This is a genomic window from Candidatus Limnocylindrales bacterium (assembly GCA_035571835.1).
In the GTDB taxonomy this organism is placed as follows: Bacteria; Desulfobacterota; Binatia; order UBA1149; family CAITLU01; genus DATNBU01.
Genome location: DATNBU010000039.1, coordinates 346,030 through 403,700, shown reverse-complemented (window position 1 = coordinate 403,700; position 57,671 = coordinate 346,030). Strand labels below are relative to the sequence as shown.

The window sequence follows — 57,671 nt, the reverse complement described above, 5'->3', positions numbered from 1 at the left end:
TGCCTCCTGACGGTTGCCGAATGGCGCCTGTTCTCGTCGCGTGGGCGTGAAAAGTCGAAAGGGCGTCTCCCTTGCGGAAGACGCCCTTTCGGTTCGCTGGATACTGGCCGGATGCCGTCAGGTGATCGGCGGGGCCGGCGGAGTCGGCGGCGGGGCCGGGCATGCGAAGTTGATCGGCAGCCCGACCGACCACATCAGCGCGCGCAGCGCATCCGTCGAGTTGATGATGCTGTTGCCGGTGATGTCGCAGACGAACAGGTCGCACGGCAGGTTTCCGACCGATGCATTCAGGATGTACTGCGCATCGAGGATCGTGACCGCGCCGCTGTCGTCGGTGTCGCCGCAACGCACCAGCAGGCAGGCCGAGTTGCAGAAGTCACCGTTGTCGAACTGGCTGTCGCCGTCGTCGCAGGTTTCCTTCGCTTCGAGGAAGCCGTTGCCGCAGGTCGTGCTGAGATCCGGGCAGTTCAGAATGACCGGCAGGCCGATCGCGTGCTGCAGCATGCGCAGTGCATCGGACGCGCGGATCTTGAGGTCGCCTGTGACGTCACAGACGAGCAGCGTGCATTCCTCGAGGCCGACTGCCGAGCGCAGGATGTAGAGCGCGTCCACGATGTCGCGGTCGCCGTCGTCGTTGGTGTCGCCGCACAGCACCTGGCTGCAGTCGCGGCGGCAGAAGTCGCCGAACATGTAGAAGTTGTCGCCGTCGTCGCAGTCTTCCTCGGCGTTGAGGAAGCCGTTGCCGCACTTGGTGCTGCACGGGAAGATCAGGTCGACGAAACGGAAGACGTCGTCGTGGTGGAAGTCGAACATGCACTCAACGAGCTCGGGAAGCGGGAAGACCGAGCCGTTGTCCGGTCCTTCGCATCGCCACGGGAACCCGAGATTCATCAGGTTGATGCCCGGGCACGCGCTCGGCAGGAAGCGCAGGATGTGGTTGTGCGAATCGACGATGTCGGCGTCGAGCTCGCCCAGTCCGGTTCCCGGTGCCTGAAGATCCACTTCGCGCCGGCAGTCGACGTCGGGCGGAAGCTCGAGGTTGCCGGCCATCTGCTTGAGGACGCAGCGCCCGCGGCGCTCGAACTCGGTGCTCGTCAGGCGCGACGAAAGTCGCGCGAGCTGGTCCTGGCAGCTCTCCTCGTTGAACTCGAGGTGCAGCGGCATCGGATCGGGATGCTCGGTGTCGATGATGAACGAGCCGAGATTCTGGGACCGGGTCAGCAGGCACTGGAGATGATCGAACGCGTCGTACGGAGTGGTCGGGGTCGCGTCGTCGCAGAAGCCCGGAAACCCGAGGACGGACAGGTCGACGTTCGTGCAGGCGGTCAGGATCGCGCTCGTCAGCTGGGCCTCGGCGACGCGAAGCCGGCGGTCGGTGTCTTCATCGCCGGTGGTGCCGGGCACGTCGGACGTGATCGGAGCCAGGCAGTCGAGAGAGTTCGGAGCGACCTGCTCGAAAATCTCTTTGCTGAAGCAGTCCTGGCGGGCCGAAATGAAGCTGTAGAAGTAGTCGACCGTCGCGTTGAACGTCACGCGCTGGCAGACGAACTGGTCCTGCGTCAGGAATGGAAATTCGATTCCGCTCCCCGTCGGGCAGTCGGCCGACGCCGGCGGCGCAGGCAGGACGGCGAAAAGCGAAAGTGCTGCAGCCGCGGAGCGAAGATAACGTGGCAATCCCATTCTTTATTCCTGTCGCGGGGTATCGGGCCGAAACGCCGCGCAGACTTAGCCCCAATCCTGAGGGTACGTCAAGATTGTAAGGAGAACCCCCTCCAGACAACCGTGCACTACCCGTTGTGCCCGGCCGCCGGACCGTTTGACATCAGCCAATGACCGACATCCCTTAACGTTTCCGCGAGCATTGCAGATTTCCTCACCGTTGGAAACCAACAACAGCGAACTCGAAGCACCGGGACGCCGGGCCTCATGACTGAAAATGAAATCAAGGAACTCCTGAAGGGGGTCAAGTACCCCGGCTTCACGAGAGACATCGTTTCGTTCGGGCTCATCAAGCAAATCGTCGTCGATCCGGATCGCGTCGAGGTCCGACTCAGCATTCTCAGCGACAACCAGGACGTCATCCGGCAGATCGTCGCCGATGTCGAAGGCATGCTCGCAGGCCGTACCGGCGCCTCGCGCATCGATGTCGTCGTCGAACGACCGTCGGTCGACAAGCCCGCGCAGGCCCGCGAAACGGCCAAGGCGATGGGCCGCGGGCCCGCGCAAGTCCCCGGTATCGCTCGTATGATCGCGGTTGCCAGCGGAAAGGGCGGGGTCGGCAAATCGACCGTCGCGGCCAATCTGGCCGTCGCTCTGGCAGCCCGCGGGCTGGCCGTCGGTCTTCTCGACGCCGACATCTATGGACCGAGCATTCCGACGATGTTCGGCATTCGCCGGGGCCGAGCAGGCGATGGCGGTTCGGAAGGCGTCGGCGCCAGCGATGCCGACGGCAGATTCATCCCGGCCGTCAGGCACGGCGTCCGGCTGGTCTCGATGGGCTTTTTCGTTGCCGACGGCGCACCGCTGATCTGGCGAGGCCCGATGCTGACCAAGGCGCTCACGCAATTTCTTCGCGACGTGGCCTGGGGCGAGCTCGACGTGCTCGTGCTCGATCTGCCGCCCGGCACCGGCGACGTTCAGATGACGCTTACGCAGCAGGTCGCGCTCGACGCCGGGATCATCGTGACGACGCCGCAGGACGTTGCGCTCGCGGATGTGGAGCGGGGCGTAAAGATGTTTCAGCAGGCGCAGGTTCCGGTGCTCGGTGTCATCGAAAACATGAGCTTTCACGTGTGCCCGGGCTGCGGTGAAAAAGCCCATCTGTTCGGCGACGGCGGCGCCGCGCGGGTCGCCAATCGTTTCGGAATCGCGGTGCTCGGCGGCATCCCGCTGGCACGCGCGGTGCGCGTATCGGGCGACGCCGGTTCGCCGATTGTCGTCTCCGATCCGGACGGTCCGGTGGCCGCCGCGTTCCGCGCGTTGGCCGAGCGCGTTGCCGAAGGCATCAAGGCCGAACGCGAGGTGGCCGGTCATGCCTGAGTCGGCACCGGGAGTTTCGCGCCAGCCGCCGATCGACGGCGTCGCGCGCATCATTGCGGTCGCGAGCGGCAAGGGAGGCGTCGGCAAATCGACCGTGGCCGCCAACCTGGCCGTCGCGCTGCGGGCTCTCGGCCGCAAGGTCGGCCTCGCCGACGTCGACATCTATGGTCCGAGCGCTCCGATCCTGTTCGGCATCAAGGAGCTCCCGCATCCCGACGAGAGCTCGCGCCTGCTCGCGCCGGTCGAAGCCTTCGGCATCCGGATCATGTCGATGGGGTTCTTCCTCGACGACCAGGCGCCCGTCGTGTGGCGCGGACCGATGGCGATGAGCGCGACCAAACAGTTCCTGCGCGGCGTCGCGTGGGGCGAGCTCGACTACCTGATCGTCGACCTTCCTCCCGGCACCGGCGACATTCCGCTGACTCTCGCGCAGGAGGTGCCGCTCGACGGCGGCCTGATCGTGACCACGCCGCAGGACGTCGCGCTTGCCGACGTTACGCGCGGCGTCGCGATGTTCCGGCGCGTCAACACGCCGATCCTCGGCGTCGCAATCAACATGGCCGGCTACGTCTGCCCGAAATGCGGGACTCGCGACGACGTGTTCGGCGAGCTCACGGCCGACAGCATCGCGCGCGAGATCGGCGCGCCGGTGCTCGCGGAATTTCCGATCGAGATGAAGGTTCGCGAGAGCGGCGATGCCGGCCGCCCGATCGTCGTGGCGGATCCCGCCGATCCGGTCTCGCGCCGCTATCTCGATCTTGCCGCCGCGATCGAAGGTTCGCTCGCGCGCGTACGCGATGAGCTCTACGGTCCCGAGCCGTCGACCGTGACGATCGACGACGCGAAGTCTGAGGTACGCATTGCATGGAGCGACGGAAAGACGACGTCGTACTCGTTCCGCGGCCTGCGAGGCTGGTGTCCGTGCGCGCAGTGCCAGGGCCATTCGAGCGAGACTCGCTTCGTCGAAACGACCGGCGCGCGCGTCACCGGTTACGAGCCCGTCGGCCGCTATGCGCTGCGCTTCCTGTGGGCCGACGGCCACTCGACCGGCATGTACTCGTTCGACTGGCTGAAAGAGATTGCTGAATTTCCGGAGTGTCGCGTCTAGTCGAGTGTTGCTTATCGGCTCGCTCGTGGCTCCGGACGCGTAGAAAGGGCCGATCTGCTTCGTTGTCGCCGCGTCGTTCGCTTCAGCGTACGGGAAGTACGCTTACGCTCTCTCTCGCGGGCTCCGCCTCGCATCTCGACCCTTTCTCCGTGTCCGGTCCGTAGCTCGACGTCGTCATACTTTCGGTTCGATCCACCAGGGATAGAAGTCCGGCATGTCTTTCCATGCGCTCATCGTGAATTTGGCGGGGCGTTTGTCGAGGAAGCTCTGCACTCCTTCGTATGCGTCGGCTCCGCGGCCGGCCCAGAAGATGCACTTCGAGTCGATGATGTGCGCGTGCTGCGGATCGGGCTGCGCGAGGCCGTGCCACAGCAGCGCGCGCGCAAGCGCGACGGACACCGCGCTGGTGTTGTCGGCGATCTCGCGTGCGATCGACATCGCCTTGTCGAGGACCTGGTCGGCCGGAACGATGTGGTTGAAAAGGCCCGACGCGGCTTCCTCCGACGCGCGGAACACGCGGCCGGTCACGCACAGCTCGACGGCCTTGGAGATCCCGACGATGCGCGGCAGGAACCACGACGAGCATGCCTCGGGCACGATGCCGCGGCGTGCGAACACGAAACCGATCTTGGCATCTTCCGCGACCACGCGGATGTCCATCGGCAGCGTCATCGTGATGCCGACGCCGACCGCCGCGCCGTTGATGGCGGCAATCACCGGCTTGCGGCACGCGAAGATCTCGAGCGTGGCCTGACCGCCGCCGTCGCGGTGCCCGGTCAGGCCCACATCCGCACCGCCCGCGCCCGCATCGAACGTCTTTCCACCGCCGCCGAGATCCGCGCCCGCGCAGAACGCCTTGCCCGCGCCGGTGACGACCACCGCGCGCACGTTGTCGTCGCGGCTCGCTTCCTGGAACGTTTCGATCATCTCGGCGAGCATCGTGTTGGTGAAGGCGTTGAGCCGGTCGGGACGGTTGAGCGTCAGGACTCCGACTCCGCGATCGACTTCGTAGCGTGTGTGCTTGCGTTCCATCGTGATCTCCGTGGCCGAAAGGCAGCTGGCGAAGCGTCCGGCCGATGTTTGCGCAGGAAATGCGCGGGTTTCGCCCCGATTCCGTCTCGTGCTAGCTCCGCTCGACCGGAGGTTCAGGCATGAATACGAAAAGCGAGAGAGTCCAGATTCCCGTCGGTGCGGCGTCGATGCCGGCGTACCTGTCACGCCCTTCGGATGACGGCAACCGTTCCAGACTGCCGGGCGTGCTCGTCTATCAGGAGATTTTCGGCGTCAATCACCACATCAAGTCCGTCGCCGACCGCGTGGCCGCCGAGGGTTACGTCGCGCTCGCGCCGGAGCTCTTCTATCGAACCGCACCGGGCATCGAGCTCGGCTATGACGCCGACGGCCTGGCGCGCGGCATCGGTCTGATGCAGCAGGTGCGGCCGCAGGAGATCCAGGCCGACGTGAGCGCGGCGTACGACTGGCTGCGCGGTCGCAGCGATGTCGGCGGCAAAGGCATCGGAGCGATCGGATTCTGTTTCGGCGGACACATGGCGTACCGCACCGCGTGCGAGCTGCCGATCGCAGCCGCCGCGAGTTTCTACGGCGGAGGGATTGCCGGCGGAATGGGGCCCGGGCCCGCGACCGTCGAGCTCACGCCGAAGATCAAGGGACGCATCGCCTGCTTCTTCGGCGAAAACGACGGCTACATTCCGGCCTCGGACGTCGAAAAGATCCGCTCGGCCCTCGAGGCGGCAGGCGTACGACACGAAGTCGTCGTCTACCCGGGCGTCGGTCACGGCTTCTTCTGCGACGAGCGTCCGGATTACGACGAAAAGTCCGCGACTGACGCGTGGCGCCGCGTCGTCTCGTTATTCAAGGACGAACTAAAGGAATAGTCGGCCGGACGCCGGGAGCCAAACGTGCGGCCGACTCGGCAGAAAGAGCGATTTCGAGTCATTGTCGGCGTTCCCGGCCGCTGCTATGGTCCGCATGAGCCATGGGGGACGGGCATCGCATTCTATCCGTGTATCGAAAGATCGGAACGGCCGCTCTGCTGGTCGCATGTTCGCTCGTCGCGGTTCCCGTGACGGCTTCCGCCGTCACGATCACCATCAGGAACAACGACCTGCCGGGCAAGGGTTTCAACGATCCGTCGCCCGTGCAGCCGGTGGGCGGCAATCCAGGCAGATCGCTCGGAGCGCAGCGGCTCTTTCTGTTCCAGTACGCGGCCGACATCTGGAGCGAGCGTCTCGGCGGAAACGTTCCGATCGTTGTATCGGCGAGCTTCTCGCAGCAGGGCGGCACGAGCGTCAGTGCAGTGCTCGGCTTCGCACGGCCGACCACCGTGCACGACGACTTCACGAACGCGCCCAAGCCGTCGACCTGGTATGTCGCCGCGCTCGCGAACCAGCGCATCGGCATCGACCTGAACGACCTGCTGCCCGGCGAATGTCCGATTGCGCTTGCCGGCAACCACTGTCCGGAGATCGAGGCCAACTTCAACAGCGACGTCGACGGGCCCGTCGTGCTCGGCCTTCACGACTTCTACTACGGCGTCGACGGCAACAACGGCATCGACATCGACTTCCTGTCGGTGCTGCTGCACGAGATCGGACACGGTCTCGGATTCCTGACGCTCGTCGATCCGAACGGCGTAAAGTTCAATGGCGAGGACGATCCGTACCTCAGCCTGCTCGAGGACATGCTGCTCACTCCGCGCAAGCTTTCGGCAATGACCGACACGCAGCGCAAGATCGCGCTGCGCGCGGACGGCAATCTCGTCTTCACCGGCGCCGCTACGCTCGCCGCGGCGGGCGGTCTGGCGGCGGGGCGACGCGTCGACGGAGCGCTCAAGGTCTTCGCGCCGTCGATCTACCAGCTCGGTTCGTCGGTCTCGCACGTCGACACGGTGGCGAGCCCGAACGAGCTGATGGAGCCATACCTGTCGGATCCGCAGCCGCACAACCTCGACATCACGGTCGCGATGCTCGCCGACATGGGCTGGACGGAGCACGCCAACGCGGTCTGCGGAGATGCCAACGGAGACGGCAGCGTGTCCACGAGCGACGCCCTGATGGTTCTCAGGGGGGCGGTCGGAAACGGCGCGTGTCCGCTCGCGGTCTGTAACGTGAACAATTTTGGCGGTGTGACCACAGCCGACGCGCTGCTCGTCCTTCGCCGCTCGGTCGGACAGCCGGTTTCGCTGACGTGTCCGCAGGCATGAAGACCGTGAGTTCCATGTTCTCTTTTGCCGGACCGCTGGTCACAGTTTCCACGGCTCGGTATCGTCGGGGGCAATCATGAGACGCTGCATCAAATCATCGCGAACGAACCTCTGGCTGGCAGCGCCTCTGCTCGGCGTCATGCTTGCCGCTGTGGCGACTCCGGCCGGCGCCGTCCAGATCATCGTCACGAGCACCAATACGGGCGACGAGGGCTTCAACGATGACACGCCGGTCGCCCCGGTCGGCCGAAACCCCGGGACGACGCTCGGCGAGCAGCGTTACTACGTTTTCCAGTATGCCGCCGAAGCCTGGGGCCTGCGCCTTCGTGGAAACGTGCCGATCATCGTCAGCGCGAGCTTCGACGATCTGCAGGGCGATGAGTTCGGGGCCATTCTCGGCCAGGCCGCACCGACCACGGTGCACCGCGATTTTCCCGGCGTAGCCAAGCCCGAGACGTGGTACGTCGCCGCGCTCGCCAACCAGTTCCGCGGAAGCGACCTGAACGACCGCGTTCCCAATGATTGTCCGATCGAGCTTCTCGGCGACCAGTGCCCGGAGATCCAGTCGCAGTTCAATTCGGAAGTGGACGGCGATCTCGTGCTCGGCGGTCTCGGCTTCTACTACGGTGTCGACGGCAACGCCGGAGGGGACATCGACTTCCTGTCGGTCGTGCTGCACGAGATCGGTCACGGTCTCGGCGTGCTCGATCTCATCGACCCGAACACCGGCCAGATGTATTTCAACTTTCAGGACGCCTACATCGACAACGTCGAAGACCGGAATATCAATCCGAAGCAGGTCTCGCGCATGTCGGACGTGCAGCGCCAGCGCGCGATCGTCGACAACACGGCGCTGGTCTGGGCCGGCCCGGCCGTCATCGACGCGGCCGAGACGATCACGCGCGGAAAGCGTCTCGACGGAGCGGTGCAGCTGTTCGCGCCGATTTTCTACCAGCCCGGTTCGTCGGTCGCGCATCTCGACACGGCCGTCGCTCCGAACGAGCTGATGGAGCCGTACATCACGAGCCCGGCGCCGCACAGCCTGCGCATCACGCTCGCGATACTGTCCGACATCGGCTGGCAGATGGCGCCGGAGCCCCGCTGCGGCGATGCCAACAGCGACGACGACATCACCGCCACCGATGCGCTGCAGGCTCTGAAGGGTGCCGTCGGCTCGACGACCTGTCCTGCGGAAGTCTGCGACGTGTCGTCCCCGGGCGGCGTGACCTCGAGTGACGCGCTGCCGCTGCTGCGTTACTCGGTGGGGCAGCCGGTCGCGCTCAGCTGCCCGTAGCCAGGCGAATCGCTAGCGCCGCGGATCGACCTCGCCGGCCGCAACGCGCACGATGATGGTCCCGTCCTCGACCGTGACGGGCAATCGATGAAGCACAAGACCTGCCGGCGGACCGGCCACGCAAAGTCCTGTCGCGATCTCATAGCGCGCACCGTGCGTCGCGCACTGGATCCAGCATCCGTCGCGCGACAGGAAACGGTTTTCCACCCAGTCCATCGTAAGCGGAATATGCCGGCATTCATTGCGGTAGGCGTAAAGCTCCCCGTTGTGCCGGATCACGAAGCCTTCGCCCGGCCCGCGCGTGATGCGGAACTTGACCGTCTGGTTTTCGCCGAGCGCGTCCGCGCTGCAGACGACGATCCTTTCCTCATCGATCTTCCGGTCGATGTTCTGGTCGCGGTCCTGGCGCACGTCTCCGCTCACGTGCCGAGGCTACCAGCCGAACGGCTCCGAAGGGAATGAACGGGCCGCGACCGCGCGCCGCAGCCGCGCGCCTCCTGCTCCGGTCGATCGCGCTCGTCTATCTGATCGCGTTCGTCTCACTGGCCGTCCAGATCAAGGGCCTCTACGGCGCACGCGGAATCCTGCCGGCAGCGCAGTATCTCGACTACCTGTCGCAGCGTCTCGGCCCCGACGCGTGGCAGGCGCATCCGACGGTGTTCTGGCTCGGCGCAAGCGATGCGATGCTGACCGGCGTGTGCTGGGCAGGCGCAGCCAGCGCACTGCTACTGATGATGGGCGTGCTGCCGACGATCACCGCGCTCCTCTGCTGGCTGCTGTATTTTTCGCTGTACCAGATCGGGCGCGTCTTTCTTGGATTCCAGTGGGACATCCTTCTGCTCGAAACCGGGTTCCTTGCGATCTTTCTCGCGCCGATGCGGCTTCGTCAGCAGGCCGGTTATGATCCGGAGCCGTCTCCGGTCGTCATCTGGATGTTTCGCTGGCTCGTGTTCCGGCTGATGTTCGCCTCGGGCGCGGTGAAGCTCCTCAGCAACGATCCGGTGTGGTGGAACCTGACTGCGCTCGAGTACCACTACTGGACGCAGCCGCTGCCGACGTGGACCGCGTGGCTCGCCAACCAGCTTCCGGCTGTCTTGCAGAGATTCTCGTGCGCGATGATGTTCGGAGTAGAGCTCGGCGCATCGTGGCTCGCGCTCGGGCCGCGACGCGCGCGGCTGGCCGGATTCTTCCTGCTGGTCGGGCTGCAGTTCCTGATCGCGGCGACCGGCAACTATACGTTCTTCAACCTGCTGTCGGCGTCGCTTTGCCTTTCGCTGCTCGACGACGATGCGATCGATGCGATGCTCGACCGCGTGCAGCCGAAACGACTCGTTGCCGGTCGCTGGCCGCGCGAGCCGGTCGTCAGGTCGCACGCCGCGATGCTGCGTACCGCCGTGCTGGCGATCGTTGCGCTGCCGCTTGCCGTCTGCGGCGGCGCGCTGATGATCGCGCGCTTTCGCGGCTTCGACGTGCTTCCTCCGCCGGTACTGAAGCTCGTTGCCGTGCTCGAGCCGTGGCACGTGACGAGCAGCTACGGACTGTTTTCGGTCATGACCAAGCACCGCCCCGAGGTCATTCTCGAAGGCAGCGAGGACGGCCAGCAGTGGGTCGAATATCCGTTCCGATGGAAACCCGTCGACGTTGCGCGGCGGCCGCGATTCGTCGCACCGCACCAGCCGCGCCTCGACTGGCAGATGTGGTTCGCTGCGCTGGACGACTGGCGAAGGAGTCCCTGGCTGGTCGAGCTCGAGCGGCGGCTCCTCGAAGGATCACCCGACGTCATCGCGCTGCTGGCATCCGATCCGTTTCACGGCAAGCCTCCGCACCACGTGCGCGCGATGCTCTATGAGTACGAATTCACCGACTGGACCGCCCACCGCGAGACCGGAGCATGGTGGAAGCGCCGCCCGGTCGGCCAGTTCTCGCCGACTTTGTCCCGGCCGTAAAATGGGGACAGGTACATTTAAAATTTGCCAGCAAAAATGCACATGTCCCGTTTTCGCGATAGTAGCACGCGACCCTTACGCAACCTCGAAGGAGAACCGATATGGATCTTGCAGCAACCGACAGGCTTCTGACGACGACGCGCTCGGTGAGAAAACGGCTCGATTACTCACGACCGGTCGATCCCGCGCTGATCCAGGAATGCATCGACATCGCGACTCAGGCGCCGACCGGATCGAACCAGCAGGGCTGGTCGTTCATGGTCGTGACCGATGCGGGCAAGAAAAAGGCGCTCGCCGACCTGTATCGCAAAGGCTTCGAGCTGTACGCGCAGATGCCGCGCCCCGAGCGCCCCGACGAAGACCCTCGCACCAGGCAGCTGCCGCGCGTAATCGACTCAGCCGTCTACCTCGCGCAGACGATGGAGCAGGCGCCGGTGTTCCTGATCCCGTGCATCGAGGGCCGCTTCGAATCGCAGCCGCAGTTCGCGCAAGCCTCGATGTATGGATCGATCCTGCCGGCGGTCTGGTCGTTCATGCTGGCCGCCAGGGCCCGCGGCCTCGGATCGGCGTGGACGACGATCCATCTGATGTTCGAGTCCGAAGCCGCCGCTATCCTCGGCATTCCGCCCGAGATCACGCAGGCCGCGCTGCTGCCGGTCGCGTATTTCTCCGGCGAAGACTTCAAGCCGGCGAAACGGATCCCGAGCCGCGAGATCACGTACTGGAACGCATGGGGCACGAAGCGTTGAGCAGAAGTTAGCGACGGGCCGCGGGGCTCGCGCGCAGCGGCGCGTCGGAACGTGCGACACGCTGCTGCACAGAAACCTTCTGCCGGCCGGCTGCGCGCGCATCCGGCGCCATGTACCATCGGTCGGTGGCGGACGAGGTTGTGGAGGGCGCAGAAGCCGCCGGTGAAGCGGCGGGTGCAAAGCCGCGCACCGACTGGCGCAAGATGGCGATCTGCGCCGTCGTCGGGTTCTCGTCCGGTCTTCCGCTGTTCCTGCTGTTCAATCTCCTTCCGGCGTGGCTCAAGACCAAAGAGCTGTCGCTCGCGACCATCGGCGCATTCGCGCTCGTCCAGCTTCCGTACACGTGGAAATTCCTGTGGGCGCCGCTCGTCGACCGCTACGATCCGATCGGCTTCGGCCGCAGGCGAAGCTGGATGTTCCTCTCGCAGCTCGGCCTTCTCGCCGCCGTCGTCGCGCTCGGCACACTCGATCCGAAGACGCAGGTGACGCTGGTTGCCGCCATCGCGTCGCTGGTCGCGCTGCTGTCGGCCACGCAGGACATCGCGATCGATGCGTATCGGCGTGAGCTGCTGACCGAAACCGAGCTCGGCCTCGGCAACGGCGTCTACGTCAACGCATACAAGATGGCCGGGCTCGTGCCCGGCTCGTTGTCGCTGTTTCTTGCCGACCGGCTTCCGTGGTTCCAGGTATTCGCGATCACGGCCGCGTTCCTCGTTCCGGGCCTGATCCTGTCGCTCTCGATTCGCGAGCCCGAGTCGTACCACGCCGCTCCGCGCACGCTCAGCGATGCGATCGTCGAGCCGTTCGTCGAGTTCTTCAGCCGCCATGGCTGGAAGAGCGCGGCGCTCGTGCTCGCGTTCGTGTTTTTCTACAAGCTCGGCGACTCGCTCGCGACGGCGCTCGCGACGCCGTTCTACCTCGACATGGGGTTTTCCAAGACCGACATCGGCATCGTCGCGAAGAACGCCGGACTGTGGTGCAGCGTGGCGGGCGGGCTGCTCGGCGGCTTGTGGATGCTGAGGCTCGGCATCGACCGCGCGCTGTGGATCTTCGGCGCCGCGCAGGCGCTGGCCATCCTCGGTTTCATGTGGCTCGCCGCCGGAGGACCCGCGCCGCCGGATACGGCGCGGCTTCTCCAGCTCGCCGTGGTGATCGGCATCGAAGCGTTCGGCGTCGGGCTTGGGACGACCGCATTCGTTTCGTTCATTGCGCGCACGACGAGTCCGGCCTACGCGGCCACGCAGTTCGCGCTGTTTACGAGCCTGATGGCGGTGCCGCGCACCGTCGTCAACGCATATGCCGGCCGGCTCATCGAGCAGCTCGGCTACGTCGACTTCTTCCTCTTGTGCTTCGTGATGACGCTGCCCGGAATGCTGCTGCTGCTGAAGGTCGCGCCGTGGACGCCGGCGAACATTGCCGACAGGACCTGATTCCGCATGCGGCCGGGCGAAGAATCATCCTCGGATACGCTCTATTTGTCTTGGCGTGGGCAAGCCGGCAAGTGGGCTCAACGTCGAGCGCGTGGAGTGATTTGCACCACCTCAGCAATCCCTCGGAGAACCATCCATGAGAATCGCAGGAATCGCGTTCGCCTGTTTCGCAATATCCGTCGCCGCTGCCCATGCCGGCGACGAGCCGCGAACAGATGCCCAGAAGACCGCACTGGCGAAGTACGTCGGCAGCTATGAGCTCGCCAAGTTCCTCAAGGATCCGCTCGTTGCTCGGGAGCTCAAGCACGTGGTCGGCGCTGAACTGAAGCATCTCGAGAACAACCTTTCGGTGATGGGCCCGATAGCGCTCACCGGCGGCACGCTTTCGACGGATGGGAACGCGCCGCACATGGGCGGCGAGGAGAACGCGGTGCTGTGCGTCGATGCCGGCAGGAACACGGTAAACGCTGCGATGCTCTCGGGCGGTAAGGTTCGGGTCTATTCGCGGCAATCGAGCTTCGATGCCCTGCCGGCCTGCATCAAGGAATGGAGCGCGAAATGGGCGAAGAAGCCCGGCGACGTCGTGATGGTGACCGCCAAAAAGTAACTCGACAAAAAGCAGCTTCGATCGATTCGCGTTCCTGCGCGTCCCTTATCGCGAAGCGCTCGAGAAAAAGTCGATCATCATGCGGTTGACGATGTCCGGCTCGTCCAGCTGCAGCCAGTGGCCCGCGTCCGGGAAATGCCGGACCTTGAGATCGGGAACCCATGGGTCGAGTCCGACCGTAAGGCTGCTGCCGAGGTGCCTGTCGCGGTCGCCCCACAGCAGCAGCGTGGGGATTTCGATCGGCCGGTGCTCGCCGCGCGGCGCACGCACGAAGCGCCGAAACGCCGCACGATAGTAGTTGATGGCCGACGTCAGCGCGCCCGGCATCGCGAGCGCAGCCTTGTAATCGTCGATCTCGCGGTGCGCGAACGCGTCGCGTCCGAATACCTCGCGCGAATACGTCTCGTCGAGCGACCGGAAATTGCCCAGCCGTACCATCGCTTCCGGAAGTCCGGGCAGCTGGAAGAAAAACATGTACCACGATCGCAGCCACTGCCGCGTGGTGAACAGGTCACGCGCGAACGTTGCGGGGTGGGGCGCGTTGAGCACGACGAGGCTCTGGAATTTCTCCGGGTACTGCATGGCAGCATACCACGCGACGATTCCGCCCCAGTCGTGCCCGGCGAGATGCACGCGGCCGGTCGCGGTCGCATCGGCAAGAGCGGCGACGTCCGCGGCCAGCAGATCGATGTCGTAGGCTTTGACCCCTGATGGTTTGTCGGATGCGTTGTAGCCGCGAAGATCCGGAGCGATGACGCGGAAGCCTGCGGCTGCGAGCGCCGGAATCTGGTATCGCCACGAGTACCAGAAGTCGGGGAATCCGTGCAGCAGGAGCACGGCTGGCCCATCGCCTGCACGTACGACGTGAAAGCGAAGGCCGCCCGCAGCGAGCTCGTCGTGATGCCATTCGGATGAACCGGCGCGCGGCGGCGAGGTCGGGCCGGTCGTCATGCGTCGCTCAATTTCCCATCGGAATCGTAAGCTCGGTCTCGCCCGTGTCCACGACGAACACTGCAAGAAGCCTGGCCGGCTTCGTCTCGCTCGCATTGCTGCTGACGCTGTGACGGTCGCCGGGCATCTCGGTAAAGCTCTGGCCCGCCTCGTACGTTTTCACGGGTTCGTCATTGATTCGGCTGCGGATGGCGCCCTCGAGCACGGTCGCGTAGATGAAAGCCGATCGGGCATGCGTGTGGCCAGGCGAGTAGCCGCCCGGGCCGTATTCGACGAGCACTCCCTTGATGCTTTTGCCGGGAACGTTCGGAAGCTCGTGCTCGTAGACGAGCGTGACCTTGGCGTTTTTTGACGCCGCGGTTTCGGCGGAGGCATTGGCGAACGGCAGCGTGGCGACGAGGAGCAAAAAAAGAAGCTTTTTCATGAAGTGACTCCTTCCGCTCGCTTGTGAAGATCACATTGCCCTGCGCACCGGCGAGCGACGCAGCCATTCGTCGAGACCGATGCGGCCGAGGCGTGCTTCGCCCAACGGAACGAGCGAGTGCTCTTCGACCTTGCCGCCGAAGTAACGAGCCTCGGGATCGGCTACGACCTTGCGCGGGTCGCCGACTGCCTTCAGATAGCGCGCGATGATCTCGTGAAACGGCGCTCGTTCGGGACCGGCGATTTCGACGATGCCGTTCCGCGGCGCCGCCAGCGCCACATCGGCGACGAAGACGGCGACGTCGTCCGCTGCGATCGGCTGGAACAAGCCCGGTGAGATCCGGATCGCCTTTCCAGCCGGATAGGCTTCAGACGCCGGGCTCGAATCGGCGATGCCGCCGAGGAACTCCAGGAACTGGGTCGAGCGGATGATGGTGTACGGGATGGCGGAGGCTTCGATGAGCTTCTCCTGCGCGACCTTGGCGCGGAAATAGCCGTTGTCGGGCGTGCGGTCGGTTCCGACGATGGACAGCGCGACATGATGACCGACGCCGGCTGCAGCTTCGGCAGCGTGAAGGTTGTGTCCGGAGGTTTCGAAGAACTCCAGCACCGCGTTGTCTTCGAACGAAGGCGAGTTGGCCAGATCGATCACCACGTCTGTGCCGGCGACGGCCTCCGCCAGTCCTTCGCCCGTGATCGTGTTGACGCCGGTTTTCGGCGATGCCGCGACCACCTCGTGGCCGCCCTGGCGAAGAATCGCGACGGTCTTCGAGCCGATCAGGCCTGTGCCGCCAATCACGAGGATCTTCATTGCGAACCTCCTGTTTTCCGGGCGCCCGCAGGACGCGATGGTGATGACTGCGAGCGAAGGCTCTGTCAACGACTCGAGTCACTACGAAGAGGGTATTTCCAAGACGGACTTTGCGCACGCCGACTCACCCGCGGCAGGAGTCAGTCCGGTGCGCGAAATTTGGCGCAACGGTTCGCGCAGGGGTCCAATGGATGCGCGTGGTCGCCGAACTGTGAGACCACGCACGCGTTTGCAACGCTCCCCGGGACACAGGCATGAAGGCGCCGTGCATGACGTGATCGCTCCACGGCGGGCTGATGTCCGCATCGACACCCCGAAGGGCTCGGGCTTCCGCATGCCGGCGGAATGGGAGCGCCACCGCGCCGTGTGGCTGGCATGGCCCGCGGCCGCCGACCTCTGGCAGGACGATCTTGCCGACGCCCAGCGCGAGTTCACCGCGCTCTGCCGCGCGATCGCTTCCGCGGAGTCGGGCGCCAATCCGGAGCTTCTCGAAGTGCTCGTCGCCGGTGACGAGGCCGAGCGCGCCGCCACCGAAGCGCTCAGCGGCCTCGCGGCCCGCTTTCATCGCATCCCGTACGGCGACATCTGGCTTCGCGACACGGCCCCGGTTTTTACGACGAGCGAATCGGGAGAAGTGGCAGCCGTCTGCTTTCGCTTCAACGGCTGGGGAGAAAAGTATCTTTTCCCGGCCGATCTCGCGCTCGCGCGCGCGGTTCGCCAGGCTAGCGGCCTGCACAGCTTCGACGTGCCGATGATCTTCGAAGGCGGCGCGATCGAAGTCGACGGCCAGGGCACGGCGATCACGACGAGCCAGTGCCTGCTCAACGCAAATCGCAATCCGACGATGACCAAGGCCGATGTCGAAGCCCACGTCCTCGATGCGCTCGGCGTCGACAAGCTGCTGTGGCTCGGCGACGGACTCCTCAACGATCACACCGACGGTCACGTCGATACGCTGGTACGGTTTGCCGGACCGCGCCGCGTGCTGTGCATGGAAGCGCGCGACGAGGGCGACCCGAATCGTGACGTGCTGGCCGCGGTCGTCGACGACCTTCGCACGATGCGCGACGCGTCCGGACATTCGCTCGACGTCGTCACGCTTCCATCGCCGGGAATCATCGAAAATGCCGACGGCGAGCCGATGCCCGCGAGCTATGTGAACTACTACATCTCGAACACGGCGATCGTCGTTCCGACCTACGGCAGCCGTTACGACGGCGAAGCCATCTCGGTGATCGCGTCGTGTTTCCCGGGGCGCCGAACGGTCGGTCTTCCGGCGCGGGCAATCCTGACCGGCGGCGGCGCATTCCACTGCATCACGCAGCAGGAACCGGCCGCCCCCGGAGACGCTGCGCGATGACGAACCGGATCATCACGGTCGGCGTCGTCCAGTGCGCGCTCGGCGGCACCCGCGAGCAGAACGTCGCGCGCGTCGAAGAGCTCATCACCGAGGCTGCGGCTCGCGGGGCCGGCGTGGTGCTGGCGCCCGAGCTCTTCGAAGGCCCGTACTTCTGCAAGGTCGAAGACGAGCACTGGTTCGCCGAAGCGCGTCCGTTCGCGGACAACCCGACGATCCGGCGTTTCTGCGATCTCGCCGCCGGAATCGGCGTGGTGCTGCCGATCTCGTTCTTCGAAAAAGACGGCCCGCACTACTACAACTCGCTCGCGATGATCGACGCCGACGGCCGCGTGCTCGGCGTCTATCGCAAGAGTCACATTCCCGACGGCCCCGGCTACGAGGAAAAGTTCTACTTCCGGCCCGGCGACACCGGGTTCCGCGTCTGGTCGACGCGGCATGGACACATCGGCACCGGCGTCTGCTGGGACCAGTGGTTCCCCGAATGTGCGCGCGCGATGATGCTCGGCGGCGCGGAGCTGCTGCTGTATCCGACCGCGATCGGCAGCGAGCCGCACGATCCCGAGCTCGACACACGCAAGCCGTGGCAGCGCGCGATGATCGGACACGCGGTTTCCAACGTCGTGCCGATCGCCGCCGCCAACCGCATCGGAAACGAGGACGGCCAGATCTTCTACGGGCACTCGTTCCTTGCCGACCATCGCGGCGAGATCGTTGCGGGACTCGACTCGCAGACCGAAGGCGTCGCGATCGCGACGTTCGATCTCGACGCCATCGCCCGTGCGCGCGCGGCGTTCGGATTCTTCCGCGACCGCAGAACCGACCTCTATGGAGCCCTCGTCGGCAATTCCCTGCACAAGCCCTGAGCGACTCAGCGGTCTCCGCAGACCTTCTTCGCATTCATCGCATGCACGCGCGTAAGCCGGACGTCGACTTCGACGACGCGACGCGGGCGCCCGCTTTGTGCAGGCCGCGCGTCGCGCAGGCTTCCGTCGATTTCGTGCGCGCGTCCGTAGAGGATCGCGACTGCGCCGTCTTCGTTCCACGCCGTCAGAGCCACGCGGGGGTTGCCCGCGATATCGCGGCGCCGCGCTGCATCGTCGTAGACCAGAATGCGAACGCTGGCGCCGCGAAGCTCGGCGTGCACCGGTGCCGTGTGCGGCTGTCCCTTGGGGCCGACGGTGGTCATCGCGATCATGCGGATGCTTCGCCAGAATTCGAACAGCTCGGCAGCGTTCATCCGGCGCGGCTCCCATGCGATCGAGTCGGCAAGCGCCGGTCCGGCTGCGCCGCTGCTTGCCTGGATAAGGCTCTCGAGCGCCGCGAGTGCGCCGGCAGTCTGGTCAGTCTTCATCGCGCGTGCATAGCACGGCCGCGCGAAATCGACAGGAACCGCACCGGAGCTCGACGCGGACATCGGGCAGCAGATCGAGGCGGAAATCCGGATTGCGCGCCGGCGTCTTTCCCGGCACAAAGGGCACCTGCTTCCGTGGTGAACATTCCCCAATGAAAGTCCTCGTCACCGGTGCGACCGGACTCGTGGGTCGCCGCCTGGTCAAGCGGCTTCTCGAAGCAGGTCACGAAGTCGTCGCGCTGACGCGCAATCTCGACGACGCGAGCATCAATCTGCCGGTGCGCTGCGTGATCCACGAATGGTTTCCCGACAACGGCAACATCGACGACCGTGCACTCGACGACGTCGACGGCGTCGTGCACCTGGCGGGCGAGAGCGCGAGCGACGGCAAGTGGAGCGCCGAGCGCCGCGAGGCGCTGATGCGCTCGCGGATCGACAGCACCCGCACGCTGGTCGGTGCGATCGCCGCCCGGGCCGTCGAGGATCGGCCGTGGGTAATGGTTTCCGCGTCGGGAATCGGCATCTACGGCGAGCGCGGCGACGAGTTGCTGAGCGAGGAGTCTGCGCCCGGCGACGGCTATCTGGCCGACGTCTGCGTCGCGTGGGAACAGGAAGCGCGCCGGGTCGAGACTCTCGGGCTTCGCTGGGTCGCGATGCGAACCGGCGTGGTGCTTGCTCGCGAAGGCGGCGCGCTGCCGCGCATCCTTCCGGCGTTCCGGCTCGGCGTCGGCGGGCGCCACGGCACGGGCAAGCAGTGGGTGAGCTGGATTCACATCGAGGATCTCGTCTCGCTGTACATCGCGGCGCTCGAACATCGCGAGTACGAAGGGCCGATCAATGCGGTTGCCCCGCATCCGGTGACCAACGCGGATTTTGCCGCCGCGCTCGCCGGCGCGCTCCATCGCCGCGCGCCGGTTCCTGTTCCGTCGTCGCTGGTCGGCCTCATGCTCGGCGAGCGGGCCGGCCTCGTGCTGACCGGACAGCGCGTGGCAAGCACTGCGGCGACCGAGCACGGCTTCCCGTACGACTATCCCGACATCGCCGCCGCGTTTGCCGACCTCTGCACCGATCTGTCGAAGGTTCTCGAACAGGAAGTCTGGTTCGATCTTTCGCAGGACGACGTCTTCAAGTTTTTTTCCGACGCGAAGAATCTCGAGATGATCACGCCGTCGTTCCTGCGATTTCGCGTGGTCAAGCTTCCGGATGAAGGGCTCCATGAAGGCGCGATCATCGAGTATCGGCTGAGGCTCCGGGGCATTCCGATCCGATGGCGCACGCGCATCGACGTCTGGGATCCGCCGCGTACGTTCGTCGACACTCAGCAGAAGGGACCGTACCGGTCGTGGCGTCATACCCACGAGTTCGAGCCGCTCGACGGTGGAACGCTCGTGCGCGATACGGTCCGTTACGAGCTTCCGTTCGGCGCGCTCGGCGAGCTCGTTGCCGGACGCGGCGTGGACCGGGACGTGGCGCTCATTTTTGCGTACCGGCGTACACGCCTGCTCGAGCTGCTTGCCTGACGGCCGGCACCGCCGGCATGCGGATGTAGTTTTTCCGCAGGTTCGAGTACGAGCCTGCGCGGGCCCTCAGCCATTCGGCCGGTCATACAAAAACAAATCGAGGAGAGAGAGCGCATGATCATCGTTACAGTCGAAGTCGACGTCGAGGCGGGAGCCGCCGACAAAGTGAAAGGCGCCATCGCCGAGATGGAAACCGCAACGCGCGCCGAGGAGGGCTGCAATCTCTACGCGTTCTCGGTCGACATCAGCGATCCCGCGAAGATCCGCGTGGTCGAGCTGTGGCGCTCGATGGACGACATCAAGGCGCACATGGCGTCGCCGCACATGGCGAGCTTCAACCAGGCGATGGGCGCGATCCGCCCGAAGGGCCTGCGGATCAAGGCTTACGAGGTCGAGCGCGAGGTCGCTCTCGGGTAGGCCGGCGCACGAACGCGGCAATCCTCGCGGAATTGCGGTCCGCTGGCCGCCCTCGATCCCGCGCAACCGTTCGTTCTGGCGCCCAATCGGGTGCTGCGCATGGGAGCCGTTGACATAGATAGTGGAGCTATCTACTTTCCGCGCGCCTCGGCGACGGCGGCCGTGAGCATTTCTCCGGAGGGACCAGACATGTTCGGACAGAGCGCGGAAGCACTGAACACCGGCTTCGATCTCAACTACGTGTGGGACTACGCCTCGAAAGAGGAAGGTCTTCGCAACCTCTATGAGAAGTCCAAGGCCGGACACTGGAATGCGAAGAGCGATCCCGACTGGTCGACGCACGTCGATCCCGAAGCCGAGAACATGCCCGACCAGACGATCCCGTGGTACGGCAGCTCGCACTGGAACAAGCTGAGCGACAGGAACATCCGCGAGCTCAGGCATGCCGGCCAGGCGTGGACGCTCAGCCAGTTCATGCACGGCGAGCAGGGTGCGCTGCTGGTGGCTGCGCAGCTGGTCAATTGCGTTCCCGACATCGATGCGAAGTTCTATGCTGCGCAGCAGGCCGCCGACGAAGCGCGCCACGTCGAAGCGTACGAGCTCTACCTCAGTCGCAAGATGGAAAAGGAGTATCCGTGCAATCCGGAGCTCCGCAAGCTGCTCGACCAGATCCTCACGGCCAAGGAATGGGACATCAAGTACCTCGGCATGCAGATCCTCGTCGAAGGTCTCGCGCTGGCCGCGTTCGGCATGCAGAACCAGATCACGCGCGAGCCGCTCATCAAGGACATCACGTCGCGCATCATGGGTGACGAGTCGCGCCACGTCGCATTCGGCGTGCTCTCGCTGCGCGAAGCGTACAAGGACATGAGCGATGCGGACCTCAAGATCCGCGAAGAGTTCGCGGTCGAGGCGTGCTACCTGATGCGCGACCGCCTGCTTCCCAAAGTGCTGTGGGAAGAGCAGGGTCTTCCGGTCAGGGAAATGGAAGAGCTCAGCGACAAGTCCGAGACGATGAAGACGTTCCGCACGATGCTGTTCTCGAAGATCGTGCCGAACGTGAAGCGGCTCGGCCTGCTCAACGACCGCCTGCGCGGACAGTTCGGAAAGCTGGGGATTCTCGGCTTCGAGGACTGGGAAGCTTCGGCCTGATCTCGCGCGTTACTCTCTCCCGTAATCACAGCTCTGCACTTGTCCATCCCGGTCGGCGGCCGCAAGGTCTGCCGACCGACGTTCGGCGACCTGTCGCCGCCTTCTGACCGTCCTCGCTCTTCCAGATTCTGAGACGCGCGTGCAATTCGTGAGAAGCGCTGCGCGCGGCCGCTGACGCTCGCGCGAGCAGAGTACGCAGGTTCTGGCATGACTCGACGAGTGTTCGCGCACGATCTTGCGTGAATCGGCTCGCCGCAACGCAGTACGCGGACGGTTCTCGTGATGGCATTCCTGTTGCAACGGTTCGCGTGCAGACAGCGCGAAGCGCGGGAGTATACCTATGAGAACCATTCCTGAACGTTCAGCCGATGTCGTCTCACAGCAGCAACCGTGGAGTGATGGCAGAAGCCACGCCGGCGTCCATATTCTGGTACCGCTGATCGGCGCAATGCTGCTCGGCGCAAGTCTTCTCGCATCGACGGCTTCGGCCGCGTCGCCGTGCGACGGCGCGACACATCCCAGCCAATGCGGATGGTTTGATTCCGGTACCTTGCCGCCGTTCGTCCATGACGCGATCATTGCCAAAGGCGGCGTGACGGGCGCCGGCAACGTTCTCGTTCTCACTTCGGGCGATCCCGCGGATCCGGATTCCGAAATCAGCAACGACGTGACTCAGTCCGGTTGCGGAACCAATCCGGACGGCTGGGACACCTTCGATTGCGTGTTGATGGATTCGTTCGTGCCGCCGACGGACAGCGTGGTGCTGGCGGTCTCGTCCGAGTGGTTCGAGTGGTATCAGACCATCTTTACCGACTGGATGACGATCGCCGGGGCCGGGGTTCCGACGGTCGACGTTTCGATCAACAGCTGGATCAACAACAAGGTCGACATCATACCGTACGGCCCGTCGGACACCGGCGTCGTGCTCCTGACGAGCCTTTCGTCGTCGAAAATGGTGAACTTCCGCGTTGCCGACTCCGGCGACCACATCTACGACACGGCGATCGTCGTGGTTCCGGCAAGCTGGTTTGCCGCGGTGGATGCCTCCAATACGGATCCAACCCTGCTGTGCGGCGACAACAAGCTGGATCCCGGCGAGGAATGCGACGACGGCAACAACGTGAGCGACGACGGTTGCTCCACGCTCTGTCTCGGCACGCAGCCTCCGCCGGCAGTTCCGCCGTCGTCGGTGACGTGCGGTAATCTCGTCTACACGTGGCCGAACGGCTCGACCTCGCCGTATACCTGCGGAGCCGATCTGTGTGCGGGCTTCCGTTGTGTGGTCGGCAATACGATCAGCCCTGCCTGTTACCTGGCCGATCAGTGCGCCTCCGCCTGCGCGGGCTCGTGCGTCGACGTGCAGACGGCGCAGCTCGACTGCTCGACGATGTGCACCGTGCAGCCGCCGGCCAACCAGCCGCCGCCGGTACTGCCTGCGACCTGCAGCAATCTGGTCTATGCGTGGCCGGATGGCACGACCATGCCGTACACGTGCGACGACGCGTGCGACGGCAAACGCTGCGTGATCGGTACGACGATCAGTCCCGAATGCTTCACGCACGGCGAGTGCGATGACACGACCTGCCCGGGCGGCGAGTGCGTCAACACGCCGACGGACGACTGCGAGTCGTTGTGCGCGAAAGCCGACCTGCCGGCCAGCTGTGCGCCGGAGGAAGAGGGTCTGACGCGGCCTGCGGTCAATCAGCAGGGACCCTGCTTCGGCAACGTCGAAATCTGCAAAAGCACCGAATGGAGGTTGACCGACGAGTCGTGGCAGACGGGCGACGAACGCTGCAACGGGATCGACGACGACTGCAACGGCGTCGTGGACGACATGTTCGAAACCTGCGGCGATTTCGGACTGTGCCAGAACACAGTCAACACGTGCGATCCGTCCGACCCGACCAACCCGGTCAAGTGCAACCCGCTTCCGGCGCCTTCTCCGTTCGAGATCTGCAACAACGGTCTGGACGACGACTGCGAAGGCTCGATCGACGACGGGTGCGAGTGCGGTGACGACGAATGCATGCCGGGCGAAAACTACGCCAATTGCGCGGCCGACTGTCCGCCGCCGCCGAACGGGACGCCATGCGAGGACGGCGACCTGTGCACCACCGGCGAAGCCTGGCACAGCGGTGTCTGCAACGGCGGCTCACCGGTCAGCTGCGACGACGGCAATGCGTGCCTTGTCAATGCGACCTGCGATCCGTCGACGGGATGCTCGGCGACCAAGCTGAACTGCGACGACAACAATCCGTGCACGCTCGACACGTGCGATGCCGCAGCCGGCTGTGTGAACGCAGTCGATCCTGCCTGTGGCGGGGTCGACGCCGACGGAGACGGCTATGCTCCGATCGCTGACGGAGGAACGGATTGCGACGACAGCAACGCCGACGTGCATCCTGGTGCCGCTGAGCATTGCGACGGCGTCGACGACAACTGCGACTCGGTGACCGACGAAGGCTTCGACACCGGCGGCTCCTGCCAGAGCGAAGCGAACGCGTGCGGCGTCACTGGTGCCGGCACGCTGGTCTGCACCCCCGACGGGCTCGGCGTCGCGTGCGATGCGACCATTCCGGCGAATCCTGCCGGTTATGGCGATGCGTGCGCTTCATTGCCGAACGTCTGCAGTGAGACCGGGGCCGGAACCATCGGGTGCGACGGTGCCTGCAATGCCGAGACACCTCCGAATCCCGCCGGCTACGGTGACGCATGCACATCGCTGCCGAATGCTTGCGGTGGGACCGGCGCCGGGACGATTGGATGCAACGGCATCTGCGATGCACTCACGCCGCCCAATCCGGCCGGCTACGGCGACGCCTGCAACTCGACGCCGAACGTCTGCGGCGCGACGGGCGGCGGCACGATCGGCTGTGATGCCACGTGCAACGCGGTCACTCCGGTTGCTTCCGATTCCGACGGCGACGGTGTGGCAGATTGCATCGACGGCTGCGCGGCCGACCCCGCGAAGAGAACTCCGGGCGCGTGCGGCTGCGGTGTGCCCGACACCGATTCCAACGGCAACGGCGTGGCCGACTGCCTGGAAACGGCTCGCGCGGACCTCGCGATGTCGGTCGCGCAGGACACCAGGACGGCAACTGCCGGCAAACAGCTGAAATTCCAGCTGACCGTGACCAATCTCGGACCTGCTCGTGCCGTGCCGGCGGTGACCATCCTGGCGACGATCACCGGCGCGCTGACCGACCTGAAGCTGCCAAGCGGCTGCACGGGTACGGCGGCGGGAATCACCTGTACGCTTGCGGACCTCAGCGTCGGCCGGCACAAAGACAAGACGATCACCGTCGTGCCCGCAGCCGGTGCGACCATCACCGTGACCGCCACGGCGTCGAGCCCGGTGCTGGACCCGAATCCGGCGAACCAGACTGCCGTCATCGTCAGCGTGGTGCATTAGAACGAGCGCGCGGCCGGTGCATCCCTGCACCGGCCGCGTGCCACTTACGCGTTGACTGGCAGTAAACTATTTCCCTGACCGCCCCCGGCGATCCTCTCTCACTCCCGGCTTGCCGGCTATTTGACCAGCACGTCGTCGAGCGAGCCGGCCTCGACCTCGCGCGTCTGTCCGCCGCGCGCGAGGAACTCGGCCATCCTCTCTTTGGCTTCCGGCGTCGGCAGCGTTTGGTTGAACGCGTGGGCTTCGTCGAGAAGGCCGTCTTCGACGCGATACTCGGCCGAGTTCACGAGCGACTTCGCGAGCGCGACCGCCTGCGGCGGAAACGACGCGATCCGGTATGCAAGCGCGCTCACGAACGGTCCGAGCTCATGCGGCGGCAGTGCGCGATTGACGTAGCCGTATCGTTCGGCGACGTCGGCCGGAATGTCCTGGCAACCGAGCACGATCTCGAGCGCACGGCCGCGCCCGCAAAGGCGCGGAAGCCGCTGCGTGCCGCTTCCTCCCGGAAGAATCCCGAGCGCGACTTCCGGTTGCGCGAGCACCGCCTTGCCGAGCGCGGCGAAGCGCATGTCGAGCGACAGCACGAACTCGCTGCCGCCGCCGCGCGTGCGGCCTTCGATCTTTGCGATGCTGACCTTCGGCATCGTGCGGAAGCGGTCGACCATCGCGTGGAAGAACCCGAGCTCGGATGCACGCGGAGGCGCGTTGTCGGGCAGCTGCTGGATCAGCGAGACGTCGGCATGGGCAATGAAAAAGTCCGGGTCGGCGCTGTCGAACACGATCACGCGAACGTCCGGATCGGCTTCCACCTGGCGACCCAGGCTGTCGATCTCCTGCATCAGGGCTACGTCGAACAGATTGATCGGCGGGTGGTCGATCGTGGCGAAGCACACTCCGCGATCGAGCCGAACCTTGAGGCACTGGTAGTTCTGATAAGCCATTTTGCCGTTCCTTTGAGCGGTCGCCGTCTCGCGGCGGTCTCGCCGTGCGCACGAAGAATCGCCGATGCGCGGGGTCCCAGCGATGTAGCGAGCGGCGGATGCCGCCGCAATGCTTGCTGCCGAGTCGCGACGTTGAGAATATCGCCCGCCGTGGTTCGCGCGCTCGCGAAGATCACGGTTTGCAGCGCCGAAAATGCGGGAATCCTGCGTGGCACGGGCCGTGCAGTGTCTCCGGAGGACGAGACCAGGAGGTTTTCCAGATGAAACGCTTCAAACACATCCTTGCGACCACCGACCTGTCGCCCGAGTCCTTCGCCGCTGTCCAGTACGCTGCCCACCTGGCCGAAGGGCAGGGCGCGAAGCTGACGATCCTCCACGTGCCTCAGACGACGACGCTGCTCTTCACCGACTTCGCGCCGCCGGTCGACCTCCTGTCGCTCGACCGCAGTATCGAGACCGCGGCGCGCGAGACGCTCGAAGGCTGGGTCCGGCGGCACATGAAGGCGCGCACGCTGCCGCGCATCGTGATTCGCGCCGGAGTCACGCACGAAGTTGTCTGCAAGGCTGCCGAAGAGGCGGGAGCGAGCCTGATCGTCATGGCCACGCACGGGCGTCGCGGACTCGGCCACGTGATCCTCGGCAGCGTCACTGAACGCGTGCTGCGCGAAGCACCCTGTCCGGTGCTGGTCGTGCGGCCGCCGCTGCCGTCGGCGGCACGAACAAAGGCCGGCGCGAAGACGAAGGCCGTCAAGAAGAAGTAGATGTCCTGACGCGCTACTCGTCGCGATGGACGGTCTGCGGAGAGAACGCCTCGATGCAGACCGCCATGTATTCGGCGCCGCCTTCGAACGGCGACGAGTAACGAACCCACTCGCCAGGCTCGGCGATGACGGCCTGTCCCTTCTCGACCAGCATCACGCCGCCTTCGTGCTCGACCCTGATCCTGCCGCCGAGCACGACCGTGATCTCGCGGAATTCCGGACGCTGTCCCGGCTCCGACCAGCCGGCCGGCGAACGCATGTGCGCGATGCTTACTCCGGCATCGCCCGTGTTCATGCGGCCGACGTACTCGTCGATCCTCTTCGGCGGATCGCCTGCGGCCGGTACGGTTTTCGGGGCTGAAATGAGTTTGGGCATCGAGTGACTCCTGTCGGGCGCGTAACGGTGTCTCCGCGACGGTGTTGTGCACTGCGCGGCGTGCCCGCGCTACGCCGCGCATACACCACGCATGCACGGCGCATGCACGGCGCATGCACCGCGCATCGGCCGGCACGAGCTTGACCCACCGTCCGTCGGTGCATAGCTTCCGCGCGCCGGTCTTTCACCTTTCACAAGAGCACCTTGGAACCTCGACCCCCATCGCGAACTTCACTGCCGCCATCACGCCGCCTCGAGCTGACGGGCGCCGGCGGAATTGTGCTCGCGGCCGACGCGTACGGTGAGCCCGACCGGCCGCCGGTTCTTCTGCTGCACGGCGGCGGCCAGACGCGGCACGCGTGGGGCGCAACCGCGGGCAAGCTCGCGGCGGCCGGATTTCATGCGGTGACGCTCGACCTGCGCGGGCACGGCGAAAGCGAATGGGCGGCCGACGGGGATTACGAGATCGCAACGTTCGCGGCCGATGTCTACGAGGTCGCCATGCGTTTTCCGTCGAAACCCGCGCTCGTCGGCGCGTCGCTCGGCGGGATCGCGAGCATCATCTGCGAGCACGCGCATCCGGTGGCGTCGGCGGTGGTGCTGGTCGACATCACGCCGAAGATGGATCCGGTCGGCGTCCAGAAAATCGTCGGCTTCATGAACGCTTTTCCCGAAGGGTTCGAGGCCATCGAGCACGCTGCTGATGCGATTGCCGAGTACCTTCCGCACCGTCCGCGACCGGCCGACACGAGCGGGCTCGCCAAGAACCTCCGCCTCGGCGACGACGGCCGCTGGCGCTGGCACTGGGATCCGCGCTTTCTGTCGGACTCGCCGCGCAGCAAGCACCACGACTACCCCGAGCGCATGAACGCCGCCGTCCGTTCGCTGTCGGTTCCGACCCTGCTCGTGCGCGGTCGCATGAGCGAGATCGTCAGCGAGGAAGGCGTGCGCGATTTCCTCGAGATGGTTCCGCATGCGGAATACGTGGACGTCGAAGACGCGTCGCACATGGTGGCGGGCGACCGCAACGACGTGTTCTGCGAAGCCGTGATCGACTTCCTCTCGCGCACGGTGCTCGCGGCGCAGACATGATCGGCGCCGGCGATACCGACGCCCTGCAGCGCCTTGCCGGCGCACGCGTCGGTCATCTCGCCACTGCGTCGAGCGACGGCCGGCCGCACGTGGTCCCGCTGTGTTTCGCCGTCGTCAGCGGCGCCGCGTACTCGGTCATCGACGAGAAACCCAAACGCACGCGCACGAACCTGCGCCGGCTTCGCAACATCGAGGCCAATCCGCGCGCGACGCTGCTCGTCGATCACTACGAAGAAGAATGGAAAGCGCTGTGGTTCGTGATGGCCGAGTGCGATGCGCACGTCGTCACCGACGAGCGCGAGTTCCTCGCGGCACTCGAAGCGCTGCGGAGCAAATACCCGCAGTACCGCAGGATGACGCTCGCCTTCGCGACGCATCCGATGATCCGCCTGCGGATCGACCGGCTCGTCTCCTGGCAGGGCAGCGCCGACTGAAGATCCGGCGCGTTCAGTGCCCTGCTTCGATGAAGTGGGAAACCGAGAAGACCTGCTCGGTCGTTCCTTCTTCCGATCCCCGGTTCCAGTACCAGCCTTCTTCGTCCTTGGGGGATTTGTCGCTCGGCAGGTAGCAGCGCGTCACGTGGTTCTGCTGGATGTCGACCATCGACAGCGATGGAATGTAGAACTGCTCGTAGTCGTACGTCTGCTTTTTCGAATTGATGATCGGCGACCTGCCGAAGCTCCACGTCTGGATGAGGCTCTTCCACAGCGAGCCCTTGAGGTCGTAGATCTCGGTGTACGGGATCAGCAGGCTTTCGCGGTCGAGGTAGAGCACGCGCTGGCCGAAGTTGTAGCCGCCGAGCTTGGAGACGGCGAGCAGGATGTACACCTCGCGCGGCTCCCAGCGGTCGTCGGGGAAGAAGTCCGCGGGCGCATCCTGGAACCTGGCCGGAAAATGCTTCGAATGGAGCACGCCGAGCACGGTCTTCTTGCCGAGATACTTCCAGTGGCTCCACGCGGGATTTCCCGCGTAGCCGGCATAGCTGTCGAGATCGACGTCCTGTCCGAAGACGCCCTCGGAACGCTGCGCGCTGCTCAGGCGTCGCACGCGCTTGAGCTGCGGGAAGTACAGCCAGGAGTCGTCGGGCCTGCGGGCATCGATATAGCGGATGTACGAGAAGCCCGCGCCTTTCAGGTCGAACGGCTCGTCGAGCGCGCCGAGCATCTCGCGATAGCGAATGCCTTCGGGCGTTGCCCACGTCGGCTTCGGGTCGACGTGAAAGCGACCCGTGTAAAAGATGCGGCGGAATGAATCGACCTCGTAATGCCGTTCGACTTCGATTCCCTTGCCCGGCGGAATGCGGCCGGTGTCGCACGACAGGTGGCGCAGCGCGATGTCGTCGACCGCAATGCGGTTCTCGAAGTTGAACATCATCTTGATCGCGACGTTCGGATCGTCGTCGGTCACGAGCGGGAACGGAATTCCGGCGACGAAGTTGCGCATCGAGTTGCCGTCGGGCGACAGCTCGACCTGCGGGCTGTACTGCTTCGTCGCTGCCTCGCGGAACGATTCCATCGGTGTCGGAATCGCGTCGACGACGGGAAGCGTCGCGCCGCGCGAAACCGCCCACTGGATCGACGGGCCGAGCAGATGCTTCCATCGTTCCTGGTTCGAGCTGTCGACGACGGTGCCTGCAGCAGGAATGTCCTGCGGCGAACCCATGACCACTTCTTCCTGCTTCGCCTCCTGCTTTGATGCCGCGGGCGCAGGCTCGGCCTTCGGAGGCTCGGGGGAAGGGGCCTGCGGTTCGGCTGTTACGACCGGCCGCGGCGCGCGCCTGATGACCGGCTTCGCGACCGCCTTCGGCTTGACGTACGGCTTGCCGCGCTCGGGCGTTTTGACTTCGGGCTGCGCGGCAGGCGCTTCGGCCTGCGGCTCGGGAACCGGCGGCGGCGCCTGTGCTTCGGGCGCCGGAGCAGGTGCAGCCGGCGGCGTATGGTGCGTCTCGGGCTGCGCGGGAAGGCCGAGCAGCTTGCGGAGCGTTTCGATGTCGGTACCGGCCGGCGGCGGGACGATGCCTTCGGCGGGAGCTTCTTCCGCAATCACGTCAGGAGTCATCGCGACGGCGAGCAGCACGACGAGCAATGCAGTCCGCGCCACACGAACTGCCGGCAGCGCTGCGCGGAGCAGCGCCATCGAGCGGCGCTCGATGGCTTTCACAGGTTCGCGTTCCATATCCGCCACTGGTCCCCTCGTCCTACGCCGGCTTGCCCGGCGAATCCCCATCTTTCTCCTACGGGCTCGCCACCCGTGATGCAACAATCCTGAACACATGTTGAGACGCGATCTTTCCCACGACCCGTGGAAACTCTTGCCAGCTCGGCGACAGCCGTGGTCATCTCCGCCACGGTTCCGTACGTTCGACGGAATCAGGGAGCGGCTCACGGCCGCAACGGGGAGAACCATCATGCGAATTCGAAGCCGTGACCTCGTCGCCAGTGGACGTGTGTCACCGGATTCCGCACCGGGCGATCAGCCGAAAGTCCTCCTGCCTGTCGATCCGGCCATTCATGGCCGCGGCGCGCCGATCCCTGCAGCGAACCAAACGTCACGACGTGACGTCGTTTTTCACGCCTGTCCTGCATGGGAAGAGTTGTGACAATGATTCGACGCAGCGCGCACGCGTACCTCGGGGTCTCCAGCCGGCAAGCGCTACGCTCGCTGAACCGGCATACAGCCAAACCTTCGCGGCCTCGGTCGGCCGTCTGCACCGCGGGGTGCGCGCTCCTCGGCGCCGCGAGCATCGTGTTGTCGTATGCGCATCCGGCGCATTCCCAGGGATCGTTCTACAACTGGGAGACTCCGCCGGTTCATCCGGTCGAGATGACGCCCGACGGCACGAGGCTTCTCGTCACCAATACGGCAGATGCGCGCCTCGAGGTCTTCACTCTCGGCGGCGCGCTGCCGGTCCACACGGCCTCGATCCCGGTCGGCCTCGAGCCGGTTTCGGTGCGCGCCCGAACGAATTCGGAAGCGTGGGTGACCAACAAGATCTCCGACTCCGTCAGCGTCGTCGATCTCACGACGCATAACGTCGTCACATCGTTCTCGCCGGGCGACGAGCCGTGCGACGTCGTCTTCGCCGGCAGCCCGCAGCGCGCGTACATCAGCGTTGCGCAGCAGAACGAGGTGGCCGTCTACGATCCTGCGTCGCTCGCGGCGCCTACGGCGATCGTTCCGATCCTCGGCAAGGACGTGCGGTCGCTCGCCACCGACGGCACGCGCGTCTACGCGGCGATCTTCGAATCGGGCAATCGCTCGATGATCCTTCCCGAGAGCATCGTCTCGGATCCTTCGGGACCATACGGCGGCGCCAATCCTCCGCCGAACAGCGGCGCGACGTTCAACCCGCCGATCGCAGGGGGCCTGCCGGCACCGCCGACGACGTCGCTGATCATCAACAAGGAAGGCGTCAACTGGAAGGACGACAACAACCACATCTGGGACGCGCTGGTCACGTGGAACCTGAACGAGAACGACGTTGCGATGATCCAGACGTCGAATCTTTCGGTGACGTACGCGAAGAACCTGCTCAACATCAACGCCGCGATGACGATCAATCCGGCGAACGGACGTGTGTATGTCGTCGGCACGTACGGTCCGAACGAGCACCGTTTCTTCCAGAGCGCGCAGAGCAACGTGCGCCAGCGCATCGCGAGCTTCGATCCGGCCAACATCGGCGCGATCGGAGGCGTCGCCGATCTCAATCCGCACCTGTTCCTGAATCCGCCGAGCCCGCAGTTCCTCAAGACCAGCGTCACGCAGGCCGAGCACGACATGTCGGTCGCCGATCCGCGCGGCATCGCGTGGAAGACCGACGGTTCTGCCGTGTGGATCAGCGGCATGGGCTCGAACAACATCATGCGTGCCAATTCTTCGGGCCAGCGTGTCGCGACCATCGACGTCGGCGAAGGTCCGACCGGACTCGCGCTCGACGAGCCGCGCCAGCGCCTCTACGTGTGGAACCGCTTCGAGGGCTCGATTTCGTCGATCGACACGGCGGCGAACACCGAGGTCGGCCGCACGACGTTCTTTGATCCGACCCCGCAGGTCATCAAGGCCGGCCGGCCGTTCCTGTACGACGCACACCTGACGTCGCGCCTCGGCAGCGAGGCGTGCGCCGGATGCCACATCGACGCGACGCGCGACACCGAAGCGTGGGATCTCGGCGATCCGTCGGGCGCAATGAAGACGCTCGACGAGCCGTGCAACACCGGCACCGGCCTCGCCGGTGTCTGCGCCGACTGGCATCCGATGAAGGGCCCCATGATGACGCAGACGCTGATCGGGTCGGTCGGCACCGAGCCGCTGCACTGGCGCGGCGACCGCGAGGACATCGGCGCGTTCACCAGCGGGTTCGTCGATCTGCTCGGTCTTTCGACGCCGCCGACCACGCCCGAGATGAATGCACTCGAGGCGTTTCTCGCGACCACCCATTTCCCGCCGAACCCTTATCGGACGTTCGACGATGCGACTCCCGCGACGGTCCCCGGTTACGCCGGCGATCCCGCCAACGGCGAGACGCTGTTCATGACCGCGCCGATCTTCAACGGCACGACCGCGTGCGTGACGTGCCACACGCTGCCGACCGGCGGCAACGGCATCGTCATCTCGCCGAATCTGATCAACGAATCGCAGGGAATCGCGGTGCCGCAGCTGCGCGACCTCTACAAGAAGATCGGCCTCGATTATTCGTCGCTGACCAACAACCGCGGCTTCGGATTCGGGCACGACGGCAGCTTCGACACGCTGTTCGATCTGCTGAAGCAGCCGCAGTTCGGTTTCCCGGCGGGCGCGGCCGGCGATGCCGAACGTCGTGACATCGAGGCGTTCCTGCTTTCGTTCCCGACCGATACGCATGCGGCGGTCGGAACGCAGCTGACGGTTCTCGGAGCCAACGACAACTCGGTTGCGACCGTCAATCTGCTGAATGCGATGATCGCGCTTGCCGATGCCGGCGACGTCGGTCTCGTCGCCAAAGGCCGCATGGCGCTCGAGCAGCGGGGATGGGTCTACGTGGCGGGCACGGGCGTCTTCCAGTCCGACCGTGCGGCCGAAGCACCGACGGCGAACTCGCTCCGGCAAAGCGGCGCCGCCGGCGGCGAGATCACGTTCACGGTGGTTCCGCTCGGCACGCAGGCACGGCTCGGCGTCGATCGCGACGAGGATACGTGGTTCGACAGCGACGAGATCGACGCCGGCACCGATCCCGCCGACGCGTCCTCGCATCCGTCGGGCAGCGGCGGCGACAGTGATGCCGACGGAATCTCGGACGCGATCGACAACTGCCCGGGCGGGGCCAATGCATCGCAGGCCGACGCGGACGGCGACGGATATGGCGACGCATGCGATCCGTGCACGTCCGGCGCATCAATGAACCGGCCTCTTCTGATCGCGAAGAATCTCGTGCTGCCGGCGGGAGACGAGTCGCTCAAGATCAAAGGCTCGGCCACGGTGCCGACGTCGCCGGCGATCGATCCGGCGACCAACGGCCTGCGCATCATCGTCTCGGACGCGATCGGGAACTCGCTGCTCGATGTGACGGTGGCGGGCGGTGCGAGCTGGACGACGAGCACGTCAGGGTTCAAGTACTGGGGACCGAAGACCGGCGGCATCGGCCGTATCGGCATCAAGACCAGCAGCGCGGCGCCGGGCTTCGTCAAGATCGGGATCAAGGGAAAGGGACTCACGATGCCCGCTGCGTCGGCGACGCTGCCGCTGCGGGCGACGATCGTGATCGACACGCCGATCGCGACGACGGGCCAGTGCGCGGATGGGGATTTCCCCGGACCCTCGCCGCTTCCGCAATGCAGCACGGCGAGCCTCGGCAGCACGATCGTCTGCAAGTAGGCACTCGCAGCGGTCCTGCTTCGGGCGCCGGACGCCGGGATGGTTTTCATAGGGCGGGAAAGCCGGGATCGTCCGGTTTTCCCGCTTTTCTTTTTTCTGGCGTAACCTCTGGCGGCCGCCGATCGTGGTGGAGTCAAAACCAGCGGAGGCACGCGCCATGGCATACGTTTCAGACCCCACGTCCATCTCCGGCTCTGCCGGCTCCATTCCCGGTCGCGGTGAGACCGATGTCGTCGTGATCGGCGGCGGTCTCGCCGGCCTTACGGCCGCGGCGTTCGCTGCCCGTTCGGGCGTGCGCGTGACCGTCCTCGAGCGCACCGAAGAAGTCGGTGGCCGCGCGGCGACGCACGACGAAAACGGATTCCGGTTCAACGTCGGGCCGCACGCGCTTTACGACGGCGGTCCCGCGATGAAGGCGTTTGCGGAGCTCGGCGTGTCGTTCAGCGGCCGCCGGCCGCCGACCTCCGGCGGGCTCGCATTCGATCGCGGCACGCTGCACGCGCTGCCCGGCGGTTTCGTCTCGCTGCTGACGACGGACCTGCTTGGTCTTTCCGGCAAGCTCGAGCTCGCCCGCGTGCTCGGCTCGCTCGCGAAGATCGACGCGAAGTCGCTGCGCGGCCGCACGCTGCGCGACTGGCTCGACGCCACGTTCCGCGACCGCACCGTGCGCGCGCTCGTCGAAGCACTGATGCGGCTGACCGCATACGCGAACGATCCGTCGCGTTCATCGGCCGAAGCTTCGGTCGCGCAGCTTCAGGCCGGTCTCGGCAAAGGCGTCCTTTATCTGGACGGAGGCTGGGCGACGCTCGCGGCCGGTCTCGCGAAAGTCGCAGGCGATGCCGGCGCCGTGATTCGCACCGGTGCGCGTGTGACGGCGGTGCGCACGTTCAGCGGCCACGTCGAAGTCGACGCCGGCGAAGCTTCGCTGCGTGCGCGCGTGGCGGTTCTGGCGGTGCCGCCGGGCGTGGCTGCTTCGCTCGCGAAAGGCGAGGGCGCCGCGACCATCGAGGCGTGGGCCGCCGATGCGATTCCGGTCAAGGCCGCGTGCCTCGATCTCGGCCTGCGGCGCCTTCCCGATCCGCGCCGGCTGTTCGTGCTCGGCATCGACCGGCCGTTCTATTTCTCGGTGCATTCGGCGTCGGCGAAGCTCGCGCCCGAAGGCGGCGCGGTCGTCCATGTCGCGAAGTATCTCGGACCCGAGCCGGCCGATGCCAAGGCCGTGGAGGCCGAGCTCGAAGCGTTTGCCGACGTCGTGCAGCCCGGCTGGCGAAGCGAGCTCGTCGAGCGCCGGTACCTTCCGCAGATGCTGGTCACCGGCGCGCTCGTCCAGGCTGGAAGGAGCCGGCCCGGGCCCGACGTTCCCGGAACGCCGTCGCTCGTCGTTGCTGGCGACTGGGTCGGAGACGAATCGATGATCGCCGATACCGCCGTCTCGAGCGGCCGGCGCGCTGGTCTGATAGCGGCCGACCGTGCAGGCATGGCGGGATCGAAACGGGACGGCGCCGGTGCGAAAGGAAGTCTGCCGCGAGCGATTCGCGAGGTCGCAAGCTATGCCGCCGATACGATGGCCACGGTCGCATGAAGACTTCGTCCGTTGCACGAGCTCGGGACGTTTCGCTTGATATGGCAGATAGTTCGGCCGCACTGTTCGACGAGCACCGGAGCTTCCTGTGGGGCCTTCTCTACCGGATGACCGGCTGCGCGGCGGACGCCGACGACCTGCTCCAGGAAACCTTCGTGCGACTCCTCGAGCACGCGCCCGAAGCGGACGGGCGGCCGCTGCGGCCGTGGCTCGTGCGCGTCGCGATGAACCTCGCGCACGATCTCCTTCGCCGCCGCAAGCGGAGCCCGTATGTCGGACCGTGGCTGCCGTCGCCGATTGCCGGCCCGGCCGATGCCGAGCCGATCGATGCCGTGGAGGCGGTCGCATCGGGTGTCAGCACCGAAGGCCGCTACGACCTCGTCGAAAGCATGTCGATGGCGTTCCTGGTCGCGCTCGAAGCGCTGACGCCGAGGCAGCGGGCCGTGCTGCTGCTGCGCGACGTGTTCGACTACACCGTGCGCGAGACCGCCGCCGTTCTCGGCGCCACCGAGGGCGGCATCAAGGTCGCGCACCTTCGGGCCAGGCGCGCGATGAAAGGCTACGAGGGCTCACGCCACCCGTCGATCACGGACGCCCGCGACCAGGCCCGTGAAGCGCTGTGGAAGTTCACCGAGGCCCTGCTCGCCGGCGACCTCCGGGCCATGGAGAACATCCTGGCCGCCGACTGCCGCGCGATGAGCGACGGCGGAGGCGAGTTCTACGCCGCGCTCAATCCGATCCTCGGCGCGTCGAAGGTCGCGCGCTTCTACCACGGCATCTTCCAGAAATTCGGCGGCGTCGGCAGCGTGCGCAGCATCCTGGTCGGCGGCATGCCGGCGCTCTACGTCGACCTTCCCGATCGCGGAGACGATCATCCCGAGATCGACGTAGCGCGCGTCGCGCGGCGCTTCGTGCTGCAAGCCGACGTCGACGCGGACGGACGCATCACGAGGATGTATTCGGTGCTGGCGTCGAGGAAACTCACGCATGTGGCGGCCCCACTGTAGAAGCTATCCGGATTCCTGCACGCGGCCGGCATTGCTCAGCATCAGCCGGTGAATCGCACCGAGAGCATGCAGGTCGGGTTCAGCGGGATCAGACGTCGCCGCGCATCCTGACGACGCACGACTCGCACCCGAACAAAGCCACCAGCAAGCCAAGCGCGGAAACCAGGAAAAGAATGCCACCGAGTATCCACATCGAGGCGGTTTGTTCGTCGAGTGGCCAGCATGACACGCCTATGCCGGCAGCGAGAAGAAGACTGCACGCAAACAGCAGGACGCGACTCCCTGGCTCGTAGGGACGAAGCATGCCCCAGAAGCAGAGCACTCGAGTGGTGCGGCAGAAGCCGCATGCAGGCGAAAGACCGGTCATCGAACGTCCGCAGACTGTAACGAACAGCCGCCATCACGGCCAGAGCGAGCGCAGACAAAGCAATGACGAACATAACGGAAGCACGGCGTCGCGAGGGCGGGCGGCGTGGGCGTGCCCGCGTGCGAGTCGTTCCGCAGCGAAGCGAGGACTAAAGCGAGCGCGCGGGCATGCCCATGCCGACCGCCCTTACGGAGAAACGTCTCGCCCAGAGAACGATTCGCCGAGTGTGCCAGTCAGACCCCGAGCAACTGCTTCTTGAGATCGCGCTTGAGGATCTTGCCCGCCGGATTGCGCGGCAGAGGCTCGTCGAAGAACCACACCTTGCGCGGTACCTTGAAGCCAGCGAGCCTTTTGGCCACCCACGCTTTCAGCTCGTCTTCCGTTGCCGAAGTTCCCGGCGCGAGGTGGACGACTGCGCCGACTTCCTCGCCGAGAACCTGATCCGGAATTCCGATCACCGCGGCATCGTCGATCGACGGGTGCTCGAACAGCGCCGCTTCGACCTCGGCCGACGAAATGTTCTCGCCCGCGCGAATCAGCAGATCCTTCGCGCGATCGACCAGGTAGACGAAGCCTTCGTCGTCGATGCGTGCGAGATCGCCCGTATGCACCCAGCCGTCGGTAAACGTTGCCGCCGACGCCTCGGGCTTGTGGAAGTATTCCTTGACGACGTTCGGACCCTTGATCCACAACTCACCGACTTCACCCGCAGGAAGCGTGCGGCCGACGTCGTCGACGACTTTCACGTCGCAGACCGGCACCGGAACGCCGACGCTGTCGGGATGGCGGATGTAGTCGACGCCCATGTTCAGCGTCGTCACCGACGACGTCTCCGTCATGCCGTAACCGTTGCTCGGAGTGCGGCCGGGGAACATCTCTTCGATCTTGCGGACCAACTCCGGCGCCGCCGGTGCGCCGCCGTAGCCGATCGAGCGCACGCTCGACAGATCGCGCGTCGCAAAATCGGGATGCGTCAGTACCTGCCAGACCATCGCCGGCACGCCGCCGAACGTGGCAACCTTCTCGCGCTCGATCAGCTCGAGCGCGCGGCCGGCGTCCCACTTGTGCATGATCACGAGCCGGTTACCTGCCGCGAGGTTTGCGACCAGGATCGAATGGCAGCCGGTCGCGTGAAAGAACGGCACCGACAGCAGATAGACGCCCTGACCGGCCGCGGCGGGTTTCGCGCCGGTGACGCTTCCGCGCATTGCCGCGCGCATATTTGCAAAGCGCAGGCTGAAGAGGTTCCCGCAGATGTTGCGCTGCGTGCCGAGCACTCCCTTCGGATGGCCGGTCGTCCCCGACGTGTAGAAGATCGTCGCGTCGTCTTCGGAATCGATTGCAACGTCCGGCAATGAAGCGTCGTCCGGAATCTCGCCGAGCACGTCGTTGAAATGCTCGGCGCCGCCGGGAAGAACATCGCGCTCGTCGCGGGCCGAGATGATGCGAAGCCCCGGCAGCTGCGCGAGCTCGGGGACGAGGCGGTCGAGTCGCTCGGCATCGGCGAACAGCACCGTCGAGCCCGAATCGTCGAGCCCGTAGACGAGCTCCGGTCCGGTCCACCACGCGTTGAGCGGAACGACGATCGCGCCCGCGGCCGATGCAGCCCAGAACGCCACCGACCACTCCGGGAAATTGCGCATCGCGATCGCGACGCGGTCGCCCTTCTTTATGCCGTAGCGGTCGATCAGTACGTTCGCGAGCCGCGCGCATGCGCGAAAGTGTCGCTCGAAGCTCCAGCGGTCGTCCTCGTAGACCATGAAATCCGCATCGCCGTGTCCGCGGCTGAACGTGAGCACGGCGGCGAGCGACGGCGGCGCGTTCTTCCAGACGCGGGTCGGAACGCCGCGGATGACGACTTCCGCCATTTCGAGGAGCTCTCCGGGAGCGGTCAGTTTTGCGTGAACTTCGGCGATGGAAGGAGCGTTGGTCGTCATTGTATGTGGTCCTTGCGTGGCGGAATCTGCGGCGCGCCGCGGGCGCGGCGCCTTTCTCGCGCACGCTTATACCGGCGCGGCCGCTCGGAACCAGCAACGCTGCGACCGGCACGGCGCGGGGGCTTGACCCGTTCGCTTTCCGGCGCGATACGGCGCGCGTGGCCCGCTACGCCGATTCGCTTACGCTCCTCGAAGCCCGCCGGCAGTATTTCGACGCCAACGGTTTCGGCGAAGGCGGCTACGACGCGAAGTGGGTCAGCGTGAAGATCGGCCCGGTCCCGTTCGCATTTCCGAATACGCCGCAGCGCGTCCGGTCGGTAAGGCTGCACGATCTCCACCATGTGGTCACGGACTATGACACCGACATGACCGGTGAGGCCGAGATCGGTGCGTGGGAGATCGCGTCGAACTGCCGCGATCACTGGGCAGCGTGGCTTCTCAACCTGTTCGCGCTCGGCATGGGGCTGTTCATTTCACCGGCGCGGATGTGGCGCGCGTTCGTGCGCGGCCGGCGAAGCCGCAATCTCTACGAACGAGAGTTCGATGAAGCGATGCTCGGCGGCACCGTGCGTGACCTTCGCTGCCAGCTGCGTCTCGATTCGGATCCCGAAAGCTTTGCGGGAAGCGATGCTGCGCTGTTTCTGCTGTGGTCGGCGGCTGCGCTTGGAACGCTGGGTCTCGCAGCGGCGCTCCTCGTGATGCCGATCGTCCTGCTGGTTGGCTGGGTCGCGCGGCTCGCAAGCTGACCGGCACGTCTTCAGGAAACCGAATACTCGCGAAGCTTCGCGTTACGAGCGTACGAGTTACGAGCGTTACCTTATGAGCGCTACGGCTCGCAGCGGCAGCCGTCCGTGCAGGTGCCGTCGCCGCACTGTGAACCGGGCGGGTCGCAATCCTCTCCCGGGTCCACGAGCCAGTCGCCGCACAGCGGCGGCGGGCACCGGCAACTGTCGCTGCACATGAAATCGACGCAGACACCGGTGTCGAGATTGCAGCCGCCGCGGCAGAAGCTTTCGGAAGGCTCACAGTCTTCGCCGGCTTCGAGCTCTCCGTTTCCGCAGACCGCGGCGACCGACGTCGTCGTAGTCACCGTCGTCGATGTCGTCGTTGTGATGTCCGGGTCCGGCGCCGGGCAGTGGAGGGCGATGTCCTGGCCGACCGCGCATTTCAGGATCGTACTCGCGTCGGTTGCCGTGATCGCACCGCTCGCGTTCGCGTCGCAACGGGACGGCTCGCAGGTACTCGTGCCGACGGCGGTGCGCAGCGCAACGAGCGCGTCCGAGGATGCGATGACTCCGTCGCCCGTTGCATCGCCGCAGACGATCACGACCGGGCTGCCTGCTCTCAGGCTCGCCGGCAGCAGGCCGACGGTGACCACCACCGCCAGCACAGCGGTGCGGATGCAGAGCTCACGGCGACTCCGCCGGTCGTGCTGTGTGCGGCAGTTCATTCACGAGCGACGGTACTCACGCTCCGGTGCTGCTGGCAACGGGGTGGACTCGCCCCCATCGACGATTGCGCGAAGATGGGGGACGCCCTTTTCGAAACCTCACGGAACGCCGGTTCAGGAAAACATGCTGGTCTGCTCGGGAAGCTCTTCCTCGATGTTGCGCGCGTCGTCGTTGCGCACGGCGTTGACGGCTGTCGAGACCGGATGGCTTCGAAGGGTATCGTCGGGTGCCGGAACCAGCAGATCCGTGAGCGCGGCGGAATCGGTGAGCTCGGGATCGAGCCAACGCGCCGCACCGTCCGCGTCGAGGATCAGCGGCATCCGGTCGTGCACCGGCGCGCACAGCTGGTTTGCGCCGGTCGTCAGCAGGCAGCACGTCTCCACGATGCCGGCTTCGGGATGGTCCGGATCGCGCCAGCGCTCCCAGATCGCGGCGATCGCGAGAGACTTTCTCGGATCGCGAGACCGGAAGTACCACGGCTGCCTGCGGCCGCCTTCCTTTTTCCATTCGTAGAAACCGGACGCGGGAACGATGCAGCGCCGCCTCTGCATCGCATCACGGAAAGACGGTTTGCTCGCCGCCGTCTCCGCGCGGGCATTGATCATCTTCGATGCGATCGCCGGGTCCTTGGCCCACATCGGGATGAGTCCCCAGCGCACCACCGCGAGCGTGCGCCGGCCGCCGTCGTTGCGAACGACGACGACGTCCTGCATCGGGGCGATGTTGTAGCGCGGTGCGAGCAAAAGCCCGCCGGTTCCGGGGGAAACGCCGAATTCGCGCGCGAGCGCATCGGCAGGAGTCGTCAGGACGAAGCGCCCGCACATGGCGTCTGCTCAGGCCTTGGCTCCGGCCGCGCGAGGAGTCGGCTTCTTCTGATGGTCGCTGCCTCCGAGCTCGCCGGTCTCGTCGAGCTCGCGCACGTGGATGCGGCCCGCCGCGTTCGTGCAGACGCCGTCGGACAGCGAAAAACGCCAGTGGTGGCCGGGACAGACGACCTGGCCGTCCTCGACGTCGGCTTCGGAAAGATCCGAGCCGCCGTGCGGGCACCAGCGCTGCACTTCGTAGCTGCGTCCGGCGTGCTCGAGCACGAACGTATCGTGCGCGCGGTCGGCGGTCTCCACCTTCTGGATCGCGTTGAGCGCGCGCGAGTCCGACATCTTGAACAGCGTGAACAGGTGCTGGTTGTAGCGGTCGGGATCGCGATGCGCGCGAAAACGCAGCGACAGGAACGCGTCTTCCCACGACAGCTCGTCGCGCATGATCTGGTCGAGCAGCTGCGACGTCATGTCGAACTCGTACTGGCACGGCTCGCCGTCGAGCGCGTAGACCAGCTCCGGCTTCGGCTCGCGGCGGAAATCGACGACCCAGTCGCCGCCGTGATCGCCGCTGACGCGAAACAGCACGCGGATGCCGATGTGCTCGACGAAATACGGATGGCCCTTGAGGAACGGAAGGAAGTGCCGGCGGAAGCGCTCGAACAGGCCGGGGCCCGCCGGCGGGATCGCGGCGAGGACATCGCGGACGATCTCTTCGTTGCGGGCGCGATGGGTGTCGTAATACGACGCGCGGTCGCGCTCGTAATCGAAGCCGGCGTACGCCGTGCAGGCTTCGAGGCGGAACTCGTCCGCTGCGCCGCGTTCGCCGATGATGAGCCTGTCGCCGGGCTTCAGGATCATGCCCGGGATCTCGGTTTCCTTTGCCAGACGCTCGGCTGCGACCGGCGGCGTCGGAAACATGCTGTCGGGGCCGAAGAAGTACCCGGCGAGCTCAGGATCGAAGAAGCACGGCGGTCCGGCGAACGGAATGGCAAGTCGCGGCTGGATCGCCTTGGCGGACGAGACGAACGAGCTGATCGCCGACTCGCGACGCTGCCCCGCGAGCACTTTCTTCCGCTCGTCGTCGTAGGTCGTGTACACGAGCGGATACCAGATCGCCGGAGTCGCCTGCGCGAGCAGCACGTCGATGCCTTCGGCGCGGATGTCGGCGACCGGCAGCGCGAGGTTGCAGTCGTTCAGGTTGAGGATCTTGTGGCCTGCGAGCTCGAGCAGCGCGCACGAATCGAACCAGTGCGGCGGGCAGTGGAACGTCGGCGTCGAAATTTTGATCGTGAATCCCGGAGCAAGCTCGAACGCCTCGAAGTTGTCGAGCTCGACGATGGTCTGGAATCCGAGCCGGCGAAGACGTGAGACCAGGCGCTTCTTGTGCGCACGTCCGGTCAGGATGGGGACGCTGCGGTCGATGCCCGCGATGAACTCCGGATCGTAGTGGTCCGGGTGCTCATGCGAGATGTAGACCGCGTCCGGCGCCGCGAGCGCGGCAAGATCGCCCTCGTACTGCGGGTACTGGAACCAGCTCGCGTTGTAGGTGCCCCTCCGCGACATCCATGGGTCGCAGAGCAGCAGTTTGCCGGCATGGCGAACCGCCAGCCCGCTGTGCCCGATGTACTCGAGGCTCGTGGTAGCCGTCATCAGAAGAGAGTCCCCTTGGCCCGTCCCGCGCCAGGCCCAAGCAAGTTGCCACCCTAGTTGCTACAAGGGAGCGGGCGCAGCAACCCAGGAAACGGCTTGCGGCTGTTCGTCGATCGCCGCGGCGCCGGGGCGGCGACTTTTTGACGCGCGGCACGCGTGCTACGAACCCGTCCGGTCTCGGAGAAGAGGAAAGATTTCGCACGATTGCGGGTCCTGTCCTGACGGGATCGCCTCCCAAGGCGGGGGGACGGCAACCGCTGCAAAAGCCGTCAGACCAGAGCGACGAGGAAGGGGCGATCATGAGCAGCTGGAACATCGGCGACATTCTCAGTGCGATCGGACCGGTCCTCGGCGAAGAGCCGGCGCTCGTGCACTCGTCGGCCGACGGCAGCGCGCGGATCCTTTCATGGAGAGAAGTCGACCGGCGCACCAACGCGCTTGCCCGGGCTTTCGTCGACGGTGGCGCGAAGCCCGGCGACAAGGTCGCCATCTACGCTTACAACCGGCCCGAGTGGCTCGAGGCCGTCGCCGCATGCTTCAAGGCAAGGCTGGTGCCGGTCAACGTGAACTACCGGTACCGCGACGAAGAGCTGCTGTACCTTCTCGACAACAGCGACGCGGTGGTGCTCGTGTTCGAAGGAATCTTCGCCGAAAACGCCGCGCGGCTTGCAGCACGCCTGCCGGCGCTTCGCATGCTGGTCCGTCTCGAAGATGGAGGAGCTGCCTGCGAAGGAGCGCTCGATTACGACGCGCTGGTGGCGGGGCCGTCCGATCCTCTCGAGATCGAACGCAGCCCGGACGACCTGTTGCTGCTCTATACCGGCGGGACCACCGGCATGCCGAAAGGCGTGATGTGGCGGCAGGAGGACGTGTTCCGCACGCTCGGAGGCGGAGCCGATCCGCTGAGCGCGGCCGGGCGTCCCGCGACGCTTGCCGAGCACGTCGCCAACGTCATCGCGGGAACCAACAAGCAGCGTCTGCTTCCCGCGTGTCCGGTCATGCACGGCACCGGCCTGTTCACGGCAATCAATGCGCTGATGAACGGCGGCAGCGTCGTGACCGTCGACTCGCGCACGTTTCGCGCACACGCGCTGTGGTCGGCGGTCGAGCGTCACGAGGTCAGTGCGATCGCGATCGTCGGCGACGTGTTCGCGCGTCCGATGGTGCAGGCGCTCGACGAAAAGGCGTACGATCTGTCGAGCCTGCGGCTGATCATTTCGTCCGGCGTGATGTGGTCGATCGAGCTCAAGAAGGCGCTGCTCGCGCATCATCCGCAGATGCTGCTGTTCGATTCGCTCGGGTCCTCCGAGGCCACCGGGCTCGGTGCATCGGTGATGGGCGTGGGCATCGAAGTCGAGACTGCGTCGTTCAAAGTCGGCGACCGCGTCAAGGTGATCACCGAGGACGGACGCGAGGTTGCGCCGGGAAGCGGTGAGCGCGGGCTGGTTGCGCGCAGCGGTCCGATTCCGGTCGGCTACTACAAGGATCCCGAGAAGACCGCGAAGACGTTCCGCACGATCGGCGGCGTTCGCTACTCGATGCCCGGCGACTTTGCGACGGTGGAGACCGACGGAACGCTGAGGCTTCTCGGCCGCGGATCGGCGTGCATCAATACCGGCGGCGAAAAGGTGTTTCCCGAGGAGGTCGAAGAGGTGCTCAAGCGCCATCCCGACGTCGAGGACGCGGCGACCGTCGGGCTTTCCGATCCGCACTGGGGCCAGGCGATCCATTCGCTCGTCGTGCTGAGGCCCGGCGGGTCCGCCGGCGAGGCCGAGCTTCGCGATCACGTGCGCGAGCATCTCGCCGCGTACAAGGTTCCGCGGCGCGTGTTTGCCGTCGACAGTCTGGGTCGCTCGCCGTCGGGCAAGATGGACTACAAGGGTGTCACCGCGCGCATGCATGAGCTGGTCGGCCGCGCCTGAATCGGGACGAGGAAAGCGGACATTTCGACGCTCGGCTACGCCTCGCTGTTGTCAACGCCTGGCTACGCATCGCGTTTGCGAACGCCCGGTCGCGTTGCGCTCGGGATGCTGCGGGTGCTTCCGCTGCTGGTCGTCCCTCTGGCGCTCGGCGTGGGTGGATGCAGCACGGTCTCGAAGACGCTCGCGCCGTTCGGTCTCACGTACGGTCCCGGTTACGCGTACGACGTCAGGATCGTCGGCGTCGGCGGCGAGCTCGAGGAGCGGCTGAAGGCGTCCTCCGTGCTGTTCTCGAAGAAGTACGAACCGCCCGGCACGCTGCAGGGCCTCAGGCGGCGCACGCAGGCCGACCGCGACATTTATCTTCGCGTGCTGCGCTCGCGCGGCTTCTATGACGGAACCGTCCTCTGGCACATCGATTCGAGCAAGAAGCCGGCGATCGTCGAGATGCGCGTCACGCGCGGCGAGCGCTACAAGATCTCGCGCGTCGACATCGAGGGCATCCCTTCGGACGCCGCCAGTCTTTCCGCCCCCGACGCGGGCAGCTCGCTCGGGCTTGCCGTCGGAGAGCCGGCACTTGCCGAGACTGTGCTCGCGGCCGAGTCGCGCCTGATCGTTGCGCTTGCGACCGACGGCTATCCATTCGCCGAGCTCCCGCTGCGTGAAGTGCGCATCGATCGCCTCGCGCGCACGATGGAGATCCACCTGCGCGTGGACGCGGGGCCGCACGCGAAGTTCGGCGAGGTCACCGTCGAAGGATTGAAGACCGTCAAGGAGGATCTCGTCCGGCGCCGGCTCAAGTTCGCGCGCGGCGATCCGTTCTCGCCTTCGAGGATCGAGGAAACCAGAAAGGACCTGTTTTCGACCGGAGTGTTCTCGGCGATTACGCTGACGTGGGGAAAGCGCGGTGACGTCGGGCCGGACGGAGAGGCGCCGATTCACATCCTCGTCGCCGAAGGGAAGATGCACACGATCGGCGCCGGCCTGAAGTACTCTTCGGCCGACGGCCCCGGCGGACGCGTGTTCTGGGAAGACCGCAACGTGCGCGGCGGCGCGGAAAAGCTGCGCACCGAGGCGGAGTACAGCGAACAGATCGCGACCGGCGGAATCTCCTACCGCAAGCCCGACTGGTACCGCGTCGGACAGAGTCTTCTGCTCGAAGCCAAGGCCGATGCGGACAAGCCGCCGGCGTATGACCGCTATGCGCTGAGCGCATCGGTCGGTCTCGAGCGCGCGGTCCGCAAGCATTTCGTCGGCACCGCCGGCCTGCTGGTCGAGCAGTCGGACGTGCAGAGCCAGGCAGACCGCAACGAGAAGGGGCACGCCGAGACCAAGCAGTTCACGCTGCTCGGCATCCCGCTCGGGCTTCGCTACGACGGCAGCGACAACCTTCTGGATCCGAGCCGCGGCCATCGCACGCTCGCCAGCATGTCGCCGTACTTCAGCGTGCTCGGCGACAAGGTGCTGATGCTTGCGCTGCGCGTGACGGAGAGCATCTACATCCCGATCGACGAGAAGCACAGGTACGTGTGGGCGAGCAGGGTGTCACTCGGTTCGGTGATCGGACCGGAGCGCAACGATACGCCGGCCGACAAGCGGCTCTATGCGGGCGGCGGCGACTCGGTGCGCGGCTATCAGTTCCAGTACGTCGGCCCCCTGTGCGACATCAATAACTTCGATGCCGAGGGGCACTGCCGGGTCGACGGAGGCGGCAGCGACAAGCACAAGTACCGTCCGCTCGGAGGACGATCCCTGCTGCAGGTCGGAACCGAGCTGCGCTGGAAGGTCACCAAGACGATCGGCATCGTTCCGTTCTTCGAAGGAGCCGGCATCTACGAGCCGAGCTATCCGGATTTCCAGGATGACATCCAGTGGGCCGCCGGGCTCGGCTTCCGCTATTTCACCGTGGCCGGGCCGATCCGTCTCGATTTCGGATTTCCGGTCAATCCGCGGCCGAGCGACAGCATCTTCCAGCTCTACATCAGCCTCGGGCAGGCGTTCTGATGCGCGCGCTGAGGTTCGTGCTGCGTCTTGTTCTCGGTGTCGCCGCATTGGCGGCTCTCGTCGTCGTACTTTTCTACGGCGCGCTGCGCGAAGGGCTCCTCGAGAGCTACCTCGAGCAGATCATCGATCGCCTCGCGCAGAAGGAAGGCGTGTTCTTCGTCCGCGCCGAAGGCGTCAGCGGCGATCTGCCGGAGCACGTTCTCGCAAGGAAGGTCGAAGTCGGCGATGCCTACGGCGTGTGGCTGACCGTCGAGAACGCCGAAGCGACGTGGCATCCGTTCGACCTGTTCCACGCGTTCGATCTCGTGAAGTGGCGCATCCGCGTAGAGGATATCCATGCCGGCCGCGTCCAGTGGACGCGGCTCCCGCGCGACGGCCCGAACGAGATCGACACGCCGTTTCGCTGGGACCGGTTCATCCGCCTCATCATCGGACATCTTCTCGTCGACGACTTCGAGCTGTCGGGCAGCATTCTCGGAGGCTCGCAGGCCGACTTTCGCGTCGAGGGCGGCGGAGTCCTCGGAGAGTGGGACCACGGGAGCGTAAAGCTCGACATTGCGCACGTCGACAACCGCACCGGAAGCGCGCGCGTCGATCTTTCGACGCACGGCTCGCCGCTCGAGATCGCCGGCACGATCCACGCCGAAGAAGGTCCGGGCGGCGCGCTGGCAGCGCTCGCGCGGCTCAAGGATTCGGGCTCGGTCACGCTCTCGGTCGAAGGCTCCGGCCCGATGCGCGACTGGCACGCCAAGGCGGATGTGACCGCGTCGAACATCGGCGTGCTGCGCGCCGGGACGAGCCTTGCGTTCAACGCCGAAGGACCGTTCGTCGTCGACGGCACGTTCGATCCGGTGCCCGCCCAGCGAAAGAAGTACCTCGTCGGCGACGGCGCACCGATGACGCTTCACGCCAAGGGCGCGTGGGCTCCAGACGTCGAGCTGCGCATCGAGCAGGCGCTGCTCTCGGCCGACCGCCGGAATCTTGTCGCCGATGGGCGGCTCGACCTTGCGACGAAGGAATTCCGCGTCGGCGGTCGGCTGGTGCACGAGCGCGAAGGCGAGCCGGTGCATCTGACGCTCTTCGATCTTTCTTCTGCGAGCCTCGACGGACATGGCGTGCTGACCGACGGCGGCAGTCTGGAAGCGACGCTCGACATCGCCGATGCGAGGAAGCTCGATGCGGCGAGCGAGAATGTCCATGCGATCTTCCGCGCGAAGGATCCGCAGGGCGACGGAGTGCCGGGATTCGAGCTCAGCGTCGACGCGAAGCGGCTCGAGCTGAACGATGCGGTGATGCCATTGCTCGGAAGCGATGCGCATCTTGCTGCAGCGGGAAAGATCGACATCGATCGCGGCACGATCACGACCCCGCGCCTGGTCGTCGACGGCAACGAGCTGAGCATCGAAGGCCCATTCGCGATCACCGAAGACTGGAGCGGAATGACGACGTCGCTTCGAGCGGATGCTTCGACGCTTCGATCGCTCTCGGACCTGTACCGCACGAGCATCTCGGGCAGCGCCACCGCGCAGATCGATGCGGAGATGAAGTCCGGATGGGAGGAGACGCGTGTCCACGCCTCTGCGAGCGCGTCGGACGTGACCGTCGGCGAAAGCGGATGGAACGCGCTGATCGGCGGAGCGACGTCGCTTCGCCTCGACCTGACGAGCGTCGGCGACGGCGCTGCGCACGGCGAGGTCGAGCTGCACTCGATCGGCATCTCGGCCACCGCGAAAGGCGACGTCGCGACCGATGGAAAGACGCTGTCGGCGGATGCGCACGTGACGATGGAGAACCTTTCGCGGCTGTCCGATCCCGCGCGCGCGGCGATTGCGGGACGTCTCGAAGCGACGGCGACCGCACGCGGCACGCGCGACCGCTTCGGCGTGGTCGCCAGCGTCACCGGCAGCCGCGTCTCGTACGAAGGAATTCATTTCGATTCGCTCTCGGCGGACGTGAATGCCGACGGACTGCCGGACACGTGGTCGGCAACGGTGCGTTCGAAGGGCCGCTACGGGCAGCTCGACGCCGCGCTTGACGCGAACGTGTCGATGCCGTCGGACAACCGGCTGCTTCTTCGAAACGTCGCGCTGCGCGGGCCGCGAACGACCGGAAGTGCCGAGCTCGACATCGATCTCGCCCGGAGAGCGGCATCGGGGACGGTCGTGCTGAGCAGTCAGGATCTTTCGCTGTGGCGTCCGATGACCGGCACGGCAATCGGCGGTGCGATCGACCTCGACGCGACACTCGCCGCGACGGGCTCTTCGCCGGCCACTGCAGTCCAGCAGGTGAGCGGCCGCGCGTCGGTGAAAAACGGCTCGTTCCTCGCCGGCGGCACCGAAGTGTTCGTCGACGTACTCGATGCGACCGCTGACGGTGTCGAAATCAGTGCGACGCCACGCGGTACGGCGAGGGTTCATCTGTCGCGTACGCGCTATGGGACCAGGAACCTCGTCGACGGGCTCGTGACTGCCGTCGGCAACGGACGCGAATGGAATGTCGAGACGACCGCCGACGTTCGCAACGGCGAAAAAGTGAAGCTGTCGGCGGCCGCAACGATTGCGGGCGGTGCATCGCTCACCGCCGGTTCCGCAATCGACGCAACGCTGACTCGTACCGATGCAAGCGTGGACGACCATGCACTGAAGCTCGAGCAGCCTGCACGCATCCGCATCGAACGCGGCGGCGATGCGTGGTCGATCGACCCCCTCGTGGTCGTTCTGGAAAAAGACGGTCATGTGCGTGGACGCCTCGCGCGTGCTTCGGGTACGACACGCGTCGACGCCGAGATTGCGAAGCTTCCGCTGTCGCTCGTGTCGGCGTTCATTCCGGACCTGGACCTTGCAGGCACCGTCGACGGCAAGGTCCAGCTCGAGGGCCCGTCGGTCGTACTCTCCAGAGGAGAGATTTCGCTTCATGGGCACGATGTGGCCAGCACCGGGCTCGAGGCGGAAGGCGTCGAGCCGGTCGATCTCGAAGCGGCGCTTCGCCTCGGCGACGGGCGCATTGCTGGATCGGCGTCGGTGGCCGGACTTACCGAGACCCGGCTTCGTCTGTCCGTCGATGCGCCGCTGGTCTCGACGTCGTCGGCAGCGCCGGTCGTCGTTGATCTCGAGTGGAAGGGGAGCATTGCCGAAGTCGCCGCCCTGCTTCCGATCGGAGAAGACACCGTGAGCGGGCGCGTGGATGCCGATCTTCGACTTTCCGGCTCGGTCGCCGCGCCGCGCGTGACCGGCCGCGCGGTGCTCGACGGCGCCGTCTGGGAAAATGCCACGTCGGGTCTCGTGCTTCGCGACATGCATGCCGAGCTCGAAGGCGCGGGCACGTCCATCCAGCTCCGGCAGCTCGATGCGACCGACGGCGAGAAGGGCAAGGTCCACGCGACCGGCGGAATCCGCTTCGAGGGCTTTCCGAAATTCGACTCGACGATGAACATCGAAGCCACCGGCGCAATCCTGTCGCGGCTCGACCTGCTGACGACCAAGGCGGACGCAACCTTGACTGTGAAGGCTTCGCGCCCGGCGGAACTGAACGCTTCGGTCGAAGGGTCGATCACCGGCAAGGTCAGGATCGTGGATGCGCGAGTCGAGATTCCGCAGCACCTGGTCGCCGACGTGCCCGAGCTCGATGTCATCGAAGTCGACACGACGGCCGGCGACGCCATCCGGCAGCTTCCACTTCCGAAGCGGGTTGCGCTCGATCTCGACATCGAAGTGACCGGCGACAACCGCATTTACGTGACCGGCCGCGGCCTCGAGTCCGAGTGGTCGAGCGACGTGCATATTCGCGGCACCAGCGTGGACCCGCGCGCGCAGGGCAACGTGACGTCGGTGCGTGGGCAGCTCAGCCTTCTCGGCAAACGCTTCGACGTGACGTCGGCGACGCTGCACTTCGACGGCGAGCGCGGAAACGTGCCGTGGCTGCAGATGACCGCGCGCGCGGAGGCGAACGACATCACGGCGATTGCCGAAGTCAGCGGACCGGCGACGCATCCGACCATCGAGCTGCGCTCGGAACCGTCGCTTCCTCGCGACGAAGTGCTCTCGCGACTGCTGTTCGGGCAGAGCGCCGCGACGCTGACACCGCTACAGAGCGTCGCGCTCGCGCGCTCGATCGCCGAGCTGACCGGAAGCCCGCTTGCCGGCGGGTCGGGCGTGCTGTCGAACATCGGGCGTACGCTCGGGTTCGACCGCCTCGACATCGGATCGGGCAACACCGGCGAGACGGCGCTGATGGCGGGTCGCTATCTGACCGACAACGTCTACCTGCGCGTGCAGCAGGGCCTGACGCCCGACGCGAGCAAGCTCAGCCTCGAATGGCGGGTGTGGAAGCACATCACGATCGAAAGCGACGTCAGCCAGGACGCGCAGGGCGAGGCGGGCGTGACCTGGCACTGGGACTACTGACGCGAACGTTCTCCCGACACGCCACCCTTGTTCTACTGCGCGATCGTGAGCCCGCCGTCGACGATCGCAACCTGGCCGGTGACGAGGTCGGCCTTGAGGAATCCGAGGATCACATCGGTGACGTCTTCGGGCTCGCAGACTTTCTTCAGGACCGAGCGTGCCGACGCGAGTTGCTCGAGCATCTCGTAGTTGTCGCCGTAACCGGCCTTCAGCCAGCGGCCGCGGATGAAGCCCGGTGCAACGGCGTTGACGCGGATGTTCGGCGCGAGCGCGCGAGCGAGCGTGAGCGTCAGGTTGTTCAGCGCGGCCTTGGATGCACAGTACGGGATCGACGAGCCGATGCCGTTGGTGCCCGCGATGCTCGACGTCATGACGATCGCGCCTCCGCCCGACGTTTCCATCGCCGCACGCACCGCGCGCGCGCACTGGAACGGCCCGATCAGGTTCACACCGAAGATGCGCTGCCAGATCTCCGGGGTCAGCAGGTCGAGCTCGTGGTGCGGGATGAACTCGGTCGTGCCGGCATTAGCGATGAGGATGTCGAGCCGGCCGAACTCGCGGACGGCGGTGTCGGCGAGGCGCCGGCAACCGTCGTCGTCGGCGACGTCGGCCTGGACGGCAATCGCCTTGGCGCCGAGGGCGCAGGCGTCGGCGGCCGTCTGCTCTGCGTCGTCCTTTGACTTCGAGTAGTTGACGAGGACCGAGCACCCGGAGCGGGCCAGCTCGAGGGCTGTTGCGCGGCCGACGCCGGTGCCTCCGCCGGTTACGATCGCCGCTTTCCCTTCGATTTTCATCATCTGTCTCCTTTTTGCGTGCCAGCCGGGCGGTTGGGCCGGTCCGTTTCACGAACTTTCATCATTTTTCTACTTTCTTCTCGGGCCGGAAACGGCTATCCCATCTTCGTGGCCACGAAAGCGCAGGACGAACGGACCGGGGACGGCGAAACGCTGCTGACGATGAAGCAGGTGGCGGCCCGGACCGGACTGCACCTGAAATCGATCTACCGGCTTTCCGATCGCGGCGAGCTGCCGACGGTACGAGTCGGCCGGCGGACGCTGCGCGTCCCGGCAAGCGCGCTGGAACGGCTTGCGGGCACCATCGGCGCCGAGGGCGCGGCCGGCGTGGCGGCGAAGGGTAGCGGGCCAGCGCCGGCGTCCGAAGCTACTGCGGCGGCTGCTGCTACCGCGTCCGCAGCTACGGCGGCTGCAGCTACGGCGGCTGCAAAGGAAGTCTTTTCCCATGATCCAAATGTCCGAAATGCCCGAGCCAGTGTCCTTTCCCATGAGCGAACTGCGATGCAACCGATTCTGAAGTCCGCGAAGCTTGCCGGTGTCTGTTACGACATTCGCGGTCCCGTGCTCGCGCGCGCCAAGCAGATGGAAGAGGACGGGCAGAACATCATCAAGCTGAACATCGGCAATCCGGCCGCGTTCGGCCTGGTCGCACCGGAAGAGATCGTCCAGGACGTCATTCACAACCTGCGCGACGCGTCCGGATACTGCGACTCGAAGGGACTGTTCTCGGCGCGCAAGGCCATCATGCACTACACGCAGCTCAAGGGCGTGCGCGGCGTGACGATGGAAGACATCTACATCGGCAACGGCGTCTCCGAGCTGATCGTGATGACGATGAACGCGCTGCTCAACAACGGCGACGAAGTGCTGATTCCCGCGCCGGACTATCCGCTGTGGACCGCGGCCGTGAGCCTGTCGGGCGGCGTCGCGCGTCACTATCTGTGCGACGAAGACAAGGGCTGGATCCCGGATCTCGACGACATCCGGTCGAAGATCACGCCTTCGACGCGCGCGATCGTCGTGATCAATCCGAACAATCCGACCGGCGTGCTGTATCCGGACGACGTGCTGCGCGGAATCGTGAAGATCGCGCGCGACAACGACCTGATCATTTACGCGGACGAGATCTACGACAAGGTCCTGTTTGACGGCAGGAAGCACACCGCGATCTCGACACTGTCTGGCGACGTGCTGTGCCTTACATTCGGCGGGCTGTCGAAGAATTGGCGGGCGTGCGGCTATCGCTCGGGCTGGTGCATCGTGACCGGAGAGAAGTCGCACGCGAAGGATTACATCGAAGGGCTCGACATGCTGGCGTCGATGCGTCTATGCGCGAATGTGCCGGGGCAGCACGCGATCCAGACGGCGCTCGGAGGCCACCAGAGCATCGACGACCTCGTCGCTCCCGCGGGCCGGCTCACGCGCCAGCGCGATCTTGCATGGGAGCTGCTGACGGCGATTCCGGGAGTTTCGTGCGTCAAGCCGCAGGCCGCGATGTACCTGTTCCCGCGGCTCGATCCGACGATTTATCCGATCGCCGACGACGAAGAGTTCGTGCTCGAGTTTCTCAAAGAAGAGAAGGTCCTCGTCGTGCAGGGGACCGGCTTCAACTGGCCGCATCCCGATCACCTGCGGATCGTTTTCCTGCCGAACCCTGAGGACCTGACCGAAGCGATCGGACGCCTCGCCAGGTTCCTCGAGCGCTATCGGCAGCGGCATGCCGCCTAGTCGTTACGGGTTGCCGAGGCTGTCGGCGTATCCGGCGAGGCCGACTTCCGAAGCCAGCTGGGCGACGTTCTTGATCCAGACGTAGCCGCTGCCGGTTTCGACCAGATCGAGCTTTTTCCAGTGCTGGAGAATCTTGTTCACGGTTTCCCGCGACGACGTGATGCTGGAGGCAAGCTCGCGCTGGGGCAGGCGGTGCAGTACCCGCAGACCTTCGCCGCTGGTTTCGCCGTTCACCTTGGCGAAATCGAGCAGACAACGGAAAAGCCGGGCGGGCGGGGAAAGGAACGCCGAGCGCTCGGCCATATCGGTCGTGGCCCGCAGCTTTGCACAGACGACCGACAGCACGCGGAACAGCACGTCGGTGCGGACGGTCAGAAAGTCGAGTACCGACTTCCGGTCGAGGCACAGGAGCGTAACATTTGTCAGTGCCACTGCGTCGGCCGATCGCTCGCGGCCGTCGAGAACCGAAAGCTCGCCGAAAATCTGGCCCCGCTCGACGATGGTCAGCAGGAGCTCGGTGTCGCGCATCGACGTGGCGATAATCTTCACACGGCCTGAAACGACGATCAGCATCGTGTCGCCGGGATCTCCGCGACGCAGAATGATCGAATCGGCCTTGGCTTTCTGGATTTTTACGGCTTCGACGAGTGGCGCGACTTCGGCGTCCTGAAGGCCCCGGAACAGAAGCGATTGCCGGAGAAGCATGCTGATCTCGCGTGGACTCGGTACGTTCGTCGGCATGGACGATAGATACGCGAGCAACCGAGTCAGTGAAAGTCGCGGCTCGTCGCTTGTGCTGGTTTTTGCGCAAGTTTCGGCACCCACAAGCGGCTGGCCACGACGTGCACGACGCGGCCCTCGGCCTGGAGCTTGCCGCTGACGCCGAGGAATGAGGCCGTCCTGGCGAGAATGGGGTACTCGTCGAGCACGCTTTGCCAGAGGATCACGTTGACGAACCCCGTTTCGTCTTCGAGCGTCATAAAGACCACACCCTTGGCTGTGCTTGGCCGCTGGCGACAGATCACGATGCCGGCGAAATCGACCTGCCGGCCGTCGCCGATGCGCACGAGCTCGGCTGCGGTGGGAAGTCCTCGGCTCCGCAGCTCTTCACGAAGCGGGCCGAGCGGATAACCACGTACGCTGTGCGCCGTGCGCAGGTGGTCCCACGCGATCGTTTCGAAGTCGGTCAGCGCATCGAAAGCGGGTACCGGCGTACGGTCTTCGAGCAGAAGCGGCGTGGGCGTATTCGCCTGCCAGAGGGCGCGACGCCGGTCGCTCTCGAGGTTTTCGAGCGCGCCGGCTTCGGCGAGAGCTTCGAGAGCAGGCCGCCCGACGCCGCTCGAACGGACGAAATCGTCCATGGATTCGTACGGCTGGTTTCGCACGATCGATTCCGCGTCAGTTCTGGCAAGCCCTTTGACGAAGCGAAGCCCCATGCGCACGCCGAAGTCTTTCGCCGTGAGCTCCATCGTGCAGTCGATTGCGCTTGTCTGGACGTCGATCGGAAAGATTTCGACGCCGTGGCGGGCCGCATCGCCGACGATGGTCGAGACCGAATAGAATCCCATCGGCTGTGCATTGAGCAGGCCGCACGTGAATTCGACCGGGTAGTGGCAGCGCAGCCACGCCGTCGCGTACGCGATCAGCGCGAAGCTGGCCGCATGGCTTTCCGGAAAACCGTATTCGCCGAAGCCGCGGATCTGTTCGAAGACCCGTTCGGCAAATTCGTGGCGGATCCCCTTGGCCGTCATGCGTGCGATGAGGCGCTCGCGGTGCTTTTCGATGCGGCCGGTACGGCGCCATGCGGCCATGTCCCTTCGAAGCTGATCGGCTTCGCCCGGCGTGTAGTCGGCCGCGACCATCGCCAGGCGCATCACCTGTTCCTGGAACAGCGGCACGCCGAGCGTTCGTGCGAGCACCGGGCGCAGGCATTCGTGCGGATACTCGATCGGCTCTTCGCCGGCGCGGCGGCGCAGATACGGATGGACCATGCCGCCGGTAATCGGCCCGGGCCGCACGATGCTGATCTGGATGACGAGATCGTAGAACGTGCGTGGCTGGAGACGCGGCAGCATTGCCATCTGCGCGCGGCTTTCGATCTGGAAGACGCCGACCGTGTCGCCGCGAGACATCAATTCATAACTCTCGCTGTCTTCTGCTGGAATCGTGGCCATCGACAGCTCGATCCCCCGGCACCGCCGCAGCTCTTTCAGCGCAAGATCGAGCATCGTCAGCGCACCGAGCCCGAGCAGGTCGACCTTGAAAAGGCCGAGCGTCTCGATGTCGTCCTTGTCCCACTGGATGACCGTGCGGCCTTCCATCGTCGCGTTCTCGATCGGAACGATGTCGCTGACCGGTTCGTGACCGAGCAGGAAGCCGCCGGGATGGATCGACAGATGCCGCGGGAAATCGAGAATTTCGTTCGCGAGCGAGAACAGGTGCGCGCCGGCGCCGATGCCGGGGTCGAGCCCTGCCGCCGACATCGTCTCGACGGCGATGTCGCCGTAATGCGACAGAAGCCGCGCAAGGCGGTCCAGCGCAGTGCCGGGAATCCCCAGAGCTTTCCCTACGTCTCTTACCGCGGACCGCGGCCGGTAGCGGACGACATTGGCGACCATCGCGGCATGACTGCGGCCGTATTTCTCGTAGACGTGCTGGATCACCTCTTCGCGACGCTCGTGCATGATGTCGAGGTCGATGTCGGGCGGCTCGGCGCGCTCGCGCGACAGGAAGCGCTCGAACAGAAAACCCATCCGTACCGGATCGATCGCGGTGATGCCGAGGCAATAGCAGACCGCCGAATTGGCCGCCGACCCGCGGCCCTGGCAGAGAATTCCGCGGCTGCGGCAGAACTCGACGATCTCGTGCATCGTCAGGAAGTAACCGCCGTAGTCGAGCTCGCGAATGAGAGCCAGCTCTTTTTCGAGCTGCTCGGCAACGTCGCGGGGCACGTCGCCATATCGTTCCCGAGCGCCCTGAAGCACGGCGCACTCCAGCCTCTCGATCGCGCCTTCGGTCGGATAGCGATAGCGGATCTGGTCGAGCGAGAACTGGCAACGTGCGGCGACTTCGCGAGTGCGCTCGAGCGAGGCCATGTCGTCGGCGAACAGGCCGGCCATCGCGTACGATGTCTCGAGCGCATGCTCGGCATTCGGCTGGATGCGCCGGCCGGCGTTGGCGAGCGTGACGTCTTCGCGGATGCACGTGAGGACGTCGTGAAGCGGACGCCGCGAACGCACGTGATAGAGAACTTCTTTGGCCGCCACGGTCGCGATGCCGTATCGCGAAGCGCGCTCGCGCAGGCGTGCTTCCTGGTGCGGCTCTTCCGCACGGCGATGGCGGGCGACCATGGCGTAGAGCCTGTCTCCAAAAGCATCGCGCAGGTCTTTGGCGACAAGATGCGGCTCGATGCGGCTTGCGAGCAGGCTGCGCTCGCCGCCCCACAGTGCGAGAACGCCGCTGGCATGCTCGCAGATTTCGCGCCAGGTGACCCACGAATCGCCTTTCTCACAACGAAGCCGCCCCTTCGTGATCAATCGACAGATGCTCCGATGGCCTTCGCGATCCTCGGCAAGGAGCACGATGCGCGTGCCGTCCTCGATCGTGATCTCGGAGCCGACGATGAGGTGGACGCCGAGCTCGCGGGCACGCTCGTGAGCGCGGACGATGCCGTACATTCCGTCGACGTCCGTAACTGCGAGCGCCGAAAGCCCGAGCTCGGCAGCGCGGTCGACGAGCTCTTCCGGATGACTCGCGCCGCGCAGGAACGACCCGTTGCTCTTGCACCACAGAGCCGCGTACGCGATCACAGGTAGCGATCTCCGAACAGCTTTCCGAGCGGCATATCCCAGACGATCCCGAGCGGTGCGCGGCCGCGCGCACGAATACGGCCCGCATGCAGGCCATGCAGATGGTGTGACGCGCAGACCGTAATGCGGTTGCCCTGCGCATTCCCGCCGCCGAGCGAACGAAACAGCACATGGTGATCGTGAAGATTGCGACGCGAGCGGCAACCGGGCACTGCGCAGCGCCAGCCGTCGCGCTCGAACACCGGATCGCGGTGTTTCGGCGCCGACATCCATTCGAGAAGTGCCTGCGCGACCATCCGCTCGAATGCCGAGCCGCGGGATTCGCCGCCGCGGCGCAGCGCGAGCATCGTTTGCTCGGCAAGAGAGGCGACTTCGGATGGAACCCGCAG

General features: G+C 65.6%; 44 protein-coding genes (1 of these 44 running past the window's edge). 26 read left to right on the top strand and 18 right to left on the bottom strand.

Annotated features, from left to right (window positions below):
* Positions 1–117 precede the first annotated feature (117 nt).
* Positions 118–1,680 (bottom strand): hypothetical protein, encoded by a 1,563-nt coding sequence (locus tag VN634_18750; protein HXC52933.1) that lies wholly within the window; start codon positions 1,678–1,680, stop codon positions 118–120.
* Positions 1,681–1,926: 246 nt separating this feature from the next.
* Between VN634_18750 and VN634_18745 the strand changes: the two genes are divergently transcribed.
* Positions 1,927–3,039, top strand: a complete 1,113-nt coding sequence (locus VN634_18745) for an Mrp/NBP35 family ATP-binding protein (protein ID HXC52932.1) — start codon at positions 1,927–1,929, stop codon at positions 3,037–3,039.
* Positions 3,032–4,147 (top strand): P-loop NTPase, encoded by a 1,116-nt coding sequence (locus VN634_18740; protein ID HXC52931.1) that lies wholly within the window; start codon positions 3,032–3,034, stop codon positions 4,145–4,147. Before VN634_18745 ends, VN634_18740 begins: the two co-directional genes overlap by 8 nt.
* A 174-nt stretch (positions 4,148–4,321) precedes the next feature.
* Here VN634_18740 and VN634_18735 read toward each other — a convergent pair whose 3' ends face one another.
* The gene (locus VN634_18735) at positions 4,322–5,179 is read right to left on the bottom strand and encodes a crotonase/enoyl-CoA hydratase family protein (protein HXC52930.1); all 858 of its coding nucleotides are present in this window, start codon (positions 5,177–5,179) and stop codon (positions 4,322–4,324) included.
* Positions 5,180–5,298: 119 nt separating this feature from the next.
* On the opposite strand from VN634_18735, the gene VN634_18730 reads away from it, so the two are divergent.
* The 3 genes from VN634_18730 (at position 5,299) to VN634_18720 (ending at position 8,664) form a co-directional block, all read left to right on the top strand.
* On the top strand, positions 5,299–6,042 hold the full coding sequence (locus tag VN634_18730) for a dienelactone hydrolase family protein (GenBank protein ID HXC52929.1): 744 nt from the start codon (positions 5,299–5,301) through the stop codon (positions 6,040–6,042).
* Positions 6,043–6,170: 128 nt separating this feature from the next.
* Complete coding sequence (locus VN634_18725) at positions 6,171–7,370, top strand: hypothetical protein (GenBank protein HXC52928.1); 1,200 nt, start codon at positions 6,171–6,173, stop codon at positions 7,368–7,370.
* A 76-nt stretch (positions 7,371–7,446) separates the two neighbouring features.
* Complete coding sequence (locus VN634_18720) at positions 7,447–8,664, top strand: hypothetical protein (GenBank protein ID HXC52927.1); 1,218 nt, start codon at positions 7,447–7,449, stop codon at positions 8,662–8,664.
* A gap of 12 nt (positions 8,665–8,676) precedes the next feature.
* On the opposite strand, the gene VN634_18715 is transcribed toward VN634_18720, so the two are convergent.
* Positions 8,677–9,087, bottom strand: coding sequence for a Rieske 2Fe-2S domain-containing protein (locus VN634_18715; GenBank protein ID HXC52926.1), 411 nt, complete (start codon positions 9,085–9,087; stop codon positions 8,677–8,679).
* A gap of 35 nt (positions 9,088–9,122) precedes the next feature.
* On the opposite strand from VN634_18715, the gene VN634_18710 reads away from it, so the two are divergent.
* The 4 genes from VN634_18710 to VN634_18695 all read left to right on the top strand — a co-directional run bounded on the left by VN634_18710 (position 9,123) and on the right by VN634_18695 (position 13,396).
* Entirely contained in the window at positions 9,123–10,610 is a 1,488-nt protein-coding gene (locus VN634_18710; GenBank protein HXC52925.1) for a lipase maturation factor family protein, read from the top strand.
* A 101-nt stretch (positions 10,611–10,711) separates the two neighbouring features.
* A complete protein-coding gene (locus VN634_18705; GenBank protein ID HXC52924.1) occupies positions 10,712–11,359 on the top strand; it encodes a nitroreductase family protein in 648 nt (215 codons plus the stop codon).
* 125 nt (positions 11,360–11,484) lie between these two features.
* Positions 11,485–12,789 carry an AmpG family muropeptide MFS transporter gene (locus tag VN634_18700; protein HXC52923.1) on the top strand — a complete coding sequence of 435 codons (1,305 nt, stop codon included), beginning with the start codon at positions 11,485–11,487 and terminating at the stop codon, positions 12,787–12,789.
* A 136-nt stretch (positions 12,790–12,925) separates the two neighbouring features.
* Positions 12,926–13,396, top strand: coding sequence for a hypothetical protein (locus tag VN634_18695; GenBank protein ID HXC52922.1), 471 nt, complete (start codon positions 12,926–12,928; stop codon positions 13,394–13,396).
* Between the two features lie 45 nt (positions 13,397–13,441).
* Here the strand turns inward: VN634_18695 and VN634_18690 are convergent, their stop codons facing one another.
* From VN634_18690 to VN634_18680, 3 genes are read right to left on the bottom strand one after another with little or no spacing between them, the layout of a single operon-like run.
* Positions 13,442–14,347: an alpha/beta fold hydrolase gene (locus VN634_18690; protein HXC52921.1), complete on the bottom strand. Its 906-nt coding sequence runs from the start codon at positions 14,345–14,347 to the stop codon at positions 13,442–13,444.
* 7 nt (positions 14,348–14,354) lie between these two features.
* Positions 14,355–14,771, bottom strand: a complete 417-nt coding sequence (locus VN634_18685) for a cupin domain-containing protein (GenBank protein HXC52920.1) — start codon at positions 14,769–14,771, stop codon at positions 14,355–14,357.
* 30 nt (positions 14,772–14,801) lie between these two features.
* The gene (locus VN634_18680) at positions 14,802–15,581 is read right to left on the bottom strand and encodes an SDR family oxidoreductase (GenBank protein HXC52919.1); all 780 of its coding nucleotides are present in this window, start codon (positions 15,579–15,581) and stop codon (positions 14,802–14,804) included.
* 265 nt (positions 15,582–15,846) lie between these two features.
* On the opposite strand from VN634_18680, the gene VN634_18675 reads away from it, so the two are divergent.
* Positions 15,847–16,941: an agmatine deiminase family protein gene (locus tag VN634_18675; GenBank protein HXC52918.1), complete on the top strand. Its 1,095-nt coding sequence runs from the start codon at positions 15,847–15,849 to the stop codon at positions 16,939–16,941.
* Positions 16,938–17,804 (top strand): N-carbamoylputrescine amidase, encoded by an 867-nt coding sequence (aguB, locus tag VN634_18670; protein ID HXC52917.1) that lies wholly within the window; start codon positions 16,938–16,940, stop codon positions 17,802–17,804. Before VN634_18675 ends, aguB begins: the two co-directional genes overlap by 4 nt.
* A gap of 5 nt (positions 17,805–17,809) precedes the next feature.
* On the opposite strand, the gene VN634_18665 is transcribed toward aguB, so the two are convergent.
* Positions 17,810–18,292 (bottom strand): pyridoxamine 5'-phosphate oxidase family protein, encoded by a 483-nt coding sequence (locus VN634_18665; protein HXC52916.1) that lies wholly within the window; start codon positions 18,290–18,292, stop codon positions 17,810–17,812.
* A 152-nt stretch (positions 18,293–18,444) separates the two neighbouring features.
* Between VN634_18665 and VN634_18660 the strand changes: the two genes are divergently transcribed.
* The 4 genes from VN634_18660 to VN634_18645 all read left to right on the top strand — a co-directional run bounded on the left by VN634_18660 (position 18,445) and on the right by VN634_18645 (position 24,793).
* Positions 18,445–19,812, top strand: coding sequence for a TIGR01777 family oxidoreductase (locus VN634_18660; protein ID HXC52915.1), 1,368 nt, complete (start codon positions 18,445–18,447; stop codon positions 19,810–19,812).
* A gap of 114 nt (positions 19,813–19,926) precedes the next feature.
* Positions 19,927–20,229, top strand: coding sequence for a putative quinol monooxygenase (locus tag VN634_18655; GenBank protein ID HXC52914.1), 303 nt, complete (start codon positions 19,927–19,929; stop codon positions 20,227–20,229).
* Between the two features lie 189 nt (positions 20,230–20,418).
* On the top strand, positions 20,419–21,381 hold the full coding sequence (locus VN634_18650; protein ID HXC52913.1) for a ferritin-like domain-containing protein: 963 nt from the start codon (positions 20,419–20,421) through the stop codon (positions 21,379–21,381).
* A gap of 340 nt (positions 21,382–21,721) precedes the next feature.
* Positions 21,722–24,793: a MopE-related protein gene (locus VN634_18645; GenBank protein ID HXC52912.1), complete on the top strand. Its 3,072-nt coding sequence runs from the start codon at positions 21,722–21,724 to the stop codon at positions 24,791–24,793.
* Between the two features lie 116 nt (positions 24,794–24,909).
* Here VN634_18645 and VN634_18640 read toward each other — a convergent pair whose 3' ends face one another.
* Positions 24,910–25,734 carry an enoyl-CoA hydratase/isomerase family protein gene (locus VN634_18640; GenBank protein ID HXC52911.1) on the bottom strand — a complete coding sequence of 275 codons (825 nt, stop codon included), beginning with the start codon at positions 25,732–25,734 and terminating at the stop codon, positions 24,910–24,912.
* A gap of 260 nt (positions 25,735–25,994) precedes the next feature.
* On the opposite strand from VN634_18640, the gene VN634_18635 reads away from it, so the two are divergent.
* A complete protein-coding gene (locus tag VN634_18635) occupies positions 25,995–26,495 on the top strand; it encodes a universal stress protein (protein HXC52910.1) in 501 nt (166 codons plus the stop codon).
* Between the two features lie 13 nt (positions 26,496–26,508).
* Here VN634_18635 and VN634_18630 read toward each other — a convergent pair whose 3' ends face one another.
* Positions 26,509–26,871, bottom strand: a complete 363-nt coding sequence (locus VN634_18630; GenBank protein ID HXC52909.1) for a hypothetical protein — start codon at positions 26,869–26,871, stop codon at positions 26,509–26,511.
* A gap of 204 nt (positions 26,872–27,075) precedes the next feature.
* Between VN634_18630 and VN634_18625 the strand changes: the two genes are divergently transcribed.
* Positions 27,076–27,963 (top strand): alpha/beta hydrolase, encoded by an 888-nt coding sequence (locus tag VN634_18625; protein ID HXC52908.1) that lies wholly within the window; start codon positions 27,076–27,078, stop codon positions 27,961–27,963.
* Positions 27,960–28,397, top strand: coding sequence for a TIGR03668 family PPOX class F420-dependent oxidoreductase (locus VN634_18620; protein ID HXC52907.1), 438 nt, complete (start codon positions 27,960–27,962; stop codon positions 28,395–28,397). Before VN634_18625 ends, VN634_18620 begins: the two co-directional genes overlap by 4 nt.
* Positions 28,398–28,410: 13 nt before the next feature.
* On the opposite strand, the gene VN634_18615 is transcribed toward VN634_18620, so the two are convergent.
* A complete protein-coding gene (locus VN634_18615) occupies positions 28,411–30,138 on the bottom strand; it encodes a DUF1329 domain-containing protein (GenBank protein ID HXC52906.1) in 1,728 nt (575 codons plus the stop codon).
* Between the two features lie 426 nt (positions 30,139–30,564).
* On the opposite strand from VN634_18615, the gene VN634_18610 reads away from it, so the two are divergent.
* The 3 genes from VN634_18610 to VN634_18600 all read left to right on the top strand — a co-directional run bounded on the left by VN634_18610 (position 30,565) and on the right by VN634_18600 (position 36,402).
* A complete protein-coding gene (locus tag VN634_18610; protein HXC52905.1) occupies positions 30,565–33,813 on the top strand; it encodes a hypothetical protein in 3,249 nt (1,082 codons plus the stop codon).
* Between the two features lie 157 nt (positions 33,814–33,970).
* Positions 33,971–35,395, top strand: a complete 1,425-nt coding sequence (locus VN634_18605) for an FAD-dependent oxidoreductase (GenBank protein ID HXC52904.1) — start codon at positions 33,971–33,973, stop codon at positions 35,393–35,395.
* 41 nt (positions 35,396–35,436) lie between these two features.
* Complete coding sequence (locus VN634_18600) at positions 35,437–36,402, top strand: sigma-70 family RNA polymerase sigma factor (GenBank protein ID HXC52903.1); 966 nt, start codon at positions 35,437–35,439, stop codon at positions 36,400–36,402.
* Positions 36,403–37,002: 600 nt separating this feature from the next.
* Here the strand turns inward: VN634_18600 and VN634_18595 are convergent.
* Positions 37,003–38,706 (bottom strand): class I adenylate-forming enzyme family protein, encoded by a 1,704-nt coding sequence (locus VN634_18595; GenBank protein ID HXC52902.1) that lies wholly within the window; start codon positions 38,704–38,706, stop codon positions 37,003–37,005.
* Positions 38,707–38,864: 158 nt separating this feature from the next.
* Between VN634_18595 and VN634_18590 the strand changes: the two genes are divergently transcribed.
* On the top strand, positions 38,865–39,452 hold the full coding sequence (locus VN634_18590; GenBank protein ID HXC52901.1) for a hypothetical protein: 588 nt from the start codon (positions 38,865–38,867) through the stop codon (positions 39,450–39,452).
* An 80-nt stretch (positions 39,453–39,532) separates the two neighbouring features.
* Here VN634_18590 and VN634_18585 read toward each other — a convergent pair whose 3' ends face one another.
* The 3 genes from VN634_18585 to VN634_18575 form a co-directional block, all read right to left on the bottom strand.
* Positions 39,533–40,156 carry a dockerin type I repeat-containing protein gene (locus VN634_18585; GenBank protein HXC52900.1) on the bottom strand — a complete coding sequence of 208 codons (624 nt, stop codon included), beginning with the start codon at positions 40,154–40,156 and terminating at the stop codon, positions 39,533–39,535.
* Positions 40,157–40,270: 114 nt separating this feature from the next.
* Complete coding sequence (locus VN634_18580) at positions 40,271–40,981, bottom strand: SOS response-associated peptidase (protein ID HXC52899.1); 711 nt, start codon at positions 40,979–40,981, stop codon at positions 40,271–40,273.
* A 9-nt stretch (positions 40,982–40,990) separates the two neighbouring features.
* Positions 40,991–42,625, bottom strand: a complete 1,635-nt coding sequence (locus VN634_18575) for an MBL fold metallo-hydrolase (protein HXC52898.1) — start codon at positions 42,623–42,625, stop codon at positions 40,991–40,993.
* 299 nt (positions 42,626–42,924) lie between these two features.
* On the opposite strand from VN634_18575, the gene VN634_18570 reads away from it, so the two are divergent.
* The 3 genes from VN634_18570 to VN634_18560 all read left to right on the top strand — a co-directional run bounded on the left by VN634_18570 (position 42,925) and on the right by VN634_18560 (position 50,951).
* Positions 42,925–44,547, top strand: a complete 1,623-nt coding sequence (locus tag VN634_18570) for an acyl-CoA synthetase (protein HXC52897.1) — start codon at positions 42,925–42,927, stop codon at positions 44,545–44,547.
* A 75-nt stretch (positions 44,548–44,622) separates the two neighbouring features.
* The gene (locus VN634_18565; protein HXC52896.1) at positions 44,623–46,548 is read left to right on the top strand and encodes a BamA/TamA family outer membrane protein; all 1,926 of its coding nucleotides are present in this window, start codon (positions 44,623–44,625) and stop codon (positions 46,546–46,548) included.
* Positions 46,548–50,951 carry a translocation/assembly module TamB domain-containing protein gene (locus VN634_18560; GenBank protein ID HXC52895.1) on the top strand — a complete coding sequence of 1,468 codons (4,404 nt, stop codon included), beginning with the start codon at positions 46,548–46,550 and terminating at the stop codon, positions 50,949–50,951. Before VN634_18565 ends, VN634_18560 begins: the two co-directional genes overlap by 1 nt.
* Before the next feature lie 32 nt (positions 50,952–50,983).
* Here the strand turns inward: VN634_18560 and VN634_18555 are convergent, their stop codons facing one another.
* Positions 50,984–51,748: an SDR family oxidoreductase gene (locus VN634_18555; protein HXC52894.1), complete on the bottom strand. Its 765-nt coding sequence runs from the start codon at positions 51,746–51,748 to the stop codon at positions 50,984–50,986.
* A 498-nt stretch (positions 51,749–52,246) separates the two neighbouring features.
* Here VN634_18555 and VN634_18550 point away from each other — a divergent pair, with 498 nt between their 5' ends.
* Positions 52,247–53,473: a pyridoxal phosphate-dependent aminotransferase gene (locus tag VN634_18550; protein HXC52893.1), complete on the top strand. Its 1,227-nt coding sequence runs from the start codon at positions 52,247–52,249 to the stop codon at positions 53,471–53,473.
* A gap of 3 nt (positions 53,474–53,476) precedes the next feature.
* Here the strand turns inward: VN634_18550 and VN634_18545 are convergent, their stop codons facing one another.
* The 3 genes from VN634_18545 to VN634_18535 form a co-directional block, all read right to left on the bottom strand.
* On the bottom strand, positions 53,477–54,178 hold the full coding sequence (locus VN634_18545; protein ID HXC52892.1) for a Crp/Fnr family transcriptional regulator: 702 nt from the start codon (positions 54,176–54,178) through the stop codon (positions 53,477–53,479).
* A 62-nt stretch (positions 54,179–54,240) separates the two neighbouring features.
* Positions 54,241–57,282 carry an error-prone DNA polymerase gene (locus VN634_18540; GenBank protein ID HXC52891.1) on the bottom strand — a complete coding sequence of 1,014 codons (3,042 nt, stop codon included), beginning with the start codon at positions 57,280–57,282 and terminating at the stop codon, positions 54,241–54,243.
* A protein-coding gene (locus VN634_18535) for an HNH endonuclease signature motif containing protein (GenBank protein HXC52890.1) crosses the window boundary here: on the bottom strand, positions 57,279–57,671 show its final stretch. Its footprint extends 1,338 nt past the window's final position; 393 of the gene's 1,731 nt are visible here — the last part of the coding sequence; its start codon lies beyond the right edge, outside the window; it ends in the stop codon at positions 57,279–57,281. Before VN634_18535 ends, VN634_18540 begins: the two co-directional genes overlap by 4 nt.

Bases quoted from the DNA above. Each gene is read 5' to 3' on its own strand.
- VN634_18750 (HXC52933.1), bottom strand. From the start codon at position 1,680: ATGGGATTGCCACGTTATCTTCGCTCCGCGGCTGCAGCACTTTCGCTT.
- VN634_18745 (HXC52932.1), top strand. From the start codon at position 1,927: ATGACTGAAAATGAAATCAAGGAACTCCTGAAGGGGGTCAAGTACCCC.
- VN634_18740 (HXC52931.1), top strand. From the start codon at position 3,032: ATGCCTGAGTCGGCACCGGGAGTTTCGCGCCAGCCGCCGATCGACGGC.
- VN634_18735 (HXC52930.1), bottom strand. From the start codon at position 5,179: ATGGAACGCAAGCACACACGCTACGAAGTCGATCGCGGAGTCGGAGTC.
- VN634_18730 (HXC52929.1), top strand. From the start codon at position 5,299: ATGAATACGAAAAGCGAGAGAGTCCAGATTCCCGTCGGTGCGGCGTCG.
- VN634_18720 (HXC52927.1), top strand. From the start codon at position 7,447: ATGAGACGCTGCATCAAATCATCGCGAACGAACCTCTGGCTGGCAGCG.
- VN634_18710 (HXC52925.1), top strand. From the start codon at position 9,123: ATGAACGGGCCGCGACCGCGCGCCGCAGCCGCGCGCCTCCTGCTCCGG.
- VN634_18705 (HXC52924.1), top strand. From the start codon at position 10,712: ATGGATCTTGCAGCAACCGACAGGCTTCTGACGACGACGCGCTCGGTG.
- VN634_18695 (HXC52922.1), top strand. From the start codon at position 12,926: ATGAGAATCGCAGGAATCGCGTTCGCCTGTTTCGCAATATCCGTCGCC.
- VN634_18690 (HXC52921.1), bottom strand. From the start codon at position 14,347: ATGACGACCGGCCCGACCTCGCCGCCGCGCGCCGGTTCATCCGAATGG.
- VN634_18685 (HXC52920.1), bottom strand. From the start codon at position 14,771: ATGAAAAAGCTTCTTTTTTTGCTCCTCGTCGCCACGCTGCCGTTCGCC.
- VN634_18680 (HXC52919.1), bottom strand. From the start codon at position 15,581: ATGAAGATCCTCGTGATTGGCGGCACAGGCCTGATCGGCTCGAAGACC.
- aguB (HXC52917.1), top strand. From the start codon at position 16,938: ATGACGAACCGGATCATCACGGTCGGCGTCGTCCAGTGCGCGCTCGGC.
- VN634_18665 (HXC52916.1), bottom strand. From the start codon at position 18,292: ATGAAGACTGACCAGACTGCCGGCGCACTCGCGGCGCTCGAGAGCCTT.
- VN634_18660 (HXC52915.1), top strand. From the start codon at position 18,445: ATGAAAGTCCTCGTCACCGGTGCGACCGGACTCGTGGGTCGCCGCCTG.
- VN634_18655 (HXC52914.1), top strand. From the start codon at position 19,927: ATGATCATCGTTACAGTCGAAGTCGACGTCGAGGCGGGAGCCGCCGAC.
- VN634_18650 (HXC52913.1), top strand. From the start codon at position 20,419: ATGTTCGGACAGAGCGCGGAAGCACTGAACACCGGCTTCGATCTCAAC.
- VN634_18645 (HXC52912.1), top strand. From the start codon at position 21,722: ATGAGAACCATTCCTGAACGTTCAGCCGATGTCGTCTCACAGCAGCAA.
- VN634_18640 (HXC52911.1), bottom strand. From the start codon at position 25,734: ATGGCTTATCAGAACTACCAGTGCCTCAAGGTTCGGCTCGATCGCGGA.
- VN634_18635 (HXC52910.1), top strand. From the start codon at position 25,995: ATGAAACGCTTCAAACACATCCTTGCGACCACCGACCTGTCGCCCGAG.
- VN634_18630 (HXC52909.1), bottom strand. From the start codon at position 26,871: ATGCCCAAACTCATTTCAGCCCCGAAAACCGTACCGGCCGCAGGCGAT.
- VN634_18620 (HXC52907.1), top strand. From the start codon at position 27,960: ATGATCGGCGCCGGCGATACCGACGCCCTGCAGCGCCTTGCCGGCGCA.
- VN634_18615 (HXC52906.1), bottom strand. From the start codon at position 30,138: ATGGAACGCGAACCTGTGAAAGCCATCGAGCGCCGCTCGATGGCGCTG.
- VN634_18610 (HXC52905.1), top strand. From the start codon at position 30,565: ATGATTCGACGCAGCGCGCACGCGTACCTCGGGGTCTCCAGCCGGCAA.
- VN634_18605 (HXC52904.1), top strand. From the start codon at position 33,971: ATGGCATACGTTTCAGACCCCACGTCCATCTCCGGCTCTGCCGGCTCC.
- VN634_18600 (HXC52903.1), top strand. From the start codon at position 35,437: ATGGCAGATAGTTCGGCCGCACTGTTCGACGAGCACCGGAGCTTCCTG.
- VN634_18595 (HXC52902.1), bottom strand. From the start codon at position 38,706: ATGACGACCAACGCTCCTTCCATCGCCGAAGTTCACGCAAAACTGACC.
- VN634_18585 (HXC52900.1), bottom strand. From the start codon at position 40,156: ATGAACTGCCGCACACAGCACGACCGGCGGAGTCGCCGTGAGCTCTGC.
- VN634_18580 (HXC52899.1), bottom strand. From the start codon at position 40,981: ATGTGCGGGCGCTTCGTCCTGACGACTCCTGCCGATGCGCTCGCGCGC.
- VN634_18575 (HXC52898.1), bottom strand. From the start codon at position 42,625: ATGACGGCTACCACGAGCCTCGAGTACATCGGGCACAGCGGGCTGGCG.
- VN634_18570 (HXC52897.1), top strand. From the start codon at position 42,925: ATGAGCAGCTGGAACATCGGCGACATTCTCAGTGCGATCGGACCGGTC.
- VN634_18560 (HXC52895.1), top strand. From the start codon at position 46,548: ATGCGCGCGCTGAGGTTCGTGCTGCGTCTTGTTCTCGGTGTCGCCGCA.
- VN634_18555 (HXC52894.1), bottom strand. From the start codon at position 51,748: ATGATGAAAATCGAAGGGAAAGCGGCGATCGTAACCGGCGGAGGCACC.
- VN634_18550 (HXC52893.1), top strand. From the start codon at position 52,247: ATGCAACCGATTCTGAAGTCCGCGAAGCTTGCCGGTGTCTGTTACGAC.
- VN634_18545 (HXC52892.1), bottom strand. From the start codon at position 54,178: ATGCTTCTCCGGCAATCGCTTCTGTTCCGGGGCCTTCAGGACGCCGAA.